The sequence below is a fragment of the Pedobacter cryoconitis genome, assembly GCF_014207135.1.
GTDB lineage: Bacteria > Bacteroidota > Bacteroidia > Sphingobacteriales > Sphingobacteriaceae > Pedobacter > Pedobacter cryoconitis_D.
Window position 1 is genome coordinate 115,343 of sequence record NZ_JACHCC010000003.1, and the last position, 57,671, is coordinate 173,013.

General features: G+C 37.5%; 52 protein-coding genes (2 of these 52 running past the window's edge). 22 read left to right on the forward strand and 30 right to left on the reverse strand.

Annotated elements, in window-relative coordinates; translation table 11 throughout:
* From HDF25_RS05880 to HDF25_RS05935, 12 genes are all read right to left on the reverse strand, one after another.
* Positions 1 to 1,822 carry the 5' portion of an outer membrane beta-barrel protein gene (locus HDF25_RS05880; protein ID WP_184623747.1) on the reverse strand. 587 nt of this gene lie to the left of the window's left edge, so 1,822 of the gene's 2,409 nt are visible here — the first part of the coding sequence; it begins with the start codon at positions 1,820 to 1,822; the stop codon falls past the left edge of the window.
* 29 nt (positions 1,823 to 1,851) lie between these two features.
* Positions 1,852 to 2,223: a hypothetical protein gene (locus HDF25_RS05885; protein WP_184623749.1), complete on the reverse strand. Its 372-nt coding sequence runs from the start codon at positions 2,221 to 2,223 to the stop codon at positions 1,852 to 1,854.
* The gene (locus HDF25_RS05890) at positions 2,210 to 4,030 is read right to left on the reverse strand and encodes a hypothetical protein (protein ID WP_184623751.1); all 1,821 of its coding nucleotides are present in this window, start codon (positions 4,028 to 4,030) and stop codon (positions 2,210 to 2,212) included. The genes HDF25_RS05885 and HDF25_RS05890 overlap by 14 nt, the downstream gene beginning before the upstream one ends.
* Before the next feature lie 12 nt (positions 4,031 to 4,042).
* Positions 4,043 to 4,297, reverse strand: a complete 255-nt coding sequence (locus HDF25_RS05895; RefSeq protein WP_184623753.1) for a hypothetical protein — start codon at positions 4,295 to 4,297, stop codon at positions 4,043 to 4,045.
* A 1-nt stretch (position 4,298) separates the two neighbouring features.
* Positions 4,299 to 4,853 (reverse strand): 2OG-Fe(II) oxygenase, encoded by a 555-nt coding sequence (locus tag HDF25_RS05900; protein ID WP_184623755.1) that lies wholly within the window; start codon positions 4,851 to 4,853, stop codon positions 4,299 to 4,301.
* 8 nt (positions 4,854 to 4,861) lie between these two features.
* Positions 4,862 to 5,689, reverse strand: coding sequence for a cupin-like domain-containing protein (locus tag HDF25_RS05905; RefSeq protein WP_184623758.1), 828 nt, complete (start codon positions 5,687 to 5,689; stop codon positions 4,862 to 4,864).
* A 2-nt stretch (positions 5,690 to 5,691) separates the two neighbouring features.
* Entirely contained in the window at positions 5,692 to 7,590 is a 1,899-nt protein-coding gene (locus HDF25_RS05910) for a S8 family serine peptidase (RefSeq protein ID WP_184623760.1), read from the reverse strand.
* 8 nt (positions 7,591 to 7,598) lie between these two features.
* Entirely contained in the window at positions 7,599 to 9,047 is a 1,449-nt protein-coding gene (locus tag HDF25_RS05915; protein WP_184623762.1) for a radical SAM/SPASM domain-containing protein, read from the reverse strand.
* Between the two features lie 125 nt (positions 9,048 to 9,172).
* On the reverse strand, positions 9,173 to 9,346 hold the full coding sequence (locus HDF25_RS05920) for a hypothetical protein (RefSeq protein ID WP_184623764.1): 174 nt from the start codon (positions 9,344 to 9,346) through the stop codon (positions 9,173 to 9,175).
* Between the two features lie 63 nt (positions 9,347 to 9,409).
* The gene (locus HDF25_RS05925) at positions 9,410 to 9,583 is read right to left on the reverse strand and encodes a hypothetical protein (protein ID WP_184623766.1); all 174 of its coding nucleotides are present in this window, start codon (positions 9,581 to 9,583) and stop codon (positions 9,410 to 9,412) included.
* A gap of 298 nt (positions 9,584 to 9,881) precedes the next feature.
* The gene (locus tag HDF25_RS05930) at positions 9,882 to 11,714 is read right to left on the reverse strand and encodes a S41 family peptidase (RefSeq protein ID WP_184623768.1); all 1,833 of its coding nucleotides are present in this window, start codon (positions 11,712 to 11,714) and stop codon (positions 9,882 to 9,884) included.
* A 14-nt stretch (positions 11,715 to 11,728) separates the two neighbouring features.
* Entirely contained in the window at positions 11,729 to 12,604 is an 876-nt protein-coding gene (locus HDF25_RS05935) for a UPF0489 family protein (RefSeq protein ID WP_184623770.1), read from the reverse strand.
* A gap of 583 nt (positions 12,605 to 13,187) precedes the next feature.
* Between HDF25_RS05935 and HDF25_RS05940 the strand changes: the two genes are divergently transcribed.
* Positions 13,188 to 14,543, forward strand: a complete 1,356-nt coding sequence (locus tag HDF25_RS05940) for a right-handed parallel beta-helix repeat-containing protein (RefSeq protein ID WP_184623772.1) — start codon at positions 13,188 to 13,190, stop codon at positions 14,541 to 14,543.
* Positions 14,544 to 14,608: 65 nt separating this feature from the next.
* Positions 14,609 to 17,953: a DUF6891 domain-containing protein gene (locus HDF25_RS05945; RefSeq protein ID WP_221450865.1), complete on the forward strand. Its 3,345-nt coding sequence runs from the start codon at positions 14,609 to 14,611 to the stop codon at positions 17,951 to 17,953.
* 15 nt (positions 17,954 to 17,968) lie between these two features.
* Here the strand turns inward: HDF25_RS05945 and HDF25_RS05950 are convergent, their stop codons facing one another.
* Together HDF25_RS05950 and HDF25_RS05955 are read right to left on the reverse strand one after the other, a co-directional pair.
* Positions 17,969 to 19,045 carry an aminotransferase class V-fold PLP-dependent enzyme gene (locus tag HDF25_RS05950; protein WP_184623776.1) on the reverse strand — a complete coding sequence of 359 codons (1,077 nt, stop codon included), beginning with the start codon at positions 19,043 to 19,045 and terminating at the stop codon, positions 17,969 to 17,971.
* Between the two features lie 121 nt (positions 19,046 to 19,166).
* Complete coding sequence (locus HDF25_RS05955; protein WP_184623778.1) at positions 19,167 to 20,183, reverse strand: C1 family peptidase; 1,017 nt, start codon at positions 20,181 to 20,183, stop codon at positions 19,167 to 19,169.
* 258 nt (positions 20,184 to 20,441) lie between these two features.
* Between HDF25_RS05955 and HDF25_RS05960 the strand changes: the two genes are divergently transcribed.
* Positions 20,442 to 21,398 (forward strand): hypothetical protein, encoded by a 957-nt coding sequence (locus HDF25_RS05960; RefSeq protein ID WP_184623781.1) that lies wholly within the window; start codon positions 20,442 to 20,444, stop codon positions 21,396 to 21,398.
* A 66-nt stretch (positions 21,399 to 21,464) separates the two neighbouring features.
* Here the strand turns inward: HDF25_RS05960 and rocF are convergent, their stop codons facing one another.
* Together rocF and rocD are read right to left on the reverse strand one after the other, a co-directional pair.
* The gene (rocF, locus tag HDF25_RS05965) at positions 21,465 to 22,421 is read right to left on the reverse strand and encodes an arginase (RefSeq protein ID WP_184623783.1); all 957 of its coding nucleotides are present in this window, start codon (positions 22,419 to 22,421) and stop codon (positions 21,465 to 21,467) included.
* A 6-nt stretch (positions 22,422 to 22,427) separates the two neighbouring features.
* Positions 22,428 to 23,687 (reverse strand): ornithine--oxo-acid transaminase, encoded by a 1,260-nt coding sequence (rocD, locus tag HDF25_RS05970; RefSeq protein ID WP_184623784.1) that lies wholly within the window; start codon positions 23,685 to 23,687, stop codon positions 22,428 to 22,430.
* Positions 23,688 to 23,831: 144 nt separating this feature from the next.
* On the opposite strand from rocD, the gene HDF25_RS05975 reads away from it, so the two are divergent.
* The gene (locus tag HDF25_RS05975; protein ID WP_184623786.1) at positions 23,832 to 24,284 is read left to right on the forward strand and encodes an Lrp/AsnC family transcriptional regulator; all 453 of its coding nucleotides are present in this window, start codon (positions 23,832 to 23,834) and stop codon (positions 24,282 to 24,284) included.
* Between the two features lie 135 nt (positions 24,285 to 24,419).
* On the opposite strand, the gene HDF25_RS05980 is transcribed toward HDF25_RS05975, so the two are convergent.
* The 3 genes from HDF25_RS05980 to HDF25_RS05990 form a co-directional block, all read right to left on the reverse strand.
* Positions 24,420 to 25,796, reverse strand: coding sequence for an aspartate kinase (locus HDF25_RS05980; RefSeq protein WP_184623788.1), 1,377 nt, complete (start codon positions 25,794 to 25,796; stop codon positions 24,420 to 24,422).
* Between the two features lie 127 nt (positions 25,797 to 25,923).
* Complete coding sequence (locus HDF25_RS05985) at positions 25,924 to 28,431, reverse strand: phosphocholine-specific phospholipase C (RefSeq protein WP_184623790.1); 2,508 nt, start codon at positions 28,429 to 28,431, stop codon at positions 25,924 to 25,926.
* 132 nt (positions 28,432 to 28,563) lie between these two features.
* The gene (locus tag HDF25_RS05990; protein ID WP_184623793.1) at positions 28,564 to 29,328 is read right to left on the reverse strand and encodes an AraC family transcriptional regulator; all 765 of its coding nucleotides are present in this window, start codon (positions 29,326 to 29,328) and stop codon (positions 28,564 to 28,566) included.
* Positions 29,329 to 29,415: 87 nt separating this feature from the next.
* On the opposite strand from HDF25_RS05990, the gene HDF25_RS05995 reads away from it, so the two are divergent.
* From HDF25_RS05995 to HDF25_RS06050, 12 genes are all read left to right on the forward strand, one after another.
* Positions 29,416 to 30,393 carry a zinc-binding alcohol dehydrogenase family protein gene (locus HDF25_RS05995; protein ID WP_184623795.1) on the forward strand — a complete coding sequence of 326 codons (978 nt, stop codon included), beginning with the start codon at positions 29,416 to 29,418 and terminating at the stop codon, positions 30,391 to 30,393.
* Positions 30,394 to 30,409: 16 nt separating this feature from the next.
* Entirely contained in the window at positions 30,410 to 30,976 is a 567-nt protein-coding gene (locus HDF25_RS06000) for a Crp/Fnr family transcriptional regulator (RefSeq protein ID WP_184623797.1), read from the forward strand.
* A gap of 68 nt (positions 30,977 to 31,044) precedes the next feature.
* Entirely contained in the window at positions 31,045 to 32,103 is a 1,059-nt protein-coding gene (locus tag HDF25_RS06005; RefSeq protein ID WP_184623799.1) for a DUF418 domain-containing protein, read from the forward strand.
* Positions 32,104 to 32,124: 21 nt separating this feature from the next.
* On the forward strand, positions 32,125 to 33,000 hold the full coding sequence (locus tag HDF25_RS06010; protein ID WP_184623801.1) for a GNAT family N-acetyltransferase: 876 nt from the start codon (positions 32,125 to 32,127) through the stop codon (positions 32,998 to 33,000).
* Positions 33,001 to 33,013: 13 nt separating this feature from the next.
* Entirely contained in the window at positions 33,014 to 33,589 is a 576-nt protein-coding gene (locus tag HDF25_RS06015) for a Crp/Fnr family transcriptional regulator (RefSeq protein WP_184623803.1), read from the forward strand.
* A 71-nt stretch (positions 33,590 to 33,660) separates the two neighbouring features.
* Positions 33,661 to 34,101 (forward strand): carboxymuconolactone decarboxylase family protein, encoded by a 441-nt coding sequence (locus HDF25_RS06020; RefSeq protein ID WP_184623805.1) that lies wholly within the window; start codon positions 33,661 to 33,663, stop codon positions 34,099 to 34,101.
* A gap of 37 nt (positions 34,102 to 34,138) precedes the next feature.
* Positions 34,139 to 34,978 (forward strand): isocitrate lyase/phosphoenolpyruvate mutase family protein, encoded by an 840-nt coding sequence (locus HDF25_RS06025; RefSeq protein WP_184623807.1) that lies wholly within the window; start codon positions 34,139 to 34,141, stop codon positions 34,976 to 34,978.
* A gap of 216 nt (positions 34,979 to 35,194) precedes the next feature.
* On the forward strand, positions 35,195 to 35,485 hold the full coding sequence (locus tag HDF25_RS06030; RefSeq protein WP_184623809.1) for a thioredoxin family protein: 291 nt from the start codon (positions 35,195 to 35,197) through the stop codon (positions 35,483 to 35,485).
* A 4-nt stretch (positions 35,486 to 35,489) separates the two neighbouring features.
* Positions 35,490 to 35,630, forward strand: coding sequence for a thioredoxin family protein (locus tag HDF25_RS25975; RefSeq protein ID WP_184624137.1), 141 nt, complete (start codon positions 35,490 to 35,492; stop codon positions 35,628 to 35,630).
* Entirely contained in the window at positions 35,627 to 36,637 is a 1,011-nt protein-coding gene (locus HDF25_RS06040) for an NAD(P)/FAD-dependent oxidoreductase (RefSeq protein WP_184623812.1), read from the forward strand. Before HDF25_RS25975 ends, HDF25_RS06040 begins: the two co-directional genes overlap by 4 nt.
* A 5-nt stretch (positions 36,638 to 36,642) precedes the next feature.
* The gene (locus tag HDF25_RS06045; RefSeq protein WP_184623814.1) at positions 36,643 to 37,143 is read left to right on the forward strand and encodes a DUF2938 domain-containing protein; all 501 of its coding nucleotides are present in this window, start codon (positions 36,643 to 36,645) and stop codon (positions 37,141 to 37,143) included.
* A gap of 27 nt (positions 37,144 to 37,170) precedes the next feature.
* A complete protein-coding gene (locus tag HDF25_RS06050) occupies positions 37,171 to 37,662 on the forward strand; it encodes a GNAT family N-acetyltransferase (RefSeq protein ID WP_184623816.1) in 492 nt (163 codons plus the stop codon).
* A gap of 4 nt (positions 37,663 to 37,666) precedes the next feature.
* Here HDF25_RS06050 and HDF25_RS06055 read toward each other — a convergent pair whose 3' ends face one another.
* Positions 37,667 to 38,749: a serine hydrolase domain-containing protein gene (locus tag HDF25_RS06055; protein ID WP_184623818.1), complete on the reverse strand. Its 1,083-nt coding sequence runs from the start codon at positions 38,747 to 38,749 to the stop codon at positions 37,667 to 37,669.
* 565 nt (positions 38,750 to 39,314) lie between these two features.
* Between HDF25_RS06055 and HDF25_RS06060 the strand changes: the two genes are divergently transcribed.
* From HDF25_RS06060 to HDF25_RS06085, 6 genes are all read left to right on the forward strand, one after another.
* The gene (locus HDF25_RS06060; RefSeq protein WP_184623820.1) at positions 39,315 to 39,464 is read left to right on the forward strand and encodes a hypothetical protein; all 150 of its coding nucleotides are present in this window, start codon (positions 39,315 to 39,317) and stop codon (positions 39,462 to 39,464) included.
* A gap of 233 nt (positions 39,465 to 39,697) precedes the next feature.
* Complete coding sequence (locus tag HDF25_RS06065; protein WP_260409329.1) at positions 39,698 to 41,371, forward strand: tetratricopeptide repeat-containing sensor histidine kinase; 1,674 nt, start codon at positions 39,698 to 39,700, stop codon at positions 41,369 to 41,371.
* 14 nt (positions 41,372 to 41,385) lie between these two features.
* The gene (locus HDF25_RS06070; RefSeq protein ID WP_184623822.1) at positions 41,386 to 42,051 is read left to right on the forward strand and encodes a response regulator; all 666 of its coding nucleotides are present in this window, start codon (positions 41,386 to 41,388) and stop codon (positions 42,049 to 42,051) included.
* 486 nt (positions 42,052 to 42,537) lie between these two features.
* Positions 42,538 to 43,602: a type I restriction endonuclease gene (locus HDF25_RS06075; RefSeq protein WP_184623824.1), complete on the forward strand. Its 1,065-nt coding sequence runs from the start codon at positions 42,538 to 42,540 to the stop codon at positions 43,600 to 43,602.
* Positions 43,603 to 44,017: 415 nt separating this feature from the next.
* Positions 44,018 to 45,745 (forward strand): flavin monoamine oxidase family protein, encoded by a 1,728-nt coding sequence (locus HDF25_RS06080; protein WP_184623826.1) that lies wholly within the window; start codon positions 44,018 to 44,020, stop codon positions 45,743 to 45,745.
* A gap of 1 nt (position 45,746) precedes the next feature.
* Positions 45,747 to 47,507, forward strand: coding sequence for an alpha-keto acid decarboxylase family protein (locus HDF25_RS06085; protein ID WP_184623828.1), 1,761 nt, complete (start codon positions 45,747 to 45,749; stop codon positions 47,505 to 47,507).
* Positions 47,508 to 47,580: 73 nt separating this feature from the next.
* On the opposite strand, the gene HDF25_RS06090 is transcribed toward HDF25_RS06085, so the two are convergent.
* From HDF25_RS06090 to HDF25_RS06135, 10 genes are all read right to left on the reverse strand, one after another.
* On the reverse strand, positions 47,581 to 48,240 hold the full coding sequence (locus tag HDF25_RS06090; RefSeq protein WP_184623830.1) for a hypothetical protein: 660 nt from the start codon (positions 48,238 to 48,240) through the stop codon (positions 47,581 to 47,583).
* Between the two features lie 103 nt (positions 48,241 to 48,343).
* Positions 48,344 to 48,976: a hypothetical protein gene (locus HDF25_RS06095; protein ID WP_184623832.1), complete on the reverse strand. Its 633-nt coding sequence runs from the start codon at positions 48,974 to 48,976 to the stop codon at positions 48,344 to 48,346.
* On the reverse strand, positions 48,973 to 50,556 hold the full coding sequence (locus HDF25_RS06100) for a hypothetical protein (RefSeq protein ID WP_184623834.1): 1,584 nt from the start codon (positions 50,554 to 50,556) through the stop codon (positions 48,973 to 48,975). Before HDF25_RS06100 ends, HDF25_RS06095 begins: the two co-directional genes overlap by 4 nt.
* 44 nt (positions 50,557 to 50,600) lie before the next feature.
* A complete protein-coding gene (locus HDF25_RS06105) occupies positions 50,601 to 52,184 on the reverse strand; it encodes a hypothetical protein (protein ID WP_184623836.1) in 1,584 nt (527 codons plus the stop codon).
* Positions 52,185 to 52,253: 69 nt separating this feature from the next.
* Complete coding sequence (locus HDF25_RS06110; protein ID WP_184623838.1) at positions 52,254 to 54,383, reverse strand: hypothetical protein; 2,130 nt, start codon at positions 54,381 to 54,383, stop codon at positions 52,254 to 52,256.
* Positions 54,384 to 54,612: 229 nt separating this feature from the next.
* Positions 54,613 to 55,464 (reverse strand): hypothetical protein, encoded by an 852-nt coding sequence (locus tag HDF25_RS06115; protein WP_184623840.1) that lies wholly within the window; start codon positions 55,462 to 55,464, stop codon positions 54,613 to 54,615.
* A 176-nt stretch (positions 55,465 to 55,640) separates the two neighbouring features.
* Positions 55,641 to 56,186, reverse strand: a complete 546-nt coding sequence (locus HDF25_RS06120; RefSeq protein ID WP_184623842.1) for a hypothetical protein — start codon at positions 56,184 to 56,186, stop codon at positions 55,641 to 55,643.
* Between the two features lie 2 nt (positions 56,187 to 56,188).
* Positions 56,189 to 57,046: a hypothetical protein gene (locus HDF25_RS06125; RefSeq protein ID WP_184623844.1), complete on the reverse strand. Its 858-nt coding sequence runs from the start codon at positions 57,044 to 57,046 to the stop codon at positions 56,189 to 56,191.
* Positions 57,043 to 57,510: a hypothetical protein gene (locus HDF25_RS06130; protein WP_184623846.1), complete on the reverse strand. Its 468-nt coding sequence runs from the start codon at positions 57,508 to 57,510 to the stop codon at positions 57,043 to 57,045. Before HDF25_RS06130 ends, HDF25_RS06125 begins: the two co-directional genes overlap by 4 nt.
* Positions 57,500 to 57,671, reverse strand: partial view of a nucleotidyltransferase gene (locus HDF25_RS06135; RefSeq protein WP_184623848.1) — the 3' end only. Its footprint extends 668 nt past the window's final position; 172 of the gene's 840 nt are visible here — the last part of the coding sequence; its start codon lies off the right edge, out of view; it ends in the stop codon at positions 57,500 to 57,502. The genes HDF25_RS06130 and HDF25_RS06135 overlap by 11 nt, the downstream gene beginning before the upstream one ends.

Sequence of the window (57,671 nt, forward strand, 5' to 3'; positions counted from 1 at the left end):
GACTGAAATTATGGACCGAATTCTTTGAATAATTCAGTTCAAACGAATTTGTAAAATAGGGAACCAGATAAGGATTACCTCTTGAGATATTATAAGGGTCTGAGACGTCCTCGAAAGGGTTTAAAGAATTATAAGATGGGCGGACTATTTTTCTGGAATAGGCAAATGAAAATACATTTCCCTGAGATGGTTTTGCCTGTATAAAAACAGAAGGGAAAAAATCCCAGCGGCTATTCTCTAAAAAGGTTACCGGAGTATTGTTGCTGTTCTGAGCGATACTTTCTCCTTTATAGCTGGTGTATTCCGCACGTAAGCCTAGCTTATAACTCCAGATTTTTAATGACTTTGTATAAGTTCCAAACAAACCAAATATCTTTTCATCATAGACAAATGCATTTGACCGCTGTTTGTCCAGTACCTGATCAGGGGGAATGCCGTAATAATAAGTGATCTTATTATCAGTATGAGAAACATTATATTTCGAACCAAACTGAAGTTCCACACTATTTTTCAATATCTTTTTAAGACTGATATTTCCTGTCGATAAATCTACTTTTGTCGGGTTATTGAACTGAAGGTATTGTGGTTTTCTTATTTCAGAACCGTTTCCATAGAAAAATTGGTTATTCAAATCTGAATTTAACTCATTCCTGTATCCAACGTAACTATAGGTTGCATCAATTCTGCTGCCCAGAGAATCCAGGTTAATACGATACAGGAAGTTAGCCTGACGATTTTGCAGTGAGGTCAGCTTATTATTTTTAGTGATAAAAAATGAATCCAGCATACTTGAATTGATAGAAGGATAAGTATTATTAGTCGCATTTGTTACTGATGATGCTTTGATGGACATAGATTGATAATCTATTGAAATCAACTGATTTTTAGCAATGTCATAATCAATTCCGAAAATGAAACTATTTAACCTGACAAAATCATCTATGTATTTATTCGTTTGAACAGAGTGTATGCCTGTATCGTAATATAATTGATCCTGATAATCATCAGAGAAGCTTTTTCCATTAAATTTATTGTAATTCACTTTGAAATTGAACTTTCCTGTTTTATAATTAAGCCCGATATTGTTACTGAACTGTCCGTATCTTGTTTGCTCAAAATTTGTACTTATTGTAGAAGTAAGCCCATATCTGGTGTTCTTTTTTAGGGTGATATTAATTACGACCCCTGTGCTGTTCCCCTCATATTCGGCTCCGGATATGGTCCTGACCTCATAAGTTTTAATATCCTCAGACGGAATAGATTTGAGATAACGCATAAGTTCATCCCCCTGGAGATATATTTTTCTATCATCTATATAAACCAGAACGGAACGCTGGCCGCCATAACTTATGCCCATTTTGTCCGCGACAACCCCTGGGATTACATTAAATAAACTAAATCCATTTTCTGCGTGCTGATAGACACTATTCTCAATATTTATGACTGTTTTATCAAGCGTTCTGGTCATAAATGGTTTTTTGGAAACTATTTTAACCTCATTTAATGCTAAAATATCAGTTTCAAGATTAACATTGTGAATAAGGTTATCAGTTAAGGTAATTGTTTGACGTTGCGTTTTGAAACCTGAGCTGGAGATCACTAAAAGAAAATTTCCTTTCTGTAGGTTTTGAAAATTATATCTTCCATCATGGCTACTGCTAATACCTTTAAGCAACGAACTATCAGTAGCATTTTTCAGAATGACTGTAGCTTGGCTAACAGGGGTACCATTACTGATAATCTGACCAGATAAACTTAGACTTTGGGCATAAGACGTATTGAAAAAGATAATAAGAAAAAATGGCAGGTACAGGTATTTCATAGGGGGATCGTCTGTAAATTTATTCTGTTCTAGAGTTTTTTATAAGTAATCTCATAGTTACCGTCGGCATGTTTAGCTCTGAAAATAAATTTATACTTCTTGTGTTCTGTGTTCTTAACTGTCACTTCACCTGATTCTGAACCGGAAAGATTCTTCTGCAGAACGGTCTTGTCCGATGATTTAATTTCGAGCTGCAGTTGACCTTTCTTTAAAACTGTGGTATATTTCAGTGTGAAACCATCCTTTTTATCCAATTTAACATTAAAATCCTGTTTGCCGTTAAAATCTTCAAAAGTTGCATAACTATGGCCTGGCAAGTCACTTCCTTGCCATTTTTTGGTGTAATTCGGAAATTGGAAGAGCAGACCCCCACAAAGAATATAATATTTAAGGTTGATCATAGTATAGAATATTTGGTTTTTTAAGAAATAACGGGTTATGCTTTTTTAAATAACTCTTTAAATAAATTTTTAATGGTTTAATATTGGTTAATTGATTCTCTTCGTGCATAAATATATTAAAACTATTTAAATAATATATTTCATTACTGTTAGTAGATTCTTTTAGTAACTTTACCCAAGAGTAGATTTGAGTGTTTAATAAGTTATCTTCATTATTTACCATAATACTTAGTATAAGATTTTCTCCCGGTTCAAATTGTGGATCTTTGATGTTCATTAATAGAATGCGCTCAATGGTTTCCATTACTGTGGCATTAAGCACAGCGGTTGATAAGGAATGAAACTGGGAAAAGTCCATCTCGGGACAGGATGCAGGTTGTGCACTATTAAGAATTAAATGAATGCATTCCAGCGTATACTTTTTCCAGTCAGTAAGGTTTTTGTTAAAAAGTGCCACTTTGGCTTTATTGGTCAGCATCTGGTAGACCACTAGGAATGCAATTTCAGCATTTGGATAGGATAACAGATTTATAGCATGCTGAATACCCCTTTCAATGATCTGACTACTGGCTGCATAATTCTTCTTTTTATATTCCAGATAAGATTTAACTAATGTGCAGGAAGTTTGAATAAAATCCTGTTCAAAACTGTTTTCTTTAAAAACTGAAGCCATCCTGTCTGCTTCCTTTGCACATAAGACCGACATATTTGGCAGATTGCTTTTTGATAGCTTAAAAGCATCATTATTTTCTTCAATCACGATATTAAGATAGGGTCTGTTTATCGCTGCTGAATTAGTGCAAATAATGCTTTCTAAGAGAATGTCAACTTGTTTTTTAATGTTAATCCTGTTCTTTACTCCAAAGTATGGAGATTCCTTCTCTTCTGCTCCGTGATCGTGCCTGGTGAAATGATTGATGTATTGCGGGATGGTGTTTTTGTACAAAGGACACACTATACGCTGGTCTGCAGTATAACCTCCACATCCTATAAGTAAAATACAATTCTCACAGGCTATATTTATTTCCAGTGATCCGGTGGTTTTTTTTAAAACTGAACTATCACAAACTAACCCTGAAAAAGGCAGCTCTTTCAAAAAGGCGAAACTGGAATTGATCAGTGAAAGCGAATACGTATTCCTGAAGAAATTTATTTTTGAAAAATGATTTTTAAAGAAATCTTCTTTATAGGTATTACAGGAGTATTGAGTGATATTGTCTTCTTCAAAGCTGGATTTAAGTGCTCCTTCTTTTATAAGGTGCTGTTTGTGAATTTGTTCTGCGATGTTTTTTTTGTCGTCTTTATATTCGCTTAAGCTAAGGTAATCCTGATCCTGGAGGGAGAATTTTAACGTGAAATAGCGTATTTTTTTGAACTGTGTATTTTGAACGGTTCTTTGTTTAAGAAAAGAAAGAATGTTGATGTGTTCCTTGTCCGGATTAATAAAAAGGAAGGCTAGTTGCGTTACCTTATGCAAATTGGCAAATGAATTTAAGCGGTGAATAAATTGATCATCTAACTCGTTATCAATAACAATGGTCAATTTATCAAATACCTTCAGCCTTTCAATTAAGCTGTTTTTTTCATCCTGGTTTTCAGGAACAAGAATACCTTTATTGATTAATTCATAGAGCAAATCTTTTTTTAGCCTGTGGAATTGGCCGGAATCTATTAGCCTTTTATTCAGATCGTTTAAAGCGGCCCATTTCTTTAGTTTACAGTTAAAAAGTAAAAATGATGACGGCTCATTTAAATCTTTCGTTACAATACAAAAGGAAGAGATTTTTAAAGATGCTGATTCTATCATAAATCTATAGTTTTATTCACTCAAATGGCTGTCCACGGTTTCAGCCAGGTAGTCTATACTATTAAAGAAGGTAATGTCAATTTCATCATCATTAAATTCTATAGAGAATTCATCTTCAAGTGTGGTAACAAAAATCAGGGCAACCATGGATTCTGAGGTAATAGCTCTCAACTTCTCATCATCGCTGATCTCTAGCTTGTTCAATTCAGAATAATCACTATCGATCACTTCATTTAATATAGTTAATATTTTATCTCTGGTTTTCATCTTATTTCTTTTTTTTAAATTTCATGGCCAGGCTGAACCTGGATAATTTGCATATTCTGGTAGGTATAGTTCCCATATGTTCAATATTACCAGGGAAAATAACGACCCTGCCAGGTGTTGGAAGGACCGCAAGGCGGGATTGTTGGTTCTCATAAAAGATAGTTTCCCCACCGTATTTATAGTTCCATGTTTTGTTTACATAATATAGAACAGTCAGATCTGACTGTTCCGGATCACAATCAAAATGTGGGTACTCTACATCTCCATAACTACAAAGATTAATGTAGCATCTGTTTAATTGATAATCAATTCCCTCGCTATAAGTTTGATTAAAGACCTCCCGGAGTTTTTTTCCTATAAAAGTGTCTGTTTCGAAGGTATCCGGAATGAAATCAGTACTGAAGATGGGGAATTCATCATATGATAAGCTTTTTTCCTTCTTTCTGAAAGAAAGACTGTTTACATAATCATAAAATACTTCTACCTCATCTTCAGAAAAAGCCCCATCGATGATATGTATTTCTTTACCGTCTATTATTTCAGTCCTATTTTGCATAACCATATTTATTTTTGAGTTTCCATTTCTATAAACCCTTCTTTGATAATCATTTCAATCTTACTTAAATTGTTTCTGTCATTATCATTTCTAAAATAGTTCCTTACCAGGTCATAATTTGTTTCATTGATAAAGTTCTCTGTAAGGGAAAGGCTCCATTCCAGGTTGATGACCTGATGATAACAGTCGCCGGGTACAAAAATCATATCTCCTGCATTTTGAATACATGTTAATGGTTTATAAGGCAAGTTTATAACATTACTCCAGTCGTTTTGATCAGGGACGATCTGATATGCAGACAGGTCTTTTTTGATAGCCTCCGAATAAATGGCAGGATATATTAGCCACAATTTTTTACCTCTTAAAAGATAATTCCAGGCACTGCTCCACCAGACATCACGATGAATCTGGCTTCCTGTTCCCGCGTTTCCGGCGTAAATCCAGCTCAGGTTAGTCTTTGGGGGGGCTAATTTTGTGCCAGCGTACCAGCAGTTAAAAGGCTCAGGGGTTTTGTAGTCATTTTTAATCTCCGGGTTTAGGAAACCGCTGGTTTTAAAGTAAAGCCCGGCCGAAGGACTATTGAGATAATCTGCATAAGAAAGAAATAATGGGGCTGAACCTTCATCATTCTCAACTTTTTCTTTTTTGACTAATGTTGCTGATAAGTATTCCTGTGTCCATTTTGTTTTAATCTGCATTTCCTGAAATGCATGAGTAAAGTTGACTGGTTTACCGGCATATCCATAAGTGTCATTGAAGTATTTCTTCGTTAACGGGGCAATATCATCTGTTGCAACTCCAGTAGTTTGTCTTAATAAGTCTGTTAAATTCTGCATTTTTACCCTTTTGAAAATTTGTTTATAATAATGTCTATTATTTTCTGGCTGTTATCTTTGTTCTTGATATTGAATGTGGGGGAGTCTAAATTTTCATTGAAATAATTGAGTTTATCCTGATACTCCATTTCATCAAGCTGCCTGTATGATACACGGACCTGGTTGTTAAAGTGAATGGTATATTCAAAAGGAGTTAAAACATAAAACAAGACCTCACAATTTACAAATGCCTTTATAACATCGATAGTTCTTCTGATATAATCCAGACTGTCATTGGGACTTATCGTACAGACCAATGCGTCAGGGTAAAATGCCTTAACATAGCTCAGCATCTCTGCTGCATTAGAATCATTCATTGGATGCTTCGGTAAAATAGATCCCTGGCTTCCTGTGATAATAATATCTGGTTTAGTGTGTTCCTCTATCATCTGAGTCAGAAAACGCAAGGATTTATTCCATTCCATAATGTCCACATCAACAGTACCATTATGTCCAATTGGGAAGGTAATATCTGCCCCTAAAACAATACCTTGTGGTTCTGTTGCAAGATGGGATACTTTATATCCATTTTCCTTCAGTAACTCTTTTAAAATAAGCTGTGTGGTGAATTTACCTTGTTTTTTATTGGTTCCAACCACACAGATTGAAGGGGATTTTAGAACAGTATGCTCCATAGAAGCATATAGGTTTTCCTTGTCCTGCTTAGCGAACGCAGTTAAAAAAACTTTTCCGGTATAGGTTGTGGTTGAATCTGATATGACAGAATGGATTAAGTCATTTACAGACCTGTCCCACACAATAAAATTTTTGTTTCTTTTTACACATTCTTTGATCAAAGAATAACCCTGATAAGAATTTTGGTCAAGCAGTTTATCCAAAAAATAACCAATGATAATAGTATCAAATGTGTTATAGGTCTGCTCTTCCAGCTCTCCAAACGAATATGGGATACCTTGTTTTTCAAGAAGGCTTATGCTCTTATCTAGTTTGATTGATCTTAAATTACCTATTGCTGCTGTAAGCTGATAGGGGAAGAGTTGTGGGAATTCTAAAATAGATTGCATCTCCTTCTCTTCAAATGGGTAGATGGCCACTTTAGAGATACAGGGAGCAGGTCTTAAAGAGTTATATAGCTCACCCGGAGAAAGCGCAGGGGTATTAGTGTGGTTCAGTTCATTTATTTTAGAATCGTGTTTAGTCAGGCTGATAATTGAAGGATCTGAATTTTTCAGAATCCATTTATTTAAAGACTCGATGTTATCCCATTGGTTTTCCAGTTTGGCCTTGCAGATAATTCCTGAAAAATGAGCTGTAGCAAGGCTTGTTCCTACACTGAACCTAAAGGTATTGCCAGGATAGGCAACCCTTTGAAAGCCTCCTTTGGCCAGGATATTGGCTGATCTGTTTTCAAGTTTTCTGAATTTGTACTTACTTTCTACAATACCCTGACCTATCCCCAGAACTGAAGTGAAATGAGCCGGGTAGCACAATTTATCATGTAAATAGTGGACTGCTGCAACCAGTATAACTCCTTGTTTGGAAGCTCTGTCGCAGGCAAGCCTTAATTCCTGAGAAGGATCGTTTGTTCTTATGCCCATGCTGATATTAATCACTTCGATATCATGATCATCCAAAAGATAATTAATAGCCCTTACCAGCAGCGCTTCACTAATCCGCCCGTTTTCGGCTTCCAGCTTTACTACTTCAGTCTCAATAAAAGGTGCATGTTGTACAATTATTGATAAAATACCTGTACCATGCCCTTTGATATCATTAAAACTATTCTCTATCGTGCTTATTTCTTTGGCAAGATTCTCTAATAGCGTTATTCCTGTAATATGATGATGATTAAATCTTTTATGAGTATGGTCTACTCCCGTATCAATTATTCCGATTTTCAATTAATTTTTTATTTATTTGAGTGACCTGTATTTACTGCTGCCGCTGCGGTAGGCACATTGATCGTTTCTGGTTTATTGATCATTCTAAGGTATTGCTCCCGGATATAACTTTCTGTTTTATACTTCCATTCTGTACATTGGGGTACGGTATTTTTAATAGCCTCAAAAGAGCAGGAGATCTTATCGCAAACAGGTAAATATTTACAGTTTCTACAGACATCATTGTGTGAGTATCTGTTAAACGCGCTGTACTTATCAAATACTTTTGGGTCATAGCTATCAAATACTGAGCTTGGCGCTTTAGTATCGTCATGAATTGTTTCCCAGCATTTATGAATAAAACCATTAGGGTCTACAACCAGGCTTATAGGGGATGCCCATGTTGCACAGGTGGACTGATAGGAGGGAAGATCCCATTTCAGTCTGGCCGATTTGGTATTGTGCAGGTTGGCCCAATTATTAAATCTTTCCAGCAGGTTGAGACGGAAATTTTGCTTAAAGTCAAAAAAAGCATCAACATGCATCCGGATATCTTTTTCATCCTCATCTAAAGCTATTTCTTCATAAGACCTCAGCCATGCGGGATCAAAACTGAATTGCTTATACTTATTCGGCCAGATTCCAAAGCTCTGAAAATCATCCAGCATATCTGATGATGAATTGGCAACTTCATGATCAACATTCATTCTCACCAATACATTGATGCCTTCTGGTATTTGAGAAAGGTTTTCTAATATCCTGTAATAGTTCTTGGCATTCTTTTGCTTAAGAGGTCTTTTTTTATCATGGATTTCTCTGGCTCCGTCAATAGTAACCTGTATTAATTCAACTTTGTTATCGATCAGTTTTTTAACATTGGTTTCTGTTAAATAAATTCCGTTTGTAATAATCTTTGCTGTATAGGTCAGGTTATACTTTTCTGCAAGCTCAATCAAGCCAACAGACATATCCTCAATTGCCTTTACATTGAGCAGTGGCTCTCCTCCATACCATGTAATGGAAAGGGTATGGATTTTTTGTTCTGCCTTTCGGATAATTTCATCAATATAAATGACAGTTTGTTTTTTAACCTTATCATCTTTTAGTGTATGATTTGGCTTAACGAATTCAAAACAATAAGAGCATCCCATGTTACATGAAATTGTCGTCCCAATGGTAAGGTATATTGTTCCGGTATTCTTAAACTGATGATCAGTACTGTTTTTCTCAAAGATCTCAATCATGTTCTTCTCTGAGTCAATGATATATTCTTTGGAAATTAAATGCTCAAGTAATAATAAATTTTCAGGATAAACCTCTTTTTGAAAATATTTCAGGCAGGATAATTCTGATAAAAGTTTGCCTTCCTCGGAGTTTAATATTTCTATACCTCCAGTAAGTGTATTGAAAATTAAAAACTCTTCCCTTTCATCGATTGGGATTAGAACATTGTATGGGCTGGATTTGAAAAGTTGCATACTTAATTTGGTTAGGTGACGTCAACAAATAAGGATTAGTATTGCATATACGTAGGGCCAGGGCAGATTTTGAAGCAAAGAATACAATAGCATATTACATGCTATTGTATTCAGATTACAACGTCTTAGAATAAGATGTCGTTTTCACCTCCGGTGTTGCCATTAGCTCTTGCAGTGTTACCTGTGCAGTCAAAAGTTTCACATAGTGATTCAACTTCCATTGCCAGTCTTTCTTCTGTTGAGTTTGGTTTTACCAGCTCCTTTTTCAGCAGCTCAGCTTTTAATTGTTCTTTGTTCATGGTTTTAAGGATTAAGTGGTTAGATAAATAACCTGTCTTCGTGACAGGTGTCTTTTATATATCTTAAAATAAGATATCGTTTTCGTGGCCCGTGTTCCCACTTGCTCTTCCAAGGTTTCCTGTACAGTCAAAGCTTTCACATAGTGATTCAACTTCCATTGCCAGTCTTTGTTCTGTAGAGTTTGGTTTTACTAACTCTTTCTTTAGTAGTTCTTCTTTTAATTGTTCTTTGTTCATTGTTTTAAGAATTAATGGTTAAAAAAAATTGAATTAAAGATTTTTACAGCTTAAATAATCAGAGACTGTCCATTGGAAAATGATTGCCGCAGGCATTACTGATATTCAAAATATGTTGTACTGGCAGGTAGCGCTTTAAAAACCGATCCGGTTTTTGATAGTATTTTTAATTGTGTTTGTTTTAATACTTATTTCGTTTGCAGCCAGGATTTATTTAACAGTTCTTTGTGCATCATGTAAAAGTCAGGTAATTGAATATTTGGTTAATTAGTAATTTTAATATACCCTATTATTTATTTCATAAATCAATTCTGCTGACCGCGGCTTGTAGCACCTTGTCTTTATAAGGCGCCAGATCTTCGACTTTTTCCAGCTTCACGCAGATGTCAGGAGTAATCCCTTTAGTCTCTATAGACTTTCCATTAACTAAAATTTTTCCGGGAGAGATTGCATTTGTTGTAAAAGAAGCATCCTCATCGGGTAATACTACCTGATAGGTAAATGACAGCGCACCGATCGAATTCTCACTGCCAATAATTTTCACATCACGTAGTTCGCGTTTTAAACAGCTTGCCAGTAACTCTGTAACACAGGCACTGCTTCTGTTGATAATAAATGATATTTTTCCGTCTTTTCTGAAGTTCAGGGGAGAAAGATTTCCGTTTACTATAATAGAATCCAATTTTCCTGTAGCTACTTCTTCGAAATCAAAGTATTTAAAAGATTTATGGACAATTGAGGACAGTAGTCGGGCCCCTGCAAGGAAATCTCCTCCTCCACAATTCCTTAAATCAAGAACAAGATTTTTTTTGGTATTAATACTGTCCAGATTGGAGATAAACGTGGTAACAGAATGATCATTTATACTATTAATTTTGTAATACGCAGTTGAATCATTTAGAAATACATAGCCATCCCCCTTGTTTCCACTGTATTTTTTAGATATGATATACTTAGGTTTTAAAATGTAACTGATCTCATTAAGACCTCCTTCGGGCCTTGCAAAGTTTATTGTCATTTTTTCTCCTGGTGCATTCTTCAGCGACTGGTTAAGACGGTCAATGGTGAAATCCTGATTAAGGTTCACTTTTTTATGGTTAATTTCCAGTATTTCGCTTCCTAATGGGATCTTTTCTTCTAATTCAGAATCGAGTATTGCTGAAACAATGGCCTTATTGTTGAAATTATAACAATAAAACGGGGTTACTAATGCAGTAACTGGCTTTATTGTACATTTTGATCGGATGGAAAAATGAGGGTCCCTGACTTCAGTATTTAAAAAAGTATTGATTTTGGCAATCCTGTCACAAAATGATGAATTATCATGAAGTAGGATTTCTGCTTTGCTGATGATCTGATCTTTGTTTAGGTTTCTTTCTTTGTAGAAAGGATAAGCTTTCAGTAAAGATAAAAATACCTCGCTTAAGAGATTTTCGGATTTAACGGAAGGATTTTCAATAAATACATTTGATTTATAATATTCTTCATATTGTTTAACGGGGAAATGAGCATACTGTCCAGCTGACTCAAAGGGGGTAAGCTGTGCTCTTGTCTTAAGGTTTATATTACTGTAAGGTGCATTAAGGAATATTTCGGATGGAGAAAGATGTTTTTCTATTTTGTTATTCCCTAGCCAGGCGTCCCCAAGTACAAATTTTGTAGTTCTTTTTTCGTCCAGTTTTTTATAAGAGATCTCAATCTTCAGATCTTTTTTATCAAAAACTAAAAGGGAATCGAAATTCAAAAAAAATGGGGCCTGGTATCCCTGATTATTGAATTTAACGGTTTGTTTAAATTCATGAGACTTATGGTCCGTTATTTTAAAGTCTGCAGAGCTTATATTCTCAATGAAACAGCGAAAAACCAGCTTCAGTGATGCCGTTTTATCAGGTCTGTCCTTTTTCAGAAAAACAAGAACTGTCTGATCCGGAATAATAAAGCTCTCAGGCAGGCTTTCCATATCATTGAAAGCAGAGAAGCTGAGCCGGGAAGGTTTCAGGTTTGCATCTGGCACCCAGATATAATTTTTAATGTATTTACTTGTTTTGTAATAAGCTAAGGTCTGAGAAAAACAAAACCGGGCAGTTCCAAAAAGAATGAGCAGGATAATTAACAGGTTTTTCTTAAACATAAGGCTATTTCATATTACAAGTCTAAATCTATTTTATCCAGCTCATAAAGCTGATTAAGTCTTTTTAACAGATTATTTTCAATCATTTCCCATTGGTGCGCAGGGGTGAAACCGCTATGTCTGGACCTGCATATGGTAATTAATTTTGGTACTATCCGGGCCCGCTCCAGAGCAATGACTAAATTTTCTATCTGAAGGATGATTTCTTTCTCATCTACTTCTCTCGGGCTGGGATAAGTATAGTCGTTTTTGTTAAAAATGAAAAAATAGCTTTCATTAAATACTACTGCATTTACTGTTAAGCTGGTGTAATTTAAGGGATGATATTTGTTTGCAATAAAATCTTCATATTCCTGTTTTGTGGTTTCCAGAACCACTTCTTTGTTTGGGGATTCGCAACAGGAAAAATAGTCCAGATCAATGTCCAGTAAAATGTCAGTTTGACCATCGGGATTTGAATTTAGAAAATCTGCTGCGTCAAGTTTGTCGTATTTGTATATTTTAAAAGTATTATCGGTAATTGTATGGTTGTACTTCTCTGAGATAAATTTTTTTGCTTGATTGTTGTATGACCTGACATACATATCGAAGCTTCCTTTCTTTGGCATATCCCTTCTTATCCAGATCATATTATCAATAATATCCAGGTAAATAGCCGGGATAATAAAGGTGTCAATATTCAGTTCCTGGTAGGTGAAAGCCTTGATATTCAGTAAATCTTTGCTTAGTATTTCATTGAGAGAGGTGTTCAGAAGTGGGGATCTGAGATCCGAATGGTCGTCGAAGTGGAGCAATGTATTCTTGCTGCCGATGAGGCCCTCTTTTGTAGCAAATGCCCACGCAATAAATGCCTCATGATGTTCTTCAAGGATAATAATTGGTGTTCTCATTGATTTATAGATGGCTTGTATCACAATCTTAACAAAAAAAAATCTATAATGCAAGTAAATTTTTAATAATGCTACATTGTATAAATTTTTGATAAAATAAATTGCAAATAATGCTATTTTATATTTTTAGTAAACCTCGTTAGAAGGCCTGATTCTAATGATTTTGAGCTAAATAAGAGGAAGAAATAATCAATATAAATAATATAAATGTATCTTAATATTTACGAAACACTAGTCTCTTACCTTGAAATAGATTATCATTTGTGGCTAATTGAGGTGTGGTTTTGATGAGAAATCTCCGAACACATTTAAGTTATGAGATAGATTAACCAGTGTTGTCATTTTTCATCTTGCAGTCATTAACCTTATGAACCAGGCTGGATAGTTTATGAAAGTGCAGACTTATAATTGTCATCAGATTAACCTTCCTTTCGTCTATTTCATTACTGACAATAGGCAGGACCCGGATGGGATTCTATACCCACTTAGTGGGATCTACATTTGACTATACAGGATTTATACAAAACATTGAATTATTTGTACATGTCACCAATTTCATAAATTCTTTTTCTTAGTTTTCTGTATGAAAAATTATCTAACTCTCTGTATAATTGGTGTATTGGTTGTCTCATCATTCACGATGTGTAAGAAAAAGCCAAATGAAAATGAACTGATATCGAACTCAGCTGCTACCAGGAACAACGGAATCGTTGCTGCCTGTACCTATACTGTTCAGCCTTCTGAATGGTTTGTGGATGGAACTAATATAGCCGCAGGGTCGGTTATCTGTATTCCTGCTGGTGCAAGGGGTAGTTTATTACTGAAAAATTTCAAGGGAACAGCGGCACAACCGATTATCGTCATTAATAAAGGGGGTAAAGTAACTATTTCTGCATCCCTTACTGCTTCATATGCATTTAAGACTCAAAATTGTCAATATTTTAAGGTGATGGGGAATGGAGATGCGGGTACTACGTATGGATTTGATGTGAATGGTGGAAATCTCGGTATGACAATGGATGATCTCAGCTCTGATTTTGAGATTGCCAACGTCGAAGTCCGCAATAGCGGATTTGCTGGTATTATGGGAAAAACAGATCCATCTTGTGATGCTGCAACGTGGCGTGGCCATTTTACAATGAGAAACGTAATTCTTCATAACAACTACATTCATAAAACTGGCGGGGAAGGCTTCTATATTGGAAACTCTTTTTATGCTGATGGACGTTCGCTTTCCTGTGGTACTGTTCTTCCTCATGATGTGGTGAATGTCAAGATTTATAATAATCTTACTGATTCGACTGGCTGTGAAGGAATCCAGGTTGGCGGTGCAATTGCTGACTGTGAGATTTATAACAATACGGTTAAATCTCCAGGATTAACACCTTTTGCAGATGCTCAGAATAATGGGATACAAATCGGGGAGGGAACCGGAGGAAAGTGTTACAATAACCTGGTCAAAAATGCACCTGGCAATGGTATTATAGTACTTGGACTTGGAGATAACAGGGTATATAATAACTTTATTATCAATTCTGGAGCCTATGGTATTTTTGCAGATTCCAGATATACACCCGGACCTAATTTTCAGTTTATCAATAATACAATTATTGGTTCGGCTTTGGATGGGATCAGACTATATTCAGAAACTATACCGATGCATACTGTAATCAATAATGCTATAATAGGTTCAGGGTCAGGTGTCGGTATATACAAAAGAAGTGACAATGTTCATCTGACAGCTTCAAATAATTACATCAATGCAGATGTTAGTACATGTAAGTTTGTAAATTATATCGGTGGTGATTTTCATTTACTGTCTTCGTCTCCGTTGATTAATGCGGGAGCAAATACTTCGTCTTATGGGGTGAATTTTGATTATTATGGTACTGCACGTCCTTCAGGTGCCGCATTTGATATTGGGGCCAGTGAGTATTAAGCTCATATTTGTTGTTAATTTAAATTTAAGAATTAAATTTATCAGCGATGAAAGGCAGTTGAAATATGAACGAGAACCAGCACTATATTTTTGAATCAATATCCCAATATGTAAAAATGGGATTTCTCTCTAAAGTTGAAATAAAAGAAGCCATTGATGATTTAGTTATGGATGAAGATCTGGAAGACCAGATCTCGTCTCAGTGGATAACTGATACAATTGATAGTGAATTCAAAATATTAGTTGAACAAAGTAAATTATGGATACATCCTACAGATAATGAAAAATTGGAACGGGTTTTCGACAAGCTTTGGACTGATCACAAAATTATCGCTTTGCACAATGCAGGTTATACTACTGCTGACGGGGAAGGCGAGGTAATAGAAGTAGAGAATAAATTACGAAGTAAAGGACAGTACTCAGAGGGCTATTGTTTTTACCATGAGCAGGATGTCGAAAGGGTAATTAATAATGGTGACAGAAGGTTGTTTTTAGCCTATCAAAAGATTGAAAATGAAGATGATGAAGTAACCCGTCAGATTGGTCATCAAATTGTGGAGGAACTACGGGCTTCAGGATTTCAGGTAAACTGGGATGAGAAACCTTCCAGTAGAATAGAAATTTTTGATTTCAACTGGAAGAAAATATATGATGAAAATAGTAATGTATTTGTACATGATCGGGCTGCTCAGCCATTGACAAAACCACAATCCAGGAAATTCTCTGAAATTCAGTATCTACTCCCTGCAGATAGCTGGGCACGCTGGCGTGATGAATTAAATAAAGGTGAGTTTAAAGATGAAATCTGTCTTTTTATCGAAGGTGATTGGGAAACAACAGACCTTAATCTTGACGAGATAAAAGACGAACTGGGGAATTATGTTTTTCTGATTCTGGTTTCCGGTGATATGAAATGCAGCAACATATACTGTAAGGAGACAGATAGTGCTACAGGATTAATTATTCTGGGCTCGCTTGAAGCTGAAAATATGTTGGTTGGCGGACAACAAATTTATATTTGTGAAGATTTAACAGTAAAGAGTTGCTATTGGGGAGATTACAATCATGGAGACCTGATAGTGAATGGAGCAATTGCAATAGATGTATTTATTTCTACTGATTATGGTTTCAATCTTAAACGGTTTAAGGAAAATGATCGGGTAATTGTAAATCATTTCTTTTGGGATGAAGAGGAGGACGAATTTCCCCGCTGGAAGATCTCTGGCCTTATTAAGGAAGACTGTCTATTTGAAGAATCTGATGTTGAGGGTGAATTATACGGCTGGAATGATTGGTTGTACCGGGATAAAATGATTGAACATCTTAAAGCAGGTGAACCAATTTTGCGACAGGATACCCAAATTATTGAGCCAATAGTAGAAATTCCATTTCTATTTAAAAGTGAAGGATTTAATAACGAAGATTTTCAGCGTATGCGTCAATCGGTATTATTTCTGGACAATATGCCATTAGATGAGAATGGAATAAAACAAAGTGAAAAGATTGAATATTGGCGAGGCGAAATATTTAAGCGGGTTTTGGTTATTAAAGATGTAGTTTGTTCTGAATCCATTTATTTCCAGAAAGGAACTGAATATGCTATCCTTGTTAACTACAAAGAGGTTAAGCCAGGTTTGATTAAGGGGCTGTTAAACAAAGGGCTTAGTCATCAATTATCTTTTGCTTGCAGAGACTTGCAGGGAGATGATCAGGAATGGCATATTTATCATCCAAGTGTTGCACCTTTAAAATTTAATGAACTGATGCAAGATAACTGGAAAGTATTGCTACATGAGTTTTCTGAGATGGAATATTACCATTTGCAGTTCCAGGAAAAGGTGACTATTGGAAAGATAGAACATATCCTTTCTTTGCCCGTGGTTAAAGAAAAATATAGTGGTTACTATAATGAAGAGGAGGATAAACTGTGGTTTGGGGAAACTTGCTACACATTCAGACAACTTCATAATGAAAGGGGAAAAAGCCGGCGTATTTCCATTATCCATGATCAGTCAACGGATGAAGAAAAGGTCTATGATTTTTACCATTTTGATATAGCAAAACTGAAAAGTGGAGAGACAGTGGCAGTGCTCTTTGCCCAGGATAGTGACGGATTTGAGGCCGAAACCTATGAGGTATCTATTTCAAATATAGCTAAATTCAAAAAAGCGCTGCATAGTTTTGCTATGCTGGAAAGAAAAATTGAAAAACTCAATACTGAATATCTGGAAGAATTAAAGGAATCTGAAGAAAGAAGGCTGAAAGCTATTGCCAAAATACCATTAGCCATTCCTTTCAAAACAATTGAATTCAATGGATATGAATTCACTGGGATAAATCTTCATCAGGCTAATGACTTGTTAAAAGACTTAAAAGATCTGGAAGACAAAGAATACTTGTACGACGTATTTGATAATGTTCATTTTCCCAACGATACTGGAAATGGATATTTTTTATTGGCTGATGAAGATGTGGTCATGCCAGCCCTGGAACTTGATGTTGAAGCTTATGGTCTCGTATTTGATTTTAATATACTTGGATTTATCTTTCTGAAAGATTTAACACTTACCTCTCATTTAAAAGCTTACGATGCAGACTATTCTCCTGCATTGATTGTAAAAGGTAATCTGAGTTGTAAGAATATCAATCTGTCTGGAAACATACATTATGTGGAAGGGGCCATTACTTGCGAGTTTCTTTATGCTGAATATAATCATGGTGGATTATACGTGAAAGGCCGGCTTACTGCTGATTGTGTTGTTGCCGAAGATATGCCATGTTACTTTGGTGAAATAGTCGCTGGGGCTATTGTAAGTGACTACAGTATTTATGGTCTGGATAGTATTTTGGATGAGCAGGGAAACACGCAAAAAGTGTTGAATTTCTATCCAGATACACACTTCCTTCAGGATGTTTTAGTACCTGAGGTATTAGGAGACGAGACCTGGGGCCTGATATGGCCGGTTGACATTGAAACCTGGATCACAGAAGGGAAATCTGCTATTGACCGCGGAAAAGATCTGGAATACAGAACATTGACGGATGAAAGTATTGTTGCCCGTTTTGATGCTATTTTCAATCATAAGCTGCTTGCAGACGGACCATATCGTATTGCAGTTGATGAAAATGAGTATACGTATACGCGCTTTGATTGGAATGGCAAACAGTATAGGGAAGTAGCTTATAGAAATGTCGCCTATTTTCGCCATCAACTGAGGATTTTACATTCAATTGAAGAAGATACTTATACAGCTTATCTGGAGTATAAGGATCGAATTACCAATGTGGTAAAAATGAGGTTTTCAAGTACACTGACAGATACTTTCACCTCAACAAAGGCAGTGAAACATGCCTTTTATAAGGCTGAACAGGCTTTTCTGTTAAAACAAACGGAGGAGAGCAGTAAGTGACAAGGGGATAGGGAATTAGTTTTCATCGATAACCTTCAGTAGCTGCTGTAGTTCTTGTTCGTTATTGTAAAAGTTAAATGATATTCTTAATCCCGCTCCACGTTGGGAAGTGATGATGTTAGCATCCTCTATTTTCTTTATCAGATGAGCATTTGCAGCTATGCTGAATATGGAAGAATGTGCAGGCCGGTCTATGATCTCTTTTGAAAGAAGACCTCTGTCTGTAAAGGCTTGTTTAGCCATCTGGCTAAGCGTCTGGAGCCTTTTTTGAATGAAATCAAATCCAATTTCTTCCAGAAATAATATGGATTGCTTTAGTGTGCCAAAGTTTAGTGTGTCGAGATGACCAGATTCAAAGCAAAGCGATAATAGCTTTTTATCTTTTAGAAAGGCTTCTTTAGGTAGGGAATGGGTTGTTTTTTCCTGATACAAATAGTTGTAAACATGGTTTTTAATTAACATAAAACCATTGCCATATCCTCCAAGCATCCATTTATAACCACTGCTAATTAGTACATCCAGTCCAGATTCTTCAAAGTTGAAATCTTCTGTACCACAAAATTGAGTGCCGTCAGCAATGATCAGCAAATCTGGATGCTCAGCTTTTAATCTCTTGATAAAATCAAAATCTATCTTAATACCATTGGTATATTGTACTAGGCTTAATGCCAATACAGATGGTTTAAAGCTCTTTATTGTGTCTAATATATCTTGCTCAAGATTTTCGTTTGATTTTGCATAAGTGTAAGTAAACATTCTGCTTTCAACCGGATAGTTTATTGAGGGATAATCGGAGGTAACGAGTAAAAAACGATGGGAACGTGATAATCCATCGAGAAAGGTGTTAAATGCGATGGAAAAATTCTGTACCAGAAAAACGTTCTCCTCTTTGGAATGAAAAAAACGGGCTAAGTGCTGTCTCAGATCTTGCAGGAAATCAGCTTGCGATATTCTAAACCTGCTTCCCATTTGCATGAAATCTTCATCATGTGAACTTCTCCATTCTTGGATAGATTTTGCTAAAATACCTGAATTGGCTGTATTAAGATAGGTGCAGTTTTCTAGTACGGGGAATTGTTCTTTGAAGTTCATGTAACAAATGTAATGTATGATTTAATTGTTTTTTTGATCAGCAGGTCATTTTATTCTCATGAAACCGCCCTCAAAATTTTCTAGTTTTTTGAGGGCGGTTTTCTTTGAATACGCTAAACAATTAATTCAGGAAGACGTAAGCCTCATTGAATACATCCCGGGTATCTGTTCCGGTGCCATAAGAATATTTATTTTTTGCAGCATCATAATTCAGGACATAATTTGGATGGGTTCCTGAACCGAAGAAGTCATAATCAATCCAGAAAAAACCTTGTTCTCTCCATCCAGTGCCCCATTGATTTTGTACCTTAAAGGCATGTTTACTATCGTCGTAACCAACAATTGCCATGGCGTGTCCACCTACAGGAATGTCGTGGCCAACGTTTGCAGGAGCAATAAAGTTCTTGTCGTAAGAAAATCTTGGTTTACCAAACTGGTTCCAGATGGCCTGGTTATTCATGTTGTCACCATCTACGTCACAGCCAAAAATGATTGGGTGTTTCTGGAACAGGAGCATTTTTATGGCAGTAGTATTTTTTCTTGTGTCCTTATCCAGTAAATAGTACTCTACATTAGCTATTTGATGTAAGGCCGCACTATCTTTTTGCAATTGGCTAACCGCAGAGCTACAGTTGTCACTAAAGGGCAGGGTAGTATAAGTACAAGAACCCTGTTTTTTGATCAGATTCAGTGCGCTTGTGACATAAAGACCTGAATTGCAGTCTGTACTTAACTGGTTGTACACGTAATTCGGGCTAAATACATTTTTACTGTTGTCGTAGGTATTACTTGCGGTTCTGTAATATTGTTCTGTTGACCAGGTCGAATAACTGGTAGCCCATGCTACACAGGTGCCTGTATTTCCCTGATCTCCGATAGGTGGGGTGTTCATTGTGAATTTTGCCGGAAAGTAAGCTTCGGTTTTTGGCAGGTTCTCTGCGCTCAGTTTTGGTAGCTTATCCAGAATGGCCTTTGGGGTAGGAATGTAACCTGAAAAGAATGATTGCTGCAGATTGCTGCCAGATAGATCAGGGCTGGAAGTTCCATTCTGAGCGCCCTTTTTACAGGAGCCAAAGCATAGTACAACTAACAGCAGTGTGGAAATGAGACTGGTTTTGATTTTTTGATTTGTTTTCATGTGGTAGATGATTTAGGTTGATGGTAATAATTTAATTGCAATAAAGTTGCGTTTTTGATTTAAGATTAAAATGTATTGTGCTTAATTATTACACCAATCAATGTTTAGCTTATGTAAATATTAGTTTGTGTGTTGTGTAATTACTTGAAATTCAGTTGTTACAGAAGGGATATGAGCAATTCAGGGAATTCTATTATTATGAAAATGTCTTCAGGAACATTTGTATTTTCGCAGAAATTAAATTTCAATAACTAACTGATGTACACTTCACGTTTTATCATTCTCATCGCTTTCACATTTTGCTTTTTTCATACATCTGCCCAGGAGATCTCTGCCGAAATCCATGGTAAGCAAATGAAAGACTTTATCAGCCTGGAAAAGAAACTGGGCAGCCATTTGTTCCAGGGGAACGGGGATATCATTATTACACCTGGGGGAATGGCCACACCGCTGCTTTATAGAAGAACTGAGAACGGTATTCCTGACCTTATAGTTACTTATACCTTTAGCATAAAAGACTCCCTGGTTAATAATATCGGGTATGAATGGGATATTGCCAATTTTGATAAGGAATACAAAAAACAACCTCTTAAAGTCCAGAAAGCATTTATCAAAAAATATGAATTTTTAAAAGACCAGCTGAGTCATAAATATGGTAAGGGCGAGCAAAGGGGTGACTTAAGCGATCTTACCAAAATAGAGCTGAAAGACGGCCTTGCCAGCAGTGGTCAGTGGGACCCTAACGATAGTACCGAAGTATATCTATATGGTACATTCCAGAATTACCAGGGAAAAAATGGGACTATAGAAATAGAACCTTCTTACTGCATCCGGGTTAGTGTTCAGGAAGTTAAGAAAGTATATTATCCGGAAAGTAGTGCTGAAGCTATTAAAGCTGCGAAAAAAAGCTATGAGCAGTTTATAATCAAATTGAGAGCCGGAGACTTTGAAGGTGCTAAAGCATTTTTCTCTTCCCAGCTCCGTAATCAGGTTACTGAAACTGCATTCAATAAGATTAAGGAATTGATCAAACCCGAACCTTTCGAGGTCTATATGAAGGGAATACAAAACATTAAGGGAACTAACTATCTTTTGATCCAATATGCTTATGTTGGTTCTCCGGAAGCACCCAATGAAGTGATAAGGGTGCTGTTTGATAAAGAAAATCTTATCATTGGTATACAGCCCTTTTCAAGGAAGGCAAAAACTAATTAGGAATCGTCTGTTCTGATGATTGATGCGGGCAATATGCATACATATTGCTCGCTTTAGATCTGTTATTTAAAGGCTTGCAAGAATGGATCCTGTTACTTCCTCCAGTATTTCGAAAGCAGTTTCGGCCATTTTGTTTCCTTTATCTAGTAATGGATTAACCTCCACAACTTCAATACATAATACTTTTTCTGAAGCAACTATTGTTTCAATAATAGCTATGATCTCCTGCTGGTCAAACCCTTTGGAAACAGGAGTACCTGTGCCTTTTGAAATCAAATCGCAATCCATACTATCTACATCGAAGGAAATATAAATGATTTCGCAATCGTTTAATTTTTCCAGTGCTTCTTCGACACATGTCTTCAGACCTCTGAAACGTACTTCTTCTACCTTATAATTTTTGATGCCTAGATTTTGAATGAGCTTATCTTCGGCCTCTTCAGTGTCGCGGACACCAAAATAAATCAGATGTTCGGGTTTCAGTTTAGGCTGGGCTGTGCCAATAGTTTTCAAACTGTTCCAGAACTGTAAGGTGTCTTCAGTTATCTTGTTCTGCTGACAATCCAGATTGTCTTTGGACAGGGCTGCAGCCAAAGGCATACCATGTATATTTCCGGAAGGAGAGGTGTATGGAGAATGCAAATCTGCATGAGCATCTATCCAGACCACACCCAGCATTTTATCAGGATAAGCAGTTTTTATTCCGCTGATTGTGCCCAGTGCTGAGGAATGATCCCCTGAAAATACTAAAGGAAAGTGGTTTGCCGACAAACTAGACTCTACAGCATTGGCAACCCGGGTACATTGCTGTAGTACATGTTCAATTCTTATGGCAAAAGTATTCCGGTTTTTATTATAAATCGTTTCGTTATGTGTCTGAACATCCAGCGTGCTGAAATTGTTAAAATACTCACTTCCTTTATTAATTGCTGCAATTTCGATGGCATCTATTCCCATATCAGATCCCCGGGTTCCGGCACCAATATCAGATCTGTTTTTTACCAGATTTATCGTTCTCTTCATAAAGGCCTAAGCAACGCTTAACAATGATCTCTCAATAATATCAAGACTTTCGATAATTTGTTCTTCAGTGATCACTAGTGGAGGAGCGAAGCGGATCTTATTTCCATGAGTAGGTTTGGCAAGCAAGCCGTTCTCTTTAAATTTCATGCAGATATCCCAGGCCATATCCGATTCTTCAGTACAATTGATGACAATTGCATTCAATAGTCCTTTACCTCTGACCGACTGGATCAGATCCGTCTTTTTTGCAATCTTTTCTAGTCCTGCTCTGAAGACCTTTCCAAGTTTATAGGCGTTTTCGGCCAGGTTCTCATCGATAACGACTTGTAAAGCTTCCATCGCCACTGCACATGCCAAAGGATTTCCTCCGTAAGTTGAACCATGTTCTCCTGGTTTAATGGTAAGCATGATTTCGTCACTAGCCAGCACTGCTGAAACAGGTAATACACCACCTGAAATTGCTTTTCCCAATATCAGAATATCAGGCTGGTTGGCTTTATCTTCAGAATCGACATCATATGAAGCCAGCATGCTTCCTGTCCTGGCAATTCCGGTTTGAACTTCATCAGCGATGAACAAGACATTATAGGCCTGGCAAAGTGCCTTAATGCGCGACAAATAGTCACTGTCTGGCACGACTACACCGGCTTCGCCCTGGATGGGTTCAACAATAAAACCTGCTATATTTTTATCTGTTTTTAAAAGGGCTTCAAAAGCATCGACATCATTGTACGGCACATGAGCTATTCCACTTACAAATGGGCCAAAGTCTTTCCTTGCGCTTTCATCATTAGAAGCTGAGATTACAGAGATGGTCCTGCCATGGAAATTTCCATCGGCAAATACAATTTTGGCCTCATCTGGACTAACACCCTTGATTTGATATGCCCATTTTCTACAAAGTTTCATCGCCGTTTCAACCGCTTCTACACCCGAATTCATGATCAGCGACTTATCATAACCAAATAGATTACAGACAAATTCTTCAAAATCACCCAATTTATCATTGTAAAATGCCCTGGAAGTCAGGGTTAGTTTTTCTGCCTGATTTTTAAGTGCATTAATAATCCTTGGGTGACAATGCCCCTGGTTTACCGCTGAATAGGCAGAAAGAAAATCGTAATATCTCATATCTTCAACATCCCAAACGAAGACGCCTTCTCCTCTTTCCAGCACAACAGGTAATGGATGATAGTTATGTGCTCCATATCTTTCTTCTTTTTCTATTAGCTCCTCGCTTTTGCTTAAGTTTGTTGAAATTTCCATAATCGATTTTTTCTAGGCACTAAGATAGTAATATTTGTTATTTTTGTGTCAATAAAAAGTTAATTTGACTTTTTAATTGATTTTGAAAGTTTATTTAGCTCTAATTAGCCAGTTTAAAAGAATAACCTAATCTTAAAATAATTCATGGATCATATTGATGAATTTGACATCCTCATATTAAAACAACTGGAAATAGATGGACGAATGGCCTATTCGGCTATTGCTACAACACTTGGTATATCAAATACCATGGTTCATCAGCGGATTTCCAGGTTAACCGAACAAGGCATATTAACAGGGATCAAACCTGTATTAGATGAAAAGAAGATTGGTTATGACTGGGGAGCCTTTACAGGGATCACGCTCGAAAAAGATCATGATTCAAACCGTATTATTGAAGAACTGAAGAAAATTCCGGAAGTTACGGAGTGTTATTATATTAGTGGTGGTTATACCTTGTATCTGAAAATCATTGCCAAAAATCATGAGCATATGAGGCAGATACTTTATGAAAAAATTGATAATATCCAGGGTATTGCCAAAACAGATTCCATTATGGAGCTGGGCTGCGCATTCAGGAGAAATATTATCCTGTAAAACGTTTAAATTATCATCTTGTACTAATGTTTTTTATTAGGTCCGGGGCATACAAAATTACCCTACCAAAAGGGTAAGGTAATTATCAATGTGAACATCGGAATAAGGGAGTGGAATGTCTTTATTCAGCGTAAATTATTTTAAAGCTTTATTCAGCGCTATAACAGCAGTTTTGAAATGCTCAGGAGCAATCAGAAACTGAATATTTACTTTTCTTAATGCAAAACCTGCACTTTTGATATTAATGTCGTTTTCTGTCAGGGCATAGGCACTTTTGGCTAGCAGTCCTGGTTCATCCATATTGGTACCCAGCAAACAAACCATGGCAACCTTTTCTATGGTAACCTTTTCAAAATCATCTTCCAGCTGACTGATTAGTTTTTTGCTAAAATCACGTGCCCATATGACTATAGAGATACTATTCGCACTGGTTGATTTAAACGTATAACTGACTTTATGGTCATAAAAGGCCTGCATGATCTGTAAATCACTACCTACGTTTCCGACCATTGAAGGATCGTAAACGTCAATCATCATGAGTTTATCAGTTCCGGTAATTACTTCAACACGCTTATGTTCGCAAACAAATTCGCGGGTAATCAGAGTGCCGGGGTGTGAAGGTTCGAATGTGTTTTTGATTCGTAGATTGATACCGCTAACTTCAAGGGGTTTAGATGCTTTTGGGTGGATAGCCTCCATACCAACGTCAGCCAGCTGATCGGCAATATCATAATTGGTAAAGCCAACTGGTATACAGTTTTCTAGCCCTACTATACCAGGATCAGCAGTTGATAAATGATATTCTTTATGGATAATTGCTTCTGCTGGTTTTAAGTACTCAGCTATTTTACTAAAGGTAACTTCAGAGTAACCTCTGTCAAACTCACGCATAATACCTTCTGTTCCTTTAGCATATCCTGTTACAATACAGATTGTCTGTTCAAGATCAATATCTTTAAAAGCATGTTTGATGCGCTGATCAATAGTCAATGCACGACTATCATCAAACCCGCTCAGATCAATCAAACGGGTATTGATGTTCATATTTTGCAAAATATTGGTAAAGGTAAACGCCGAATGGGTTTCACCAATAGAAGCAAGGATCTCTCTTGCTGCCTGTAAAATCCCTTCTTTACTTACATAACCGGAAGCCAGTATATTAGCCAGGTTTTCAAGGTACTTTTGTGCCTGATTGACATGGTTTTCAATAAACTGATCTGCAACAGCTAGATCTAAGCCCAGGTCAGCATATTTCTTATTAATAGTTTTTAGTTTAACAATCAGATCCTTTAAAGGACGATGAAAGTTCTGATGTTTAGCAATACGATGATAAACACCTGGTGCACCAGTTTTCTTGTTTTCAAGCAAAAGATCTGTAACGCCCGAAAAAGCCGAAACGACAAATATTCTGTTGTATAACTGGTCGCCTGTACGTTCAAAGAGGATAATATTTTTAATGACATCCTGCAAGGCACTCATGGAAGTGCCGCCAATTTTTTCTACTGTTAACATGTGATATTTTATGAATGCCAGTATCGCACTGGATTTTGTTTTAATTTTCGGCCTAAAACTACATGATTTCCCATAAAGTAGGTAGGATTATAGGAAATAAATTAGAACCAATCTTAATTGCTTCCTGTTAAACCATTCTGCCCATTAAGGGATCTGTTTTGGTAACCATACCTGTTTCTACACGGCCAGCAAATCTTTCTGCAAAGCTGTTATTGCCCTTCACACTGATTTCCAGATCATACCAGTTATAGTTCTTTTTCAGATCGACTATGATACTTGATTTGCTTTTCGCAGCTACCTTCATTGTTCTTGCAGCAGCCTTATAACTTTGGTCAGTAACCATAATTTCCTGTGTATTTGCCGAAAGATTATTGACAGTAATAATCACGTTTCCGCTCAGGCGGGTAGGGTGTTTCTTATCCTGTTCGTAGTGGCATACCACTTCGATCTGTGGATGTTTGGCATCTCCTTTAAACTCCCTGTAAAAACCATTAGGTCCGTATACTCTCAGATGATACTTTCCATTTTCAAAGTCTTGCAACAGCCATTCATCATGCAGTGTGTCGCCAGCAGCTACGGTATAATTCCAGGTACGTGAAACTTCGCCCTGATAAGGATTCATTCCGTACACAGTAAATGGAGAACCCAACGCTTTTTTACCAAATGTTTTATTGGCTGCATTAAAGCTGATGCTGAATTTATCGTGCTTTAAGGAGCCATGCACATTTAATTCATAAGGTAAGGCACAGGAGGAGCGGATTCCTTTCTCCTGCTGAGGGAAATCTGGAAAGGAGAACTGATCTTTATTGATCTGCGCTATTTCTTCTGGCTTTAGCTTTTTGTAATTATCAGGTACTTCCTTGAATTTGGCAGAATAGATCTTTTCAATGAAAGCTGTTTTCTCGAGAAAGGCCGGCTGTTCTATTTTCTCTCCGTTATAAGGACGGAAGGCTGAAGTAAGATCGCCACAAACTGTTCTTCTCCATGGCGTAATATTCTCTTCTACGATTTTCTTGTTCAGCTTTTTTTCGATAAAGGTCTCTAGAAACTGAAGAGAGGAAGTATGGTCAAATACTTCGGAACACACGTAACCCCCGCGTGTCCATGGAGAAACGATCACCATTGGTATCCGGTAGCCTAAACCAATCTGGCTATCTCTAAAATTACTTTCCTTCATCGAAGGATTAGTCTGATGTGCTTTGGTCGTGAAATCCAGTCTTGGGTCCAGACCTTCAGATACTTTACCTGCATGTTCCTTAAAAGGGTTTGGTGGCACAAAAGGAGGGACGTGGTCAAAATAACCATCGTTCTCATCATAGGTCAATACAAAAATGGTCTTCTTCCAGGTCTCAGGATTCTTCGTCAGGATTTCCATAACTTCACTTACAAACCAGGAGCCAAACCAGGGTACGCTTGGATGATCAGAAAAGTTAGCCGGTGTCATTAACCAGGAAACAGTAGGTAAAGTACCTTCATTCACGTCTTTTCTAAATTGGTGAAGGATATCTCCCTTAGGTATATTTAATTCGCGCTCAATGCCATTCTCATCATATTTCATAGGTTCCAGACTATGGAAATGAGGATCATTGGAATTGATGCCAAAGGCTTTGGCATTGAGGTTTTTCGATTTTTCGGAAAGTGCCTCGTATGCACTCATGGTGTAATTTCTTTCCTCTTCTTCGTATTTAAGTAATAGCTTTTTTAAGGCCTGTAGTTTAGTCTGTTCCTCTGCTGAAGGGGTCTCTTTGGTTAAAGTCGTAATCTGATCCAGTATTGACTTTTTCTTATCTTGTAGGTTGGCAATAGCACCCGGATGAAGACGTACGTTGTACTGCTCAAAATATTCCATCACATTGGTGCCGAAATTACTTAACCATGCACTTTCTTCGCCATTTAAGCCAAATCCTATGGTCAGCTCATTCTGATAAATCTTCCAGGAGACGTCGTTCTCTTCTAAACGCTCAGGAAAGGTCTTCCAGTTTAAAGTGGGTTTATCATAGTTCACAATATTCCAGACATGGGCCATGCCATCACCAGTGTTCTGTTCTTTAATGGTACCGGTCATCCAATAGTAACGGTTTGGGTGTGTACCTGCAATTACGGAACAGAAACTCTGATCACATACTGTAAAGGCATCTGCCAGCGAGTAATAAAAAGGAAAATCCTCGCGTTTACAATAACCTATTGTCAGTGGCATATGGGCATAGGTAGTTTTAGAGGGCTTTTTGACATCCAGCCATTTGTCATATTTTCCGCCGTTTCGGGCATCTGTCTGATCTGTCCAGTTATGGGGAATAGAACCCATCCAGGCGATTTTGGTTTCTTTAAGATCTAAATGGAACGGTACATAAGTTTCACCCTCTTTGTTCGATTGCAACCAGACCTTATTCTTGTTTGGCAAATCAATGGCCCTTGGATCATTAAAGCCCCGGACTCCCTGGAGGGTACCTAGTTCATGATCAAAAGAGCGGTTCTCCTGCATTAGAAACACTACATGTTCTGCATCGTAAAAAGTACTTCCAAGAGCAGGATCAATAGCCATCGCCTTTTGTATTACTGGCGGCAAAGTGTTGATTATAACAGCACCTCCTGAAAGAAGGGCGGCTTTTTTAATAAAATCTCTACGTGAATCCATATCATATTAATTAAATCTGGTAAGGTGTTCCATTCTGCTGTATTAACCTGGTATCAAATGTACCTGAAAATGGATTTACACCAGCGTTTCTATCCACTATTTTACCTGGGGTTATATTGATATCAGTTATCTTTATTTTTTAATAAAGCTCTGTGGATTTGCACCTGTTACTTGTTTAAAGATGCTGCTGAATGAAGGGATGCTGTTATAGCCAACTAAATAAGTGACTTCTTTAACACTATGATTCCCTTCGTTCAATAATTCGATGGCCTTCATTACCCTGAAGAACATCAGATAGATAGAGAATGATAATCCAAGTTCCTTTACGAATAGCCGGTGTAGTGTTTTTCCTGATATGCCGAACAATTCTCCAATGCCTTGAATTCGTATTTCGTTCTGAATGTTTTCAGCGATATAGTTAAGAATCCTGCTCAGCAAGGGGTGACCGGTAACAGGGATTTCCAGTTTTACAGCTGCCGCTATTTCATCGGGTAGCATTTGACGGACACATTTGATAAATGTGTTTTCATAGTCACTGTTTTCTGTGTGGTTATGCCATTTGGCTGTATACCTTATCATTTCTTTCAAAACGTTGCTTAATGGGAAAACAGCACTCGTTGAAAAGACTTTGTTTTTGCAAAAATGGCTTTCAAAATAAATTCCCCTGATAAAGATATCCGAGGAAGATGACCACAAACGGTGAACACTGAAGGGAGGTATCCAGCTGCAGTACTGTGCTGGTAATAGAATCTTCTTGTCCGCGTATTCGATATGGAGCACACCCTTCTCCGCGTATAGCAATTGACCTACACTATGTTCATGAAGTATGGCTTCATTTTCGGTTAAATTTCCATGTATTACAAAATTTAGCTTGGAAGGTGGTAAAATGTTGGTCATGGTCGGGAATGTCCTGTAAAGATATGTATTTGTCTTTCTCAGATAATATGGATATCGCTAAACCAGGTACTTTTGACAAAAAAAATTATGAAAAGTATCTTATTTAATAAAGCAGGTGAAGCAGCGGATGTCTTAAACATCACTGAAACGGATATAGCAGAACTTCTACCGGGACAAGTCAGGGTGAAGGTGATGGCAAGTCCTATCAATCCATCAGATTATATGTTCATCAAGGACCAGTACCGCCTTAAACCTCTGTATCCCCAGATAGCAGGGCTTGAAGCCTCTGGTATCATTACGGATGTACATGTAACGGTAAAAGGGTTTAAAAAGGGTGATCATGTAACTTTTCGGGCTGTCGGTACGTGGGCCGAATTTGTAAATGTCAATGAAAATGAACTGATCCCTGTTGAACAAGATATTCCTTTTGAAATCTCCTGTCAGATTGCATTAAATGCGATTACAGCTCATGCTTTGTTGGAATGGTCAAAGTGTAAGGCAGGGTCATATCTGCTATTATCTGCGGCCTCATCCGCTCTGGCCGGTCTTATTGTTCAAATGGCTAAAGCCAATGGTATCAAAACAATTTGCCTGGTGCGTGATATGGAAAGCGCCGGATTATTATACACGCAGGGAGCTTACAAGGTATTACCTGCAGATGAAAGTGATCTGATGTCCAGGATAATGGAGCTGACTGATCATTCTGGAGTGGATGCTTTTTTAGATGCAGTAGGAGGGGATATCTTGAGTAAAAGCCTCAAGGTAATGCGGAGCAATGGGATGATCACACTGTATGGCATGTTTGCTAAGGGCCCTGCCGAGGTTTTTAATAGCGACGTGATTTATAAGAATTTAACCGTAACGGGCTTTGGTATCGGACAATGGCTGGCTTCAAAATCTACAACAGAAAAAAGATCAGCCTTCTCAGTGATTATTGATCTGATATTTAAAGAGAAACTGATTTTACCCCAGGTGTACACCTACAAACTAACAGATATAAGTAAAGCTGTGCTTTTTGACCAGCATAAGAAAACAGGCAAGGTAGTTTTGGTAAACTATAACTAAACTTTACTTTCGTAAAATGGATTTGTACTACCAAAAGCTCGAACAGTTTATGGAAACATTGGATGAAGAGACCATGCGGGCTGTTGAAAATGTATCTGTTAAAAAGACCTTTAAAAAAGGAGATCTTCTTTTGGAACAAGGAGAAATATGTAAATACAGTTTTAGCCTTATCAATGGAGTGGCAAGGAAATTCTACTATGGACAAAAGAAAGTGATTACCACAGAATTTTACTTCGCTGGTGATGTGGCTCTCTCATTTAATAGTTATCTGTTGCAAAAACCAAGTGAAGAGGTGATGGAATGTGTGACTGATCTTACTGTGGAATGTATTTCCCGGGATAATTTTGAGAAACTTAAGCAGTCATTTCCTAAATTAATAGCATATGATTTATTATTTACCGAGTTATATGCGGCATGGCTTGAAGAAAGATTATTTGACTTTAATGTATTGAGCGCTACCGAGCGTTATAGAAAATTAATGCATAAGTCACCACAGTATTTTCATCAGATTAAACTCACCCACATTGCTTCTTATCTGGGCATATCTCTCGAGACTTTAAGTAGAATCAGAGCCAGGATCTGATTTTTTGACTTAGGTCAAAGGTAACTCCAACCGGTTTCATCAGCTTTGTCGCAAAACAATAAAGCAATATGAAGCAAAGAATTATCGGTTTTGACCTGGCACGCGCTTATGCCATATTTGGCATGTTTATAGTTAATTTTAACACTGTTTTTGGGAATGCTAAAGATGAAAGTTTCTTAGGACAGTTTTTGACGTTATTTAGTGGTAATTCCAGTACTGTATTTGTGATGCTGGCAGGGATGGGTGTAGCTTTAATGAGTAATCGTATTGAGGAGTATGGTTCAGAAGAGCGTTGGTATCTGCGGTTTACGCTGATCAAAAGGGCCGCTTTTTTATTCTTTTTTGGCTTATTGTTTTCTCTCTGGTGGCCGGCTGATATCTTACACCTTTATGGTTGTTACATACTGATAGCTTCTGCTATTCTTTTTCTGGATAAAAAAAATCTATTGGTTATTGCGGCTATTACTATAATCGTTTTCCATGTGATTTTGCTGTTTATCCCTTATGAAAGAGGATGGAATCTGGATACTTTAACTTATCCCGATCTATGGACGTTTAAGGGCTTCCTGCGAAATACATTCTATAATGGATGGAACCCCATATTTCCATGGTTTTCTTATTTCGCTATAGGCATGTTCTTAGGTCGTTTAAACTGGAGTAATACTACATTGTATAAGAAAATAGTTGTTACAGGAGCGTCACTATATATAATAATCGAAGTGATACAGTATGTAATTCAAAATACATCTGCCGATCCTCAGGTTATTGAATTTTTTACGGCTGATTACATTCCTCCGTTTTTACCATTTATATTAAGTACTACTGGTTTTGGCCTTATAATTATTGGGGTTTTTATGTTATTAGGTGAGCACTTTGCCAACAAACAATGGACAATAAATCTTGCGAAAACGGGGCAGATGACCCTTACCCATTATGTTTTGCATCTGACAGCAGGGATTTTATTAATCTCGTTATGGCAGGGTGAAAATGCTGAATGGAGCTCACCGCTTTTTGTACTTTTGTTTTCCTTGCTGTTTTTTGTGGCTAACTTTTATTTTAGCCTATATTGGACAAAGAAATATAAACGTGGTCCTTTGGAAAGTTTAATGCGAAAAATTGCAGATTAAAGTTGAAATAGTAGAATTATAATGGAAATAAAAAATTTAGAGAATATTGAGCTGGAAAAGTTGGTGTCTGTTATCAATTTATCATTTTCTGATTACATCGTACCTATGCAACTGACTCTGGAAAATTTGAAATCTAAAATTGTAGCAGAGAATATTAAACTGAAATTATCTACAGGAGTATTTGATGATGATAGAATAGTAGGTTTTATGCTACATGGATTGCGGGACAGTGATACCGGACTAATGGTGTATAACGCTGCTACAGGAGTAATCCCAGACTATAGAGGAAGAGGTTTAGTCGGCAAAATGTATGATAATTTACTGCCTAAATTAAAAAAAATAGGGGTCAACAAGATGGTGCTGGAAGTGATAGAAGGAAATCAATCTGCAATAAGAGCATATGAGAAATTAGGATATACTATTACTAGAAAGCTGGACTGTTTTACAGGAAAACTTCATGTCTCAAAAAATAGCCCTGGAATCTCATTGAAAGAAATTACCTTTTTTCAGTGGACAGAATTTGTTTCTTTTTGGAGTACCATTCCTTCCTGGCAAAATGCTGTTCAGTCACTGGAAAATAGTAAAGATCACTGTCGTATTATAGGAGCTTATAAAAATGACTTATTGGTGGGTTATGCAATCTTCAATCCAACTTCAAGAAAAATAAATCAGTTTGCGGTTGCTGATAATCATCGTAATAGTGGAATTGGTAGTCATTTATTCTCTTATATCGATGAAATAGTTGAGCAACAGGAGGTGTATGTCAATAATGTTGATACCCAGGCTGTTTCTGCAATTGCGTTCTTAAAAGGCTCAGGTCTTTCTATAAAAGTAGCGCAGTTTGAAATGAGCAGAATGGTTGAAAATGATTACTCCACTAATAATGCTCTTGCTTAAAAACTGTAATTGCATGTATGAAGACCTATTAAACCATATTGAAAAGTATATCAGATTGAATGATGCTGAAAGGCAATTGCTTGTTTCTGTGATGAGATATGAAAAGGTCCCTAAAAAGGGATTCCTTTTAAAATCCGGAAAGGTTTGCAGCAGTAGATTTTTTGTGCTTTCAGGATGTCTTAGACAATATATCATTAAAGAAAATGAGGTGGAGCAAATCATACAATTTGGGTTGCCAGGCTGGTGGATTTGTGACCATCACAGTTTTGAGAATAACCAGCCTTCTGAATATTGTGTTCAGGCCACTGAAGTTTCGGAAGTTGCCATTTTAGATGCTGCGATTCAGGAAGATTTATTTTCAAAAATACCATCATTGGAAAGGTATTTCAGACTGATTTTTCAAAGGGCTTATGATGCTTCCTTAACCAGGATAGGTCTTGAGTACTGTATGTCTGGCGAGGAACGATATCATCAGTTTGCCAAAAACTTCCCTGATTTTGTTCAAAGGGTCCCTCAATATATGCTAGCTTCTTTTTTAGGGCTAACACCCGAGTTTATTAGTATAATAAGGGCAAAGAAAGGTAAATGAATTTCTTAAAGTAGTTCAATTTTTTGCTGCGTTCTGAATCTTCATTTTTGCATTATAACTAATAAACAAATATGAGTAACAGAATCGTGATCAAGAAAATTGAACCGGAAGCATACCGGATCATGTATATGTTTGATAGCTACCTGAGCAAATCAAACCTTACGCCAATTCAACGGGAATTAATCAAAATCAGGACAGCTCAGGTTAATGGGTGTGCGTACTGTATTTACATTCATACAAAAGAGGCGAGGATAATTGGGGAAACGGAAACGAGGATCTATGCGCTAAATGCATGGAAAGAAGGACCTTTCTTTTCTGATGAAGAACGTGCGATACTGGCTCTGACTGAAGAGGTAACATTAATTCAAAATGGAGTGTCCGACGAAACTTACAATCTGGCTGCACAGTATTTTGATGAACGAACCCTTGCCCAGATTATTATGGCTATAATCGCCATTAATGCCTATACAAGAATCGCCATATCCACTAGAATGAGACCTATGGGTGACTAATATTAGCTGATACATTACATAATTAAAATAATTTACAATGAGCAATAATATTCAAATTCAAAAAGCTAATTCTTTTCGTGAACAACATTTAGTGGACAGACTTCTATTGTTACCGAATGTATGGGATTCATTTAGCGCAAAACTGATTGCGGCACTCGGTTTTTCCTCATTAGCAACAGCAAGTGCAGCCATGGCTTTAGCTAATGGTTACAGGGATGGAGAACATATTCCATTTAAGCAGATGCTGGATCATGTCAGACAGATAGTAGCAGCAGTTGATATTCCGGTAACTGTCGATTTTGAAAGGGGGTTTACAGATGACATTTCGAAATTAAAAGAAAACGTTGGTTTACTTCTGGAAACAGGGGCTATTGGAATAAATATAGAAGATGGGAAAGGAGATGGATTGATGTCTATCGATGAACAATGCAAAAAAATAGAAGCAATAAGGGAGGTTGCAGAGCAGTATAATGTGCCAGTCCTGATCAATGCCAGAACTGATATCTATCTTCAATCCGACAAAAAAAATAGAATTGAACGTGTGGTTGAACGAGCGATTGCTTACCGGATGGCAGGAGCTGATTGTTTATATCCGATACTAATTGATAACTATGCAGCTATAGCTCGCCTGAGAGAAATGACCACAATTCCTTTAAATGTATTTTTACTTGAATCTATAGGCGATCTGAGACAACTTGAAACTATTGGGGTATCCAGACTGAGTGTGGGGCCGGCCATGTTAAATGCTGTCATAACAAAAATGAAAAATCTGGCTGAAGGTTTACTTAATTATCAGACGCATGAATTTTTTAGTCAGGAAATGGTATCAAATGAATTTTTAAATAAACTTCTAAAGCGTGAACCAGATGAAAATTGATTATGTAGGATCCGGAAAATAATACTGGCTAACTGTTACTTAATAAGCCGTTTTTTAATGAAGAAAAACGGCTTATTTATTCTTTTTCACTTGTGATCTTCTCTTTGATGGCCAATAGATATCCCACTAATATGTGATTTGTACCATTTTATCTCCTGTAAGTGTCAGGCTAATCTGTATAGTGTCCAGTAATTTTGCCTTATCAAACTTTAAGATATGTCAAATGCAGAAAATGAAATTCAGGAATTCACACTTTTACAATTTTATGCGGATTGGTGCCAGCCCTGTAAAATGATGATGCCAATTGTGGAATCTATAAAACAAAAACAGTCTGATTGGTTAATCATTAGGCAAATAGACGTTGACAAAGCCCAAGCCGTAGCTAGCGAATATCACATTAGGTCAATCCCGGCTTTTGTTGTTCTCAGAAATGATAAGGAAGTATGGAGAAAAGTGGGAATGCTATCAGAAAGCTCCTTCTTAGCAGAATTATCATTATTGAGATAGGAATATTCTCAGATCTCAAAGATCAGTACTACTTCAATTTTCTGCCACTTGGTGTGGACCATGTAGAATGTTAATGCCTATTATTAACCAGGTGGAGCAAAAAGTAAATCTTTTTTTAGTGATGAAATTTAAAAGACATTTATGATTACACGAAGAAAATTTATCACGAAAAGTGGTCTGTTGGTCAGTGCATTTGCTATACGTGGAACACTCATGTCTTTTGCGGCTTCAGATAAAGAAAGTGAAAATCAAACTTTTGATGTCATTATTATTGGCGGCAGTTACGCTGGTCTTTCTGCGGCAATGGCTTTAGGCCGTTCTTTGCGGAAAGTCCTCATTATTGACAGTGAACTGCCGTGTAACAGGCAGACCCTGTATTCACATAACTTCATTACACAAGATGGAGAAAAACCAAAAGATATCACGAATAAAGCCAAAGTGCAGGTATTGAGTTACGAAACGGTTTCATTTCATAGAGATGTTGCCGTCAAAGTAAGAAGGAGCGGGAATATATTTGAACTCACTACAAAATCGGGAAAAGTATTTTTAGCAAAAAAAGTTCTGTTTGCCACAGGCTTAAAAGATGTTATGCCATCCATTTCCGGATTTTCTGATTGCTGGGGAATATCCATATTACATTGTCCATATTGTCATGGTTATGAAGTTAAAAATCGGAAAACTGGTATTCTGGGAAACGGTAATCTGGCCTTTCACTATGCTCAACTAGTCTCAAATCTTACAGATAAGCTAATCATTTTTACTGATGGGGAGGCCACATTTAGTGCTGAACAATATCAGTTGATCAAGAGGAACAATATCCATATTATAGAACAAAAGGTACTCGCTATAGAACACAATAAAGGAAATCTTTCCGGTATTCTTCTAAAAGATGGATCTATATATCAATTAAACGCACTCTACGCCAGACCATCTTTTGAACAACATTGTAAAATTCCAATTGAATTAGGATGTGAACTTACAGAGCAGGGATTGTTGAAACTTGATAATTTTCAGCAGGCAACTATTCCTGGAATATATGCATGTGGTGATAACTCTGCTTTCCGCTCTATAGCAACAGCAGTTTCAACTGGTTCACAGGCAGGTGCTGCTATTAATATGAGACTCTCAACAGAAAATTTTAATTTAATATAATACAAATGAACACTTATTTACAACTGACTTCTTTTTCATTGATCATAGGTATAGGGGCGACTTTAGTTATGGACATTTATGCAATTATAATAAAACGCTTTTTTAATATCCCTTCTTTGGACTATGCATTGCTTGGACGGTGGGTCGGTCATTTTAAAGGCGGGGTCTTTTCTCATCAAAACATTATGCAAACGGAGAAGATAGAAGGTGAACGGATCATTGGATGGATTGCTCATTATCTTATCGGTATCTCGTTTGCTTGCTTACTTTTACTAATTTGGGGTATAGAATGGGCTTATCAACCAACTATTTTACCAGCGTTGATCATCGGTCTGTCAACAACCGTTGCACCATGGTTCATGATGCAACCTGCATTTGGTTTTGGTATTGCCGCTTCCAAAACACCAAACCCTTCATTAGCAAGATTCAGAAGCCTGAAGGCACACACTGTTTATGGAATTGGATTGTATTTGGCTGGTTTATTACTGAGTATAGGGATGTCGTAAGGAGCGACAAAAAATTAATAAATAATAATGGAAAAACAAAGTGAGATTACAATTCGAAATGACATACGCCCGGGAGATCTGGGTATGATAACTTATCTGCACGGCGTTCTATATGCTAATGAATTTCAGCATGGGCTTGAATTCGAATCGATGGTTGCAGGTGGGCTAAATGAATTCTACAGTACATATGATATTAATAAAGACAGGTTTTGGATTGCCGAAAAAGATAATCAAATGATTGGCTGTATTGCATTAAAAAACAGGGGTGAAGCCGCTCAATTAAGATATTTCATCATCAGACCTGAATATCGTGGATTTGGTTTGGGGAATAAATTTCTTCAGTTGTTTATAGCTTTTGCAAAAAGCTGTAAATATAAAAGTGCATACTTATGGACAGGAAATGAACTAAACAAAGCACAGCATTTATATCAGAAATTTGGTTTTAAATTATCAGAAGAGAAGCCTTCAACCGCATTCGGTAAGCCCATAATTGAACAAAGGTATGATCTGATCTTTTAAGCGACTAGATATCATCCAGTATTTTTTTTAACTCGGAATAACGTTGTTGTTTACCATCACTTTTTAAGTAGAATGTCATCAGGAAGGCAGCATAACCCTTACGATTATCAACAACCGGAAAGCTGCCAAACAGACCAGGGCTGCTTACAGATCCTGTACTGATCCATTCGCCGTAACCGTAACCAGGTACGCCTGCTTCTGCCGGGGAGTAGGCTACCTTTACTTTTGAGGTAATGCGGTTAATCTGCATTTCTTTAATACTGTTTTCGCTGAGTATTCTTTTACCTTCGAATGTTCCTTTATTCAGGATCATGATCAGAAAATTGAGATAATCTTCAGTAGTACTGACAGCGCCACCTGCTGGAAGAGGTACTTTTGTTTGGCCAAAGCTGGTGTTTTTCATCTCTAAGGGCTTGGCGATGCGTTCCTGGAACAAGTTCTCAAAACTGTTGTTACCAATCTTTTCTATAATTGCACCTGCTAGTTGTAAACCTACATTGCTATAGTGGAATACAGTTCCTGGTGTACCTTCAATTGGAAGATCTGCGATTTGTGCAACGGCTTGTTCCATACTACTGAGGCTCTTCGTTTCCTGTAAACTTTCTTTTAATGCCGGAGCTTTAATGCCGGTAGTATGTGACAGGCACTGTGCAATTGTGATTTTGCCTTTTCCACTTTTGGATAAAGCAGGCAAGTATTTTCCTATAGTGTCGGTCGTTTTGAGTTTCCCTTCATCTACAAAAGTCATGACCAGTGCAGCACTTAACCATTTGCTGCAACTGGCAATCTGTAACTGAGAATTTGGATCGTAATCTTCCAGATCTGTACTTTTTCCTTGTTTTCGGGCAATCATTCTATAAGCAATTCTCTGGCTCATATTCATCTTGTTTTCCGACCGGCTATATACAATCTTTCCATCTTTATACACCATAAGTACAGAACGTCCGCCCATTTTTGGTGTGTTTTCTTTGAGCCAGGTATCTAGTTTTTGTGTGGTATTTTGAGCGCTGAGTTGAGTGGAGACGAATAGAAGTATGACCGTCAAAGTCTTAAAAAGTTGTTGACTATTGATTGCTTTTAATTGCATGGCCTGTTTGGTTTTGGAGATCATTAGATAACAACCTTAAATTAGTGAATTTGATTAAGAATCTAATAACCGGCAGTTAATTATCACATTTTAAATGTTAGCAATCAGATTACTTGTTTTTCTTATCCTACGTTAAAAAGAGGGATCAGGCCTAAGGCTGATCCCTCTTTCTATAAATACCCAATCCTTCTCAGACCAGTTTACACCGAATAATTAAGCGGAATTTCCGGAATTACTGACGCATTTGTGGAATTCTGAAAGAATAATTGGAACGAATGGAATCATCGGAATTTCCTGGTAGTTAGGGGTTTGTACAGGTGTATGTTTGTATCAGAAATCAGTTCAGGTTTTGATTCGCTGGCAGGGTCGAAATGTACAGAACAGATTTTATAAAGAGATGAATACGCGGTAGTTGGTGACCGGTTTGGGAAGCAGTTATTAGCTCCCGCGTTTGATTCTCACACTTCCCAAAAATTTCAGAAGGCCTTCTGATTTACAATCGTAGTACCCCCCGCGAATGGATCGCGGGGAGCTACACCGTATTTCATTCTTAAATTTTTGAACCATGTTTTTTCAACTAATAATTGCTATGCTATTGGGACTGACGTCTCCATCAACTTCGAATACTACAAATACCGACCAGGAAGCTCCAATAGTGAGCAATGGTGATCCCGTTACAGGAGGTGATATGGGACAGACCCCGCCGCCAAAATAAGAAGAAGAATAGAATATAGTAGGGCTGTAAAACTGCCCTACTTTTTTATTTAAGACCATTCAAGCCATGAAACGAGAAACAGGATTCTGTCATGACAGCTCACCAAAAATTAAGATTATATTTTTTCTTTTAACGCCATTGTTTTGTGATTGAAAGTTTAATTTTTAGTAAATAATAACAATTAATTGAAAGAAGCGCCAGATTTATTCTTTAATTTGGTTAAAATTTAGCGCTTGAAATATCTCTGTTTACTCTCAACTCTTATTGTCTTTTTTTATTCCTGTACAAATCCTGTCGGGAAAGAGAAAAAGGAGGACAACTTGTTTTACGATCAGGCTTTTGCCTATCGGGAAAAGGGTATGGCTGATAGTGCCTTTTTTTATTTCATTAAAGCCAAAGATTTATTTTTGCAACAAAAGGATAGTCTGGGAGCAGGGAAGTGTCTGGTTAATATGGGTATCTTCTTAACAGATAAAGGAGATTATTTTGGGGCACAGGAGATTTCCCTAAGTGCTTTGGGTTATCTTAACCAAAAAAAGGAAAACGAATACGTTTACATCTGTTCTAACTTTAATAATCTTGGTATCGCAACTCACAACCTGGGGGACTATAAGGATGCTTTAAAATTTCATGATTCGGCAATAAAATTTTCCAGGGATTCTTCACTTACCCGTGTTTATCTGAATAATAAGGCGAGGACGTATCAGGCATTTCATGAATATAAAGCAGCTTTAAACATATATGATCAGGTTTTAAAAGGAATTGATAAGCATAAAAACAGGAAAGAATATGCCATGGCATTAACCAATATTTCTTTTACCAAATGGCTGCTCGATCCCGGTTATAATGCTATCCCTGATTGCTTAAAAGCATTACATATCCGTGTAGAGGAAAAAGACCTCAGGGGTCAGAATTCAAGTTATTCCCATCTCTCCGATTTATACGTCAAACTATTACCAGATTCTGCACTGATTTATGCGAAGAAGATGTATCTGGTATCCAGAGAAATAAACAGTTCTGATGATCAGCTGATGGCACTTCAGAAATTGATCAAACTTAGTCCTCCTAAAGAGACAAAGCAATATTTTGATATCTATCAAAACCTGAATGATAGTGTACAGATGATACGTCGCAAAGCCAAGAATCAGTTCGCTGTTATCCGGTATGAGACTGAAAAGCATAAAGCAGATTTCTTAAGGGCCCGGGCCGAAAATATTCAAAAGCAAAATAATATTCTAAGACAGAATTTTGCCCTCGGCATTTTGATGTTAATCTTGATAGCCGGAGTTTTTTGGTATAGAAAAAGGAAAAAGACCTTGCAACAGGAGAAAGAACTGGAAGTCAAAAACACAGAGCTTAAGTACGTCAAAAAAATTCATGACAGGGTCGCAAATAAAGTTTATCAGGTGATGTCTGAAGTAGATAATACCCCTGATATCGACAGAGATATTTTGTTGGATAAACTCGAAGTTCTGTATAATATATCGCGGGATATTTCTTACGAAAGTAAGGAGGCTTTTAAGGAGGACAGTTATGCGGTACAACTCTCGAATATGTTAAAATCCTATTCTTCTGAAATCATCGAGATTTTGATAGTGGGAAATGAAGAAGAATTATGGAAAAGCATTAATGATACCTCAAAGGCAGAACTCTTTTATATTATGCAGGAGTTGATGACTAATATGAAAAAACATAGCAACGCGGAAACTGTAATCATAAAATTTCGCAGGAATGAATCTGATATCAATATTTCATACTCGGATAATGGTGTCGGGATGAAAGGTGCCTCTAAAAATAATGGTTTAACGAATACGGAAAACCGTATTAAAAGTATCGGGGGTACCATTACTTTTGATTATACACTCGAAAAGGGTTTGGAAATTTATCTCACATGTCCCTTTTCGTAAATAAATGAAGAATAATGTTCAAAAAAGTACTTATAGCAGAAGACCACGAAAGCACCAATATATCTGTACGTAAAACACTGGAAGATCTCGGTATAGCCAATAAAGAGTTTAGATATTATTGTGATGATGCTTTAAAACTTATAGAAATAGCATTTGGCCAGGAAGATTCCTTTGATTTGCTGATTACTGATCTTTCCTTTGAAGAAGATAAAAATATACAGAAAATTGCGGGGGGAAGAGAACTTATCAAAGCGGCCAGACAGCTGCAGCCCGGTTTAAAGGTTGTCGTTTTTTCATTGGAAAATAGTATACCTGTAGTTGATGATTTGTTTGAAAATATAGGGATTGATGCTTATGTGCGTAAGGCACGTTATGATGCTGTAGATCTTAAACGGGCTATCGAAGCAGTTTTTCAAAATAAAAAATACCGTTCAGCAGATTTAATGCAAAATAAAAGAATAGAAAATTCATATGATTTTAAAGCTTTTGATGTTGAAATTATCACACTACTTTGTAATGGAACACCTCAGAAAAATATCCCTGCTTATTTACAGCAAAATAATATTAAACCATCGGGCTTAAGCAGTGTTGAGAAGCGTCTTAATTCTATCAAAACAGCATTGAATATCTCGAACAATGAGCAGTTGATTGCTTATTGTAAGGACAAAAAAATTATTTAATGATATTCGGGAATTATTTTCCAGGTTTATGGCTTTCCGTAAAGAATGAATTTTATACCCAATTACTTTTGAAGGATTAATTCAAAAGAAAAGGTAATTATGAAAAAGTACTATGTAAACAATAACGCTCAAAGTAACAGTAATCATGAAGTTCACCGTGATGATTGTATTTATCTTCCAGATACTGAAAATTCCAGGTATCTGGGAGAGTTCTCATCTTGTATCGGGGCGGTAACTGAAGCGAGAAAGATATACGTTAGAACGAACGGATGTAAGATATGTTCGAATTTATGCCACACAAGCTAAACCAGATGTTGTGAAATTTATAGCGAACCGGGCTTCTATTTTTACTGTCATTCCATCTTTTTTACCTTATAGGTGTTCTTAAGTTTTGATTTTTAAATACTTGATTGATTACGGATTCCCGTAAGAATCAAAGAGTTGCCCTTCATACTTTTGATCAAAACAAAATCAATTTCAGGTAAAATGGATCTCAAACTTAAATTAGAACAGCTTCATCAAAGAGTAGTCGGATTAAAAGATCAGATAAATACTGAAGAGGCAACAAAAAATGCATTTGTTATGCCTTTCATCCAAATTTTGGGTTATGACATTTTTAATCCGACAGAGGTCATTCCAGAGCATATTTGCGACATCGGAACCAAGAAAGGGGAAAAGGTAGATTATGTCATCTGCAACAATAACGAACCCATTTTAATCTTTGAATGTAAGCACTGGAAAGAAAATGTCGATGCGCATAACTCGCAACTTCACCGCTATTATCATGTCTCAAAGGCAAGATTTGGTGTGTTAACAAATGGTACCATCTATAATTTTTATGCAGATCTGGAGAAACCAAATATTATGGACGAGAAGCCTTTCTTAACCATTGATATAGAAGACTTGAAAGATAACTCTATCAAAATTCTAGAAAGCTTTACCAAGAATCAATACAATTTAGAGAGTATTCTTGATTCGGCTGAGGGGCTTAAATACATTAAGGCGATCAGGACAGAATTTGAAAAAGAGATTGACAATCCATCCGACGAAATAGTCAAGCTGCTGGTTAACCGTTTTTTTGACAAAACTCTAACTGCCAACCGAATGATTGTTTTTAAGGAATATGTAAAAAAAGCATTGACAATTTCGATTAATGAATCTATAAGTGACCGGTTAAAGTCGGCATTGAGTATTAACGAGAAGATCGATAAACAGGAGGGAATTAAAATAAATCCAATAGATGAAAAAGAGGATGAATCTAAAATCGTTACAACTGAAGAGGAACTGGATGCTTTTCAAATCGTTAAGGCGATCTTAAGAGAAAAAATCCCTGCGGACCGAATTGCGGCAAGGGATACTCAATCTTATTTCGGCGTATTGCTTGACAATAACAACAGAAAACCGATATGCCGGTTCCACTTTAATACTGCCAATAAATATCTGGAGACTTTTCACAATGGGAAGGATGCCGGAGAAAAAAAACAACTCAAAAATCTGGATGAATTATATGGCTATAGAAACGAACTTCATCAGGCTATAACTAATTACTAACCAGTAATCTCCTGTTTCAAACCAGCCAAATATTTGGCTGGTTTGAAACAATCTTTAAATAAAATCTAAATTAATGAAATGCTCTTTACTCATTATTCTTTTCTTGATTAACGTCAACTGTTCGACACGGGGAATGGTATACGTCTGTAATAGTGATACTGCTAAAAAATATCATTACAAGTCGAATTGTCGTGGATTAGGAAACTGTCAGTATAAAATTATTCAGGTTAGCCTGGATAAAGCCGAGAAAGATGGTAAAACCTTATGCGGGTGGGAAAAATAAATTGAGAATAGGATTAGGACTAATGTTTTTTTTCTCTTGCTTTAAAAGAAACGATGTTAATCATTCGTGAAATAAGAGATAAATAATTTCTGTATATTTATTTCAATTAACTCTCTTAATCTTATACAATTTATGGAAAATTACCTGCATGGTCTATTGGACGAAGACAACGATCCAATTATCCAACAATACCTGAAATTTATTGATGATGGTATTCCGCACACCCGAAACCCCAAAAAAGTGTTAATCATTGGAGCCGGAATGGCTGGTATGGTTGCTGCCAGCATGTTGAAACAGGCTGGCCATCAAGTTACAATTGTTGAATCGAATACCCGGGTAGGCGGGCGGATTAAAACATTCAGAAATACAAAAGACAAAAAGTATTTTGAAGATGACAAGGTCTACGCTGAAGCAGGCGCGATGCGTATACCAACTATTCATCAGATGGTATTGAAATATATCGCAAAGTTGAACTTGAAAGTAGAACCATTCTATTACCTCTCAGTAGACAAAGATGAAGCCATTGAACATCAGAAAGATCCGAAAACAAAGCCACCAACGATCACCAGGAATTCGCTTTTATATGTGAACTACAAGCGGGTAATTCAGAATGTATATTTTAAAAATGAAGCTAACATCAATGAATTGCTTGATTATCATCTGGAGACCAGTGACCAGAATTTATATGAAAATCAACGGGCAGATATTTTACTGGCCAATGTAATAAAGCCTCTGAAAGCATTTATTGCCCAGGATCCGGAGAAGAACTGGCCATTGCTTATTGAGCGTTTTGGAGAGTATTCCATGAGGCGCTTTCTGGTAGAGCAGACCCTATATTCTGATAATGCTATTGAGATGATCGGTGTATTGCAGAACCTTGAATCAAGAATGGCTTATGATTTTATCCAAAGTTTTATTGAATCCAATATTATTAAAGATTCGACACAGTTTGTAGAAATAGTAGGAGGGTCAGACTTGCTGCCTAATGCATTTTTTAAAGCTCACCAGTTGGAAGATAATACTTATTTCGATTGCAGGGTAACCGATCTGATGCTGAATCAGAAAACAGGTAAAGTTAAGATAGGGGTAGACATTGAAGTACAGAGAGATCATCAGTTCTATGAAAAAGCTGGCTTTAAAGCGTTAACAACCCCTGTTACAGAAATGGAATTTGATGAAGTAATTGTGACTATACCATTTTCAGCATTGAGACATGTTTATGTTACGCCAGGATTCTCACAATTAAAACGTAAAGCGATCAGGGAACTTCATTATGACTCCGCTACTAAAATATTGCTTGAATTCAGAGAGAAATGGTGGCAGAAGCCGCCATATAATATTGTGGGTGGAGGTACTATCACAGACTTTTCGAACCGGTTTGTATATTATCCAAGTATGGATATTGCAAATGAGGGACATGGAGTAATTCTGGCATCTTACTGCTGGTCGGATGAGGCAAGCCGCTGGGACTCTATGGATGATGATGACAGATACTTTTATGCGCTTAAAAATCTTGCGATCATGCATACTGATGATGAGAAAGAACGCGAACGGATTATAAACCTGGCCGTTATCACCTCATCGACGAAAGATCATAAGGACGCTAAAAACAGAGTTGGAGCAGCTACTCAAAGCTGGATGCGCGATCCTTATGCCTATGGAGAGGCTGCTATTTTCAATCCTGGCCAGTTACATTTGTTGCAGAAACATATCATTTCGACGGAGTGGCACGGAAAAGCACATTTTGCGGGTGAACATGCCTCACTAAAACATGCCTGGATTGAAGGCGCAATTGAATCGGGTATCCGCACAGCCCTTGAAGTAAACGAAGATGTTGGTAACTTAAATAATCCCCGCTGATATGACAAAGACAGAAATTACTGTAGCAAAGTATTTGCAGATCAGACTGGAAGAAATGGGGTTAACTCATTTATTTGGCATAGCTGGTAATTATACAGCACCATTTTTAAATACCATTCTGGAAGATAAACAGGCTAAAATTCAGGTAATCAATGATACCAATGAAATCAACGCGGGGCATTGTACTGATGCTTATGCCAGGCTGAAAGGATTTGCAGCTGTTGCTGTTACTTACGGTGTTGGGGCTTTTACATTACTTAATTCGGTAGCCGGTTCTTATGTGGAACATTGTCCAGTATTAGTTATCAATGGTGCACCAACCAATAGTGACCAGCTGAAGAATGTGGCACAGGGACTGCTATCCTCACACATGACCGGAGATATGTATAGTAATATCAACGTGTACAGAAACGTCACAGTAGCTGCCGAACAGGTAACCAGTGCAGCGGATGCAGCCTATAAAATAGATGCCATACTGGATGCTTGTATATTGTATGGCAAGCCGGTTTACCTGGAAGTTTTTGAAGATGTCTGGCGGATGAAATGTGAAGCACCAGCTGCACCATTGACTAAAAAATCACTTAAAGGATGTAAAGAAAATGCGCTTAAAGCTGCCAAAAGTGTGGCTGCATTAGCCGCCGGTAAGAAGATAATTTTTTGGGGCGGAATTGAAATCCAGCGTTATGGGCTGCAAAAGGAATTTCTTGACTTAATTGAAACCACAGATACCGAATTTGTAACTTCCATATTGGGGAAATCAATTGTATCTGAAAATCACCCGAAGTTTAAAGGTGTATTTAATGGGAATGCCTCTCCAAAAGACGTGAAAGAGCGATTCGAAAAGGCTGAAGTTAAAATTGGGTTGGGCGTATGGACAACCGGGAAAAACCTGGGTGGCTTTGACGTTTGGAAAAACGATACTGTTCTGGCAAACCATAGTGGCGTCAGAATAGGAGCATCCTACGAACCAAATGTATCCATCAAGGACTTTATGTATTATCTGAAAGAAGAATTGACTAAAGTGAAATTTGAAGCTTATCAGATGTATGGGCCAGCTAAGCTGTCAGCTTCTTTCTTTGTTGCTAATCTGATGGAAACCAAAAAGGAAAAGACGACGATCACTTATGACCTGTTTTTTGCAAGGATGAATAAATTCATCAACAAGGATCATATTGTCGTTGCTGACGCCGGCTTTCCTTTACTGGGATGTCAGGGGATTCATATTGCCGAAGCAAATGGCTTTGTTGCGCAGGCCTCCTGGCTTTCTATAGGTTATTCGGTACCAGCAGCTACTGGTGTTAAATGTGCCAGGCCAGATAAAAGGGCTGTTGTTTTTGTAGGGGATGGGGCTTTTCAGGAAACCTGTCAGGCCATATCTACTCAGAATAAGCTAAAACATAATACGATTGTATTTGTGCTGGACAATGAAATTTATGGTATTGAGCAGTTACTGGTTAATCCGAACCCTTTCCGTGGTAAAGATAAAATAGATTATAGTCTGCCTGATCTGAATACTATTTACCCCTATAATGAGATGCATCCCTGGAAATATGCTAGACTGGTGGATGTTTTTGGTGGGAAGGGTTTTGAAGTGCATGATATGGAGTCGTTGGAGGATGTACTAGCCCAGCTGGGTGAAATTAAGGACAACACAATTATACATGTTCATTTACCTAAAACGTCGATTCCTGAAGCTATCGCTTACAAAAACAAGAAACCTGGTGAAGATGAATTCCTGAATAAGGACTGGAGTTTATGCTGATAGAATAATAAAAAAGCGCAATGAGAATTGCGCTTTTTTCTGAATATTTAATGATCAATTGATCACAAGGTTACTACTTTAATTCCTTTCTTCTGGATTTAATCCTTTGATAGACATTGATTAAAACATCCATCTCGGTGATCCTAAATGTTTTATCCTTGATCTGTTCTACTAATTCTGGTTCATCGGACATGGTTAAACTCATTCCTTCTATAAAGTTTTTCCTTTTCAGGTCAGTTCTGTGATCCGGGTCCGTTCCATAGGAATAGATTACTTCACTACCCTTAGCCAGATTTGCTCCTACCATCGCCAGACCAACTCCAGCCGTTAACATCATATTTCCTCCGACAGGTCTCATCATTGACCCACCATCACTTTTTGCAAATGTAAGTACTTCATATAGTTTTGTAGGACCATCAATTAAAACCTTGTGAAATTTTGGATCTTTATCGTGTGATACAATAAAACTATCCGTACCAACTACAAATGACTTGATCATATCCGGAGTAATCCGTTTGATTTCAGCAGCATCGTTCTCTTTGAAAAGAATATAATACTTGAAGGTAAGCACCACTTTGCCGCTTCCAGCCTTATCAATTTTACCGGTTATTTTATGTCCTTCAAGATCATAGTAGTAGCCATCTTTGAAATTAGTAAAAAGTGTGAGACCCGCTGATTGAGCTCTGGCAAATAGCGAACAAAAGAGTAGCAGGAAAAAAATGAGGGAGCGCATATTGTTAATTTAGGGGGGCAAATATAGAAAGATTTCTGGTCTGCCATATTTATTTCAGGTTAAGGAATTTGATTAGGAGCCCCAAAACGAAAAGTCTTAATTATTAAAACGAAAGGTGCCGTTTTTTTATTTGCACCTGATTTTTCAATCCCAAACGGACGCTGATTTTATCTTCATTCTCATGGAAAAGATAGTTGTGATTTTTTTCTACAATCATAGAAGGAATGTCTTCCCGCTGTTTACTGAGAAATGGGAAAGTCAGCCCGATTTGTAATTTTGGCTGATACTTACTGATGGTGTCTTCGAAATGATTATAGACTGGAGCATCGAGTAATGCCTGGTAAGCAGATTTAAAGATCACCGTTAGCTGGGTGCCACGGAACCCCCCGATTTTTAGCAGGTTTTCAGCGACAGGAACTTCTTCATAACTTAACCAGGCCCCGGTGGCCAGAACATCCAGTTTTAAGATAGAAGCCTGATCGATACAGGTTTTCAGATAAGCTTGACTAAATTCTCTGGTCAATACCAGATCATCCTCGGCAAAAATGACATAATTATCATTGATATGTGCTCTGATAATTTGTTTGGCTGTGTTATATAAGCCGTCATATCTTAATGCAGTTATTGCACCTGAATAAAAATGGTAATCTATTCCATGAGCACTCAGCAAGGGAGTCAGATCAGCCTGTCTTTGTAAAGACAAGCTGGAAGCTGTAGTAGCAACGTTAAAAATCATACCCGGGTAAGTTTAGTAGCGCTAACACCTTCCGGACCATAGTGTAGTTCAAACAAACCGTAATCGTTGATTCCTCCCTCTATAATATAAGTGGCTGCAGTTTTATTCGCTAACACTGGAAAAGCAGTTTCATTAGACAGAAAATCATTCGGATCAACTATGTCGGCAAAAATACCCTGCAGTACAAAGGGGATCCCCTTATAATTTCTCTCGATGCTCATTAATTGTCCTTTTATCTCACAAAAATGTACTTCGATTGTGCTGGAATGAATCCGTCCATAATTCATTTCTAATGTTGAGTCGTGTAAAACAGCCATAATATCTCCATTAAAAGATATTAGAGTGGAATTTTTCATTGAGCCAATGGCAACAGGCATTATTGAACCGTAATATCCTGATGCATTGATCGTACAGTTTGATATTAAGTTCAATGCTTTCTGAGGATCTTTTCCATTCGTAGTGTACATCGTTATCCGGTAATCAAAATTTGCCGTATTATTTAAAGCATGATCGGTCCTTCTCAGGATAGTCCCCTTTGTTGAGGCCAGTATTCCATTGTTAAAATTCCGTATTGTATAAATTAACTCATCGGTAGGATAAGTGGTAGATAGGGCAACCTGATCTAATGAATTAGTTGCGATGGCAGTGACTATCAGAGGCTCTATATCCCCTGAATATACTTCCGATCCGACATATAAATATTCGTCGGAGCCTGTAACACCTGGTTGAATTTTCAGATCACCATAAACCATAGTACTTTGGAAATCTGTGATCAGATATTTTTGTCCCGGTATCAGTGTCTTTTTTTCAATAATCGAATTCAGTTCTTCATAAGTAACATTGATTAATGGCGAACCGGTCCCTGTAGTCTTTACATTAACTTTTATATTGGGATAGACACCAGTTAAACTAATATTCTCCCCGGCTCTGATCACTGGGAGGTCGTCAGTTTTAGCAAGAATACCGTTGAATTCGGGCAGCACAAATTCTGTGTCGCTTGAAATTGTAGTAGCTGGTCTGATTACCTGGTGCAGATCATTTCCAGCGTTTATTTTTATTGCAGTAGAGCTTAAGCTTCCACTGATATCCATATCACCCGAATTGTTTAAGGTCAACTGTGTACCGGTATATAAATATCTATCTGGTAGGTCAGCAGACTGATCAGGAGGGGTGGTATTTAGGAATAAAGATCCGTTTTCAATATTGTAGATTAATCTTTCAGTAAATCCTTTGCCCGCAGGTCTATCATTAAGATCCAGATTAAAATCAATACCTGTATCCGTCTTAACCCTTTCGGTTCTGATGTCCTTCTTAAAGATATTTTCAGTACTGAAAAAATTTTTTGTGTGCAGGTTTGCTTTCTGCTCAGCACCATGAGCTGTGAGATCCAGGATATGACTTTGTAATGCTTCTGAATCTGCTTTTTCATCGAAACGGATGTCCAGATTTTCAATGTTGCCTGCCGGGATTACATTATCTTTATGCCATAAAGAATCCCAGGTATCCAGAAATTGTTGTTGTGTCGGTTTTAAACCAGTTTTAAACCAGTTCTTTATCGTATTTAAAGGTTGCTTTGCCATTTTTTATTGGGTATGGAACAGTTTTTAGCTTGAGATCACATCTATTAGGTAGTTGCTTCCGTCAGTAGTGTCAGAGTAATGCCTTTTGGATCGATGTTCTGTAAGTAAAGAAGACCATCACTGCCAGATACGATGTTTAAAGTACCGCGCTTATCTGCAAGTTTGCTGATCAGCATTTCATTATCAACTGAATAGGAATTCCCATATACTTTTGCGTATATCCCCATAAGATTGTTTCCCCATGCCTGAAGATTCAAATCAAGATAGATTATATTTCCTTTAATATAACAGTTGTAAATGGAAAGATTTTGGGAAACAATCTGCCCGTAGCCCATATCCAGGATTGAATTATTTAGCGTTCTAACAATGTAGCCTCTAAATGCTTTTATTGTAGCATCTCTCATGTCTTTTATAATGACTGGCATCAACTGATTATACTCACCCACAGCATTAATAGTACAGTTCTTATACATAATTAGAGCCAGTTGCGGTTCACCGTCATTTGTTTTATATAGGGTTACTCTATAATCAAAATTGGCTGTATTGTTATTAGGAACATCTGTCCTTCTGAGTATTGTTCCTTTGGTAGAAGCCCATAAACCGGCATAGAGGTTCTGCATTGTGTAAATGATCGTGTCGTCAATATATACCGTTGATTTCGCAACAGAATGGACTTCTGTTGGGCTAATCGCGGTAACAATCAATGGCTCGATTTCACCAGAATAAGATTCTGATCCAAAATAAAGTGTTTCTCGGGCGGGTTGCCACTCGGTAGGAGGTACTATAGTATGCGCAGCGTAAACAAATGTACTTTGGAAATCTGTGATCAGATAATCCTGTCCGGGAACTAATGTTTTGGTATAGTGTAAATCCTTCAGCTCTTCATAAGTTACAGGTATTACAGATGCCCCCGAACCCCCACCTGTTGCGTTAATTGTGATATCGGGATAAGTACCTGTTAAATTAATATTGGTACCGGCTGTGAGTACTGGTATATCTTCAGTTCTTGCCAGTGTACCACCTGATGCCGGAAGGAACAATTCTGTATTGGCAGTAATCTCCGTTGCTGGTTTAATGACCTGGTGAAAATTATCAGTCGTATTCAATAGAATCTCATTGGTGCTCAGACTCCCGGACAAAGCCATGTCGCCGGCATTATTGATCATGAATTGTACGCCCTTATATAGAGGCTGTTCGTCAGGTCCCTGGTCGGGGGGGATAGTGCTCAGTGATAAAGTTCCATCGTCAATTCCATAGTTTAACCTGCCGGCAAACCCAGGGCGGGCAACTTTATCATTCAGATCCAGATTGAAGTCAATACCGGTATCAGTTTTTGCCTTGGCAACGCTGATGTTTTTTTCAAAGATATTATCTTCTGAAAAAACATTTTTTGCGCCGAGACCTGCTTTCTGATCGAGCCCGTGAGCTGAAAGGTCTTTAATGTGGCTACTTAAGGCATCTGCATCCGCTTTTTCATCAAAGCGAATATCCAGATTCTCAATTTTTGAAGCAGGGATGATTTCGTCTTTATGCCAGAAGGAGTCCCAGGTATCCCAAAATTGTTGTTGAGTTGGTTTAAATCCGGTTTTGAACCAGGTTTTAATGGTGTTTAAAGATTGTTTTGCCATTTGTGTTGAGCGTATTAATTGATTTATAGTCTAAACAAAATTGATTTTTTGGACATCTGGATTAAAGGCTTATTCTGGTATGATAATAGCCCATCCTTTTTGGAGTAAAGCAACTTTGGCTGCATTGGAAACAGATGTTCTATTGACCATTTCTAGCTCTGATCCATTCCAGTTTTGATTGTTGGTAATTTCAATTCTGCCATTATATCTGCCAGCCTTATCTAATTCAATTAACAAACGATCCAGTTCTGATGATGCGACATTTGAATAGGCCAGTTTTATATTGGTCGTATCTGATAAATTTTCTGGAATTGTTGAGAATTTTGCCCACCACTGAAAAAGAGTATCGTTATAGTTGTCCGAAAGAGAGCCCAAGAAAGTAATTTCAAAATATTGAATCTTTGCTTCTGGGTGTAAAGAAATTTGCCTTAAGTACGTGTTGCCGTTAACTGTAGGAATGAAAGAAGGATTATATGTTATGTAAGATCTGATTTCGATTAAGTCTTTGAGAGCAGTACAATCCAAAAGGCCTTTGTTTACTTCAATGATGTTATACTGTGCGAAATATAGATATTGCAGGTTTTTAAATGAATTAATGAAGTCCTTATTGATCTCGAAATTGGAAAATTTAGGTGTAACAAGAAGATAATATATTTCGAACCCAATTTTCATTTTCTTAACTCCTAGTGGGTTGAGAATGTATTTTATTATCTTTGTTCCACTTTGTTCGCCCAGGTACCAATTGGTTACGCCTCTTCCTATATATTCTGAAACCTTTGTTTCCGTATTATCTTTATTAAGATGGAATATCTGAACTATAACATCTTGAGCTATATCTTGATGCCATTCAGATATTTGAAAGAATTTATCATTCGGTAAGGAATAATTAGCAGGACAACCATATAATCTGCAATACTCAATGGTTTGTTTATCTGATAAGTCGATATCTCCAATATCAATGATTACAGGGCCGACAGGAGGAGGGATAGTAATCACATTATAAGGTGATCCTTTTGAAATATATAAGGTATTTGCATCTTTTTCTGTTGCAGGTAAAGCAGCGTACTCATCAGTTGTGACCTGTCTGATTGTTTTAATCAGGTTTGTAGGGTTTCCGCCTGTTGGTACCGAAGAGCGTACTAATACATTCCAGCGGATACCATCCGAGTAATAAATACATTTATCTCTTGAAACGTATAAGAAGCTTCCTTCTCCAGGCACTAATTCAGGAAGATCATTTACAGAATTTACGCTCAATAACCTATTTCTTACCCCCCTTTCAGTACTCCAAAGTGTTCCATTTTCGTCTCTTTCTATAGCGCCGTCTTGTAAATCCGGAGTTAATATTCCTGCGCGCAGGGTAATACCAGAGCTAAAGGACCAGCGGACTGTTATAATCTGTGACTGTGATTTGATCCAGGTCCACCAGTTAAACAATTTTAACCTGCTTATTACTTTATTGTCTTCTGTTACAACATCACTGATTTGTGTCTCAGGATCACTGGCAATTGCAGTGTCCTGCAGTTTGTTGAGTTTTGCCAATAAAGGATCGGTAAAGGCATTTGTATCTGGATTACTTTCATAAGCTGCTTTAATCTGACTGGCAGACATAGCAGCATTCAATAAATCGGGGTCACTGATTTTAAGATAGGTCGCGTTTGTTCCTTTTGTTGTTGCTTTGTATAACGCCCAGCGTCCATCCCCATCATCGATAACAAATAGGTTCATCGGTAATGTTGTGATATTAAATGCATCTCTGGCTGCTATATTGGCAACGGTTATTTCTTTGAAACTATCAGCAATTTTCTCGTAAAGCTTCATGAAAGTATCACCATCTTCCGGGACACCTGCCTTTAAAGCAGCATCGTAATTTTCTAACGCTATCGTTATATCCTCTCTGTTTGCCTTGATATTCAATAGCTGTTGTAAGCCATCAATCTGACTGATCGGATGGGTATGATTTAAATCTGCTTTCGAGGAGAAAAGATTGTGATGTGCATTTCCATCGGTCAGATGACCAGTAAAAGCTTCCTGATCGGCTTTCTCCTGAAAACGGTTATCCAGATTTTCTATGGCTGAAGAGGGGATAGTCTGGTCTTTATGCCAGAAACTATCCCAGGTATCCCAGAATTGCTGTTGAGTAGGTTTTAATCCCGTTTTGAACCAGGCTTTAATAGTATTTAAAGATTGTTTTGCCATAATTATAATTTCGTGGTGTAAGCATATGTAAGGAAATGGGGAATTGTATTAAAAGGCCGATTGTTACCCTCTGTAAATAATGTTCAATCAGATGAGATTCAGCATCCTTAATGAGTAGGTTTTTGTGTTATCTGCTGCACGAAGATTTTGCCTTACATCGTTGATTACTGGTGTGCTTTTGCATTATTTTTTGTCCTGAGAAAATAATCAGAAATCGGCGACGGTTATTTTAATATTTTCCTATTATTATCCAAGTTGTACCAGTTGACTGAATAGTTACCGCCCCATTGGCATTATTAAAACTATATGTTGAAAGTCCGTCAATTAATTCAGAGTCATAAGGTTCAATAATCGTGTTATACACACTATCGCTATTCGTTCTTTTAATAACAAAAATGCGTCCTGTAAGAGTGGAGGCCTGCGGTAAACCAACGGCTGTAACATTATTTGCAGCATTAGTCAACGTCGTATAATAATTTGCACTTACATAAGGATTTGGAACGTTATTGTGATTTAATATAGGTAACTGAACTCCGTTTGCGCTAATAGCATTTGCACACCGAAAATCAGTCGCATACAACAGAGCACGAACGTATGTAGTATTGGTAAAAGTGGAATTGCTAAAGGTGTTAGTCCCATAAAAAGTATTGCTACTAAACCAAGTATTGGCTGTTTGCAGATCTCCTTTATTACTTAAAGCAGTGTTAACTGCTGTAGCACTTGGAGCGACCGTAGTGCTTGGCGTTAAGTTGTTTTGTACTTTTGCATTAATGGCTGCGGCTTGTGCTGTACTTACAGGCTTGTTGGAATCATTTGTGTTATCTACATTATCTAAATTTAGATCACCACTATTTAGCAATACTGCCCCAAGCTTACCATTGACAGAAATTACACCACTTTTAAATTCGGACTGAGGGAAACGACGAACTGTCCCATCTGATCCCAGAACCATTAAACTATCATTTTTACTTCCCAGAGGAACATTTTTAATTTTCACCTGCCCAGGGAATGTTTGTGTTTGTGCATGGCAAATTGTTGTTGTCAGGGCAAAAAACAGGGCCAATATTAATCTAATTTTCATCTGTTGTAATTGTTAGTTTTTTGAAACTTGTTAATTGGTTCCTGTTTCCTCCGTGGAATCTGGCTGTAATAAATTTCTTTAGAGCCAGCTTAAGGCTTTGCGGATACAAGAACCCGGGTTCATTAACGAGTTCTGTTAATTGTTCATTTGTATATGACATAATATTTGTTTTTAGTCTACAATTCAATTTGTTCGAGTATGGTATAACTGGCCTCACTACTGAGTTCTCCACCACTGTATTTGGCAGTCACCATTTTGCCCGGACTTATAAAACCCCTAACCCAGTCATTTACCTGTAGCTGGTCTTCAATATTCCCCTGGGCTTTGAATATCTGAAAGGAACCAAATGAAATCTGGCCACTTGTTACTGCCGAGATTGTATTATCTGCACTTATTTGAATTCCAGTCCCTTGCTTAAGTAGATCCTGCTTACTAAATAGTTTTTCAGTAAGCTGGCTGATATCACCAATCTGATGCTGATGGTTCCGATCAGCTTTAGCTGAAAAAAGTTGTTTATGCGCATTTTCATCGGTCAGGTGACCAGTAAAAGCTTCCTGATCAGCCTTCTCCTGGAAACGGTTATCCAGGTTTTCAATAGCGGAGGAGGGGATAGTCTGGTCTTTGTGCCAGAAACTGTCCCAGGTATCCCAGAATTGCAGCTGTGATGGCTTTAAACCAGTTTTGAACCAGTTTTTAATGGTGTTTATGGATTGTTTAGACATGATTAAAGTTTAATAATATAAGCCATTGCGAAATATGGAGGCATATTATTGTGTGGCTGATCTCCACCTCTGTCATCAGTTAAATTGTTACTATAATCACCATCTTTATCTCCCCATATCCTGGAAACAGCTAGCCCGCCTCTGCCAGCTAAACCGTCTCCTTTACCCATAGGGGAGGATGGGCCATGTCGGTGTTTAGGCATTTCGTCCTGGGTTAACCTGTGATCTTTTTCACCACCCAGCTGACCTACATAATAAGAACTGCCGGCGCCAAGTACAAAGCGGTCTCTCAGGTCTGGTCTTCCGGACTGTCCGTCACATAAGGCAAAACCTGACGGGATTGTCGTAATTGAGCCACTCCAGATCAGGATGCACCCCGCGGGTAATTTAGTCTCGACTTTATCATTCAATAGCTTTACTGCCCTGGAAGTCGCTAATGTGTTTTCATCGTCCAGATCAATGGCGGAGCTGCTCTGATTGGGCAGGTTTCTGAACAGGGAAAGCGGTTTTAATCTCATCAGAGAAGAAAATGGAATGGCAGCTGTTCCAGTACCGAAAGTGACGTAACGGGTGAAAAATACATCTCTGGTTTGTCCGTTCTCAAACGATCTGGTCTGCTTGTCTTCACGGATAATTAAATTACTTTGTGATAAGCCACCACGGAATGCTATTACCTCGCCATTAATGACAACATAGCCATCAGATACCGAACTGCCAGATACTGTACAGCCGGAAAGAATGTAGTTATCACCAGCCAGGGCTGCGAGTCCCTGCAGGCTCTTATAAGTCTCCTGCATGAAGTTTAAAGTGTCGGTTTCTAGTGGAAACCCGCCGGTTTGTTGAAAATCTATATTGTTCATATGGTTTCTATTGTATATCGTTTACTTGCTAGTTTGTAAAAATCAACCAATGCGATTAACTGGTAATGATTGGTTTGGGTATTGAGTTCGGATGGGATCATGACCTTAAAATCGGTGCCTGTATCGGCGAAACTGGTGCTGGGCTGTAAGTATAAGCTGCCCAGGTAATGAGGCTGGTTTTCGGCCATTGTATAGAGATAAGTCCGTTTAAACCGGTTACCGTCATCGATGAAAATCCTTCTTAGTTCTGCATCAAACAGGTCGTTAAGAACTTTTCTCAGATAACAAACCTGTCCGTTATGATCTAGTTTATAGAGGTTGTCTTCCCGCTTGATATACCAAAGCTGATATAGCATGGAGATAGGGGTAACCAACGCCTGGATATAACCTGTGATAAGATTTTTCCTGAGGAAAGTTGGCAGTAATAAGACTGCAAGCTTTTTGAAATCTATTTTATACCACATAACTTAATCCGTTAAAGTCTACGATTTCGAAATATCCTGAAACTGGTATCTGGCGGACATTAATTTCTTGTGGTGTACCATAATTTTGTGTATTTGCATCAATCCAGCTGCTTTGTGCACTGTCAACATGAGGGATCTCTACGCCCGGGATCAATTGCAGC

Bases quoted from the DNA above. Each gene is read 5' to 3' on its own strand.
- HDF25_RS05895 (WP_184623753.1), bottom strand. From the start codon at position 4,297: ATGAAAACCAGAGATAAAATATTAACTATATTAAATGAAGTGATCGAT.
- HDF25_RS06130 (WP_184623846.1), bottom strand. From the start codon at position 57,510: ATGTGGTATAAAATAGATTTCAAAAAGCTTGCAGTCTTATTACTGCCA.
- HDF25_RS05935 (WP_184623770.1), bottom strand. From the start codon at position 12,604: ATGAGAACACCAATTATTATCCTTGAAGAACATCATGAGGCATTTATT.
- HDF25_RS05945 (WP_221450865.1), top strand. From the start codon at position 14,609: ATGAACGAGAACCAGCACTATATTTTTGAATCAATATCCCAATATGTA.
- HDF25_RS06110 (WP_184623838.1), bottom strand. From the start codon at position 54,383: ATGGCAAAACAATCTTTAAATACTATTAAAGCCTGGTTCAAAACGGGA.
- HDF25_RS05985 (WP_184623790.1), bottom strand. From the start codon at position 28,431: ATGGATTCACGTAGAGATTTTATTAAAAAAGCCGCCCTTCTTTCAGGA.
- HDF25_RS06040 (WP_184623812.1), top strand. From the start codon at position 35,627: ATGATTACACGAAGAAAATTTATCACGAAAAGTGGTCTGTTGGTCAGT.
- HDF25_RS05995 (WP_184623795.1), top strand. From the start codon at position 29,416: ATGAAAAGTATCTTATTTAATAAAGCAGGTGAAGCAGCGGATGTCTTA.
- HDF25_RS05960 (WP_184623781.1), top strand. From the start codon at position 20,442: ATGTACACTTCACGTTTTATCATTCTCATCGCTTTCACATTTTGCTTT.
- HDF25_RS05940 (WP_184623772.1), top strand. From the start codon at position 13,188: ATGAAAAATTATCTAACTCTCTGTATAATTGGTGTATTGGTTGTCTCA.
- HDF25_RS05890 (WP_184623751.1), bottom strand. From the start codon at position 4,030: ATGATAGAATCAGCATCTTTAAAAATCTCTTCCTTTTGTATTGTAACG.
- HDF25_RS06100 (WP_184623834.1), bottom strand. From the start codon at position 50,556: ATGGCAAAGCAACCTTTAAATACGATAAAGAACTGGTTTAAAACTGGT.
- HDF25_RS06055 (WP_184623818.1), bottom strand. From the start codon at position 38,749: ATGCAATTAAAAGCAATCAATAGTCAACAACTTTTTAAGACTTTGACG.
- HDF25_RS05900 (WP_184623755.1), bottom strand. From the start codon at position 4,853: ATGCAAAATAGGACTGAAATAATAGACGGTAAAGAAATACATATCATC.
- HDF25_RS06060 (WP_184623820.1), top strand. From the start codon at position 39,315: ATGTTTTTTCAACTAATAATTGCTATGCTATTGGGACTGACGTCTCCA.
- HDF25_RS05930 (WP_184623768.1), bottom strand. From the start codon at position 11,714: ATGTTTAAGAAAAACCTGTTAATTATCCTGCTCATTCTTTTTGGAACT.
- HDF25_RS05955 (WP_184623778.1), bottom strand. From the start codon at position 20,183: ATGAAAACAAATCAAAAAATCAAAACCAGTCTCATTTCCACACTGCTG.
- HDF25_RS06070 (WP_184623822.1), top strand. From the start codon at position 41,386: ATGTTCAAAAAAGTACTTATAGCAGAAGACCACGAAAGCACCAATATA.
- HDF25_RS05990 (WP_184623793.1), bottom strand. From the start codon at position 29,328: ATGACCAACATTTTACCACCTTCCAAGCTAAATTTTGTAATACATGGA.
- HDF25_RS06005 (WP_184623799.1), top strand. From the start codon at position 31,045: ATGAAGCAAAGAATTATCGGTTTTGACCTGGCACGCGCTTATGCCATA.
- HDF25_RS06090 (WP_184623830.1), bottom strand. From the start codon at position 48,240: ATGCGCTCCCTCATTTTTTTCCTGCTACTCTTTTGTTCGCTATTTGCC.
- HDF25_RS05915 (WP_184623762.1), bottom strand. From the start codon at position 9,047: ATGCAACTTTTCAAATCCAGCCCATACAATGTTCTAATCCCAATCGAT.
- rocF (WP_184623783.1), bottom strand. From the start codon at position 22,421: ATGAAGAGAACGATAAATCTGGTAAAAAACAGATCTGATATTGGTGCC.
- HDF25_RS06030 (WP_184623809.1), top strand. From the start codon at position 35,195: ATGTCAAATGCAGAAAATGAAATTCAGGAATTCACACTTTTACAATTT.
- HDF25_RS05980 (WP_184623788.1), bottom strand. From the start codon at position 25,796: ATGTTAACAGTAGAAAAAATTGGCGGCACTTCCATGAGTGCCTTGCAG.
- HDF25_RS05950 (WP_184623776.1), bottom strand. From the start codon at position 19,045: ATGAACTTCAAAGAACAATTCCCCGTACTAGAAAACTGCACCTATCTT.
- HDF25_RS06125 (WP_184623844.1), bottom strand. From the start codon at position 57,046: ATGAACAATATAGATTTTCAACAAACCGGCGGGTTTCCACTAGAAACC.
- HDF25_RS06045 (WP_184623814.1), top strand. From the start codon at position 36,643: ATGAACACTTATTTACAACTGACTTCTTTTTCATTGATCATAGGTATA.
- HDF25_RS06120 (WP_184623842.1), bottom strand. From the start codon at position 56,186: ATGTCTAAACAATCCATAAACACCATTAAAAACTGGTTCAAAACTGGT.
- HDF25_RS05920 (WP_184623764.1), bottom strand. From the start codon at position 9,346: ATGAACAAAGAACAATTAAAAGCTGAGCTGCTGAAAAAGGAGCTGGTA.
- HDF25_RS06050 (WP_184623816.1), top strand. From the start codon at position 37,171: ATGGAAAAACAAAGTGAGATTACAATTCGAAATGACATACGCCCGGGA.
- HDF25_RS05925 (WP_184623766.1), bottom strand. From the start codon at position 9,583: ATGAACAAAGAACAATTAAAAGAAGAACTACTAAAGAAAGAGTTAGTA.
- HDF25_RS05885 (WP_184623749.1), bottom strand. From the start codon at position 2,223: ATGATCAACCTTAAATATTATATTCTTTGTGGGGGTCTGCTCTTCCAA.
- HDF25_RS06115 (WP_184623840.1), bottom strand. From the start codon at position 55,464: ATGAAAATTAGATTAATATTGGCCCTGTTTTTTGCCCTGACAACAACA.
- HDF25_RS06075 (WP_184623824.1), top strand. From the start codon at position 42,538: ATGGATCTCAAACTTAAATTAGAACAGCTTCATCAAAGAGTAGTCGGA.
- HDF25_RS06085 (WP_184623828.1), top strand. From the start codon at position 45,747: ATGACAAAGACAGAAATTACTGTAGCAAAGTATTTGCAGATCAGACTG.
- HDF25_RS06025 (WP_184623807.1), top strand. From the start codon at position 34,139: ATGAGCAATAATATTCAAATTCAAAAAGCTAATTCTTTTCGTGAACAA.
- rocD (WP_184623784.1), bottom strand. From the start codon at position 23,687: ATGGAAATTTCAACAAACTTAAGCAAAAGCGAGGAGCTAATAGAAAAA.
- HDF25_RS06080 (WP_184623826.1), top strand. From the start codon at position 44,018: ATGGAAAATTACCTGCATGGTCTATTGGACGAAGACAACGATCCAATT.
- HDF25_RS06000 (WP_184623797.1), top strand. From the start codon at position 30,410: ATGGATTTGTACTACCAAAAGCTCGAACAGTTTATGGAAACATTGGAT.
- HDF25_RS06015 (WP_184623803.1), top strand. From the start codon at position 33,014: ATGTATGAAGACCTATTAAACCATATTGAAAAGTATATCAGATTGAAT.
- HDF25_RS06010 (WP_184623801.1), top strand. From the start codon at position 32,125: ATGGAAATAAAAAATTTAGAGAATATTGAGCTGGAAAAGTTGGTGTCT.
- HDF25_RS05975 (WP_184623786.1), top strand. From the start codon at position 23,832: ATGGATCATATTGATGAATTTGACATCCTCATATTAAAACAACTGGAA.
- HDF25_RS06105 (WP_184623836.1), bottom strand. From the start codon at position 52,184: ATGGCAAAACAATCTTTAAACACCATTAAAACCTGGTTCAAAACCGGA.
- HDF25_RS06095 (WP_184623832.1), bottom strand. From the start codon at position 48,976: ATGATTTTTAACGTTGCTACTACAGCTTCCAGCTTGTCTTTACAAAGA.
- HDF25_RS05905 (WP_184623758.1), bottom strand. From the start codon at position 5,689: ATGCAGAATTTAACAGACTTATTAAGACAAACTACTGGAGTTGCAACA.
- HDF25_RS06020 (WP_184623805.1), top strand. From the start codon at position 33,661: ATGAGTAACAGAATCGTGATCAAGAAAATTGAACCGGAAGCATACCGG.